Origin of the sequence: Silanimonas sp. (assembly GCF_044377035.1) — a bacterium.
Lineage (GTDB): Bacteria > Pseudomonadota > Gammaproteobacteria > Xanthomonadales > Xanthomonadaceae > Silanimonas.
In genome coordinates this window covers 1-54,897 of sequence record NZ_JBILJW010000003.1, presented here as the reverse complement: position 1 = coordinate 54,897, position 54,897 = coordinate 1, and the positions used below count along the sequence as shown (strand labels likewise).

General features: G+C 70.1%; 48 protein-coding genes, 2 rRNA genes, 1 pseudogene and 1 riboswitch (1 of these 52 only partly in view). Of the genes and pseudogenes, 24 read left to right on the top strand and 27 right to left on the bottom strand.

Annotation, left to right across the window (positions count from 1 at the left end; all coding sequences use genetic code 11):
- Window positions 1-1,695, bottom strand: partial view of a TonB-dependent receptor gene (locus ACIQ6S_RS02305; RefSeq protein ID WP_397606935.1) — the 5' portion only. The gene continues 429 nt to the left of window position 1, outside the view; 1,695 of the gene's 2,124 nt are visible here — the first part of the coding sequence; the start codon lies at window positions 1,693-1,695; the stop codon falls past the left edge of the window.
- Window positions 1,696-1,856: 161 nt separating this feature from the next.
- Here ACIQ6S_RS02305 and ACIQ6S_RS02300 point away from each other — a divergent pair, with 161 nt between their 5' ends.
- Window positions 1,857-2,003, top strand: a complete 147-nt coding sequence (locus ACIQ6S_RS02300) for a hypothetical protein (protein WP_397606934.1) — start codon at window positions 1,857-1,859, stop codon at window positions 2,001-2,003.
- Between the two features lie 27 nt (window positions 2,004-2,030).
- Here the strand turns inward: ACIQ6S_RS02300 and ACIQ6S_RS02295 are convergent, their stop codons facing one another.
- The 7 genes from ACIQ6S_RS02295 to ACIQ6S_RS02265 all read right to left on the bottom strand — a co-directional run bounded on the left by ACIQ6S_RS02295 (window position 2,031) and on the right by ACIQ6S_RS02265 (window position 10,018).
- Window positions 2,031-3,038, bottom strand: coding sequence for a ribonucleotide-diphosphate reductase subunit beta (locus tag ACIQ6S_RS02295; protein ID WP_297867015.1), 1,008 nt, complete (start codon window positions 3,036-3,038; stop codon window positions 2,031-2,033).
- An 8-nt stretch (window positions 3,039-3,046) separates the two neighbouring features.
- The gene (locus ACIQ6S_RS02290; RefSeq protein WP_397606933.1) at window positions 3,047-5,464 is read right to left on the bottom strand and encodes a ribonucleoside-diphosphate reductase subunit alpha; all 2,418 of its coding nucleotides are present in this window, start codon (window positions 5,462-5,464) and stop codon (window positions 3,047-3,049) included.
- Window positions 5,465-5,632: 168 nt separating this feature from the next.
- Window positions 5,633-5,842, bottom strand: a riboswitch (cobalamin riboswitch).
- A gap of 41 nt (window positions 5,843-5,883) precedes the next feature.
- Complete coding sequence (locus tag ACIQ6S_RS02285) at window positions 5,884-7,263, bottom strand: fused MFS/spermidine synthase (protein WP_397606932.1); 1,380 nt, start codon at window positions 7,261-7,263, stop codon at window positions 5,884-5,886.
- A gap of 72 nt (window positions 7,264-7,335) precedes the next feature.
- Window positions 7,336-8,328 carry an alpha/beta fold hydrolase gene (locus ACIQ6S_RS02280; protein ID WP_397606931.1) on the bottom strand — a complete coding sequence of 331 codons (993 nt, stop codon included), beginning with the start codon at window positions 8,326-8,328 and terminating at the stop codon, window positions 7,336-7,338.
- 49 nt (window positions 8,329-8,377) lie between these two features.
- The gene (locus tag ACIQ6S_RS02275) at window positions 8,378-9,208 is read right to left on the bottom strand and encodes a ZIP family metal transporter (RefSeq protein WP_397606930.1); all 831 of its coding nucleotides are present in this window, start codon (window positions 9,206-9,208) and stop codon (window positions 8,378-8,380) included.
- Window positions 9,205-9,822: a DUF1826 domain-containing protein gene (locus ACIQ6S_RS02270; RefSeq protein ID WP_397606929.1), complete on the bottom strand. Its 618-nt coding sequence runs from the start codon at window positions 9,820-9,822 to the stop codon at window positions 9,205-9,207. The genes ACIQ6S_RS02275 and ACIQ6S_RS02270 overlap by 4 nt, the downstream gene beginning before the upstream one ends.
- Window positions 9,812-10,018, bottom strand: a complete 207-nt coding sequence (locus tag ACIQ6S_RS02265; protein ID WP_397606928.1) for a hypothetical protein — start codon at window positions 10,016-10,018, stop codon at window positions 9,812-9,814. The genes ACIQ6S_RS02270 and ACIQ6S_RS02265 overlap by 11 nt, the downstream gene beginning before the upstream one ends.
- A gap of 82 nt (window positions 10,019-10,100) precedes the next feature.
- Between ACIQ6S_RS02265 and ACIQ6S_RS02260 the strand changes: the two genes are divergently transcribed.
- The 9 genes from ACIQ6S_RS02260 (at window position 10,101) to ACIQ6S_RS02220 (ending at window position 22,610) form a co-directional block, all read left to right on the top strand.
- Entirely contained in the window at window positions 10,101-11,375 is a 1,275-nt protein-coding gene (locus ACIQ6S_RS02260) for a GTP-binding protein (protein ID WP_397606927.1), read from the top strand.
- 44 nt (window positions 11,376-11,419) lie between these two features.
- Complete coding sequence (locus ACIQ6S_RS02255) at window positions 11,420-13,558, top strand: TonB-dependent siderophore receptor (protein ID WP_397606926.1); 2,139 nt, start codon at window positions 11,420-11,422, stop codon at window positions 13,556-13,558.
- 1 nt (window position 13,559) lies between these two features.
- Window positions 13,560-14,948: a DUF3526 domain-containing protein gene (locus tag ACIQ6S_RS02250; protein WP_397606925.1), complete on the top strand. Its 1,389-nt coding sequence runs from the start codon at window positions 13,560-13,562 to the stop codon at window positions 14,946-14,948.
- Window positions 14,945-16,306, top strand: coding sequence for a hypothetical protein (locus tag ACIQ6S_RS02245; protein WP_397606924.1), 1,362 nt, complete (start codon window positions 14,945-14,947; stop codon window positions 16,304-16,306). The genes ACIQ6S_RS02250 and ACIQ6S_RS02245 overlap by 4 nt, the downstream gene beginning before the upstream one ends.
- Window positions 16,303-16,998: an ABC transporter ATP-binding protein gene (locus ACIQ6S_RS02240; RefSeq protein ID WP_397606923.1), complete on the top strand. Its 696-nt coding sequence runs from the start codon at window positions 16,303-16,305 to the stop codon at window positions 16,996-16,998. The genes ACIQ6S_RS02245 and ACIQ6S_RS02240 overlap by 4 nt, the downstream gene beginning before the upstream one ends.
- A gap of 89 nt (window positions 16,999-17,087) precedes the next feature.
- Complete coding sequence (locus tag ACIQ6S_RS02235; RefSeq protein WP_397606922.1) at window positions 17,088-19,091, top strand: TonB-dependent receptor; 2,004 nt, start codon at window positions 17,088-17,090, stop codon at window positions 19,089-19,091.
- A gap of 2 nt (window positions 19,092-19,093) precedes the next feature.
- Window positions 19,094-19,843: an ATP-binding cassette domain-containing protein gene (locus tag ACIQ6S_RS02230; protein ID WP_397606921.1), complete on the top strand. Its 750-nt coding sequence runs from the start codon at window positions 19,094-19,096 to the stop codon at window positions 19,841-19,843.
- Window positions 19,840-21,264 carry an ABC transporter permease gene (locus ACIQ6S_RS02225; RefSeq protein ID WP_397606920.1) on the top strand — a complete coding sequence of 475 codons (1,425 nt, stop codon included), beginning with the start codon at window positions 19,840-19,842 and terminating at the stop codon, window positions 21,262-21,264. Before ACIQ6S_RS02230 ends, ACIQ6S_RS02225 begins: the two co-directional genes overlap by 4 nt.
- Complete coding sequence (locus tag ACIQ6S_RS02220; RefSeq protein WP_397606919.1) at window positions 21,261-22,610, top strand: DUF3526 domain-containing protein; 1,350 nt, start codon at window positions 21,261-21,263, stop codon at window positions 22,608-22,610. Before ACIQ6S_RS02225 ends, ACIQ6S_RS02220 begins: the two co-directional genes overlap by 4 nt.
- 374 nt (window positions 22,611-22,984) lie before the next feature.
- Here ACIQ6S_RS02220 and ACIQ6S_RS02215 read toward each other — a convergent pair whose 3' ends face one another.
- Genes ACIQ6S_RS02215 through ACIQ6S_RS02195 form a run of 5 tightly spaced genes read right to left on the bottom strand, consistent with a single transcriptional unit; the run spans window position 22,985 to window position 26,921 of the window.
- Window positions 22,985-23,800 (bottom strand): substrate-binding periplasmic protein, encoded by an 816-nt coding sequence (locus ACIQ6S_RS02215; RefSeq protein WP_397606918.1) that lies wholly within the window; start codon window positions 23,798-23,800, stop codon window positions 22,985-22,987.
- Window positions 23,801-23,804: 4 nt separating this feature from the next.
- Window positions 23,805-24,353: a DUF3299 domain-containing protein gene (locus ACIQ6S_RS02210; protein ID WP_397606917.1), complete on the bottom strand. Its 549-nt coding sequence runs from the start codon at window positions 24,351-24,353 to the stop codon at window positions 23,805-23,807.
- Window positions 24,354-24,376: 23 nt separating this feature from the next.
- Window positions 24,377-25,639 (bottom strand): ABC transporter permease, encoded by a 1,263-nt coding sequence (locus ACIQ6S_RS02205; protein ID WP_397606916.1) that lies wholly within the window; start codon window positions 25,637-25,639, stop codon window positions 24,377-24,379.
- On the bottom strand, window positions 25,636-26,352 hold the full coding sequence (locus tag ACIQ6S_RS02200; RefSeq protein ID WP_397606915.1) for an ABC transporter ATP-binding protein: 717 nt from the start codon (window positions 26,350-26,352) through the stop codon (window positions 25,636-25,638). The genes ACIQ6S_RS02205 and ACIQ6S_RS02200 overlap by 4 nt, the downstream gene beginning before the upstream one ends.
- On the bottom strand, window positions 26,349-26,921 hold the full coding sequence (locus tag ACIQ6S_RS02195) for a DUF2796 domain-containing protein (RefSeq protein ID WP_397606914.1): 573 nt from the start codon (window positions 26,919-26,921) through the stop codon (window positions 26,349-26,351). The genes ACIQ6S_RS02200 and ACIQ6S_RS02195 overlap by 4 nt, the downstream gene beginning before the upstream one ends.
- A gap of 104 nt (window positions 26,922-27,025) precedes the next feature.
- Here ACIQ6S_RS02195 and ACIQ6S_RS02190 point away from each other — a divergent pair, with 104 nt between their 5' ends.
- On the top strand, window positions 27,026-27,889 hold the full coding sequence (locus tag ACIQ6S_RS02190) for a DMT family transporter (RefSeq protein ID WP_397606913.1): 864 nt from the start codon (window positions 27,026-27,028) through the stop codon (window positions 27,887-27,889).
- Window positions 27,890-27,896: 7 nt separating this feature from the next.
- Here ACIQ6S_RS02190 and ACIQ6S_RS02185 read toward each other — a convergent pair whose 3' ends face one another.
- On the bottom strand, window positions 27,897-29,522 hold the full coding sequence (locus tag ACIQ6S_RS02185) for a GGDEF domain-containing protein (protein ID WP_397606912.1): 1,626 nt from the start codon (window positions 29,520-29,522) through the stop codon (window positions 27,897-27,899).
- A gap of 19 nt (window positions 29,523-29,541) precedes the next feature.
- A complete protein-coding gene (ppc, locus tag ACIQ6S_RS02180) occupies window positions 29,542-32,295 on the bottom strand; it encodes a phosphoenolpyruvate carboxylase (protein WP_397606911.1) in 2,754 nt (917 codons plus the stop codon).
- Between the two features lie 201 nt (window positions 32,296-32,496).
- On the opposite strand from ppc, the gene ACIQ6S_RS02175 reads away from it, so the two are divergent.
- Window positions 32,497-34,623: a M3 family metallopeptidase gene (locus ACIQ6S_RS02175; protein ID WP_397607046.1), complete on the top strand. Its 2,127-nt coding sequence runs from the start codon at window positions 32,497-32,499 to the stop codon at window positions 34,621-34,623.
- Window positions 34,624-34,726: 103 nt separating this feature from the next.
- On the opposite strand, the gene ACIQ6S_RS02170 is transcribed toward ACIQ6S_RS02175, so the two are convergent.
- Window positions 34,727-35,404, bottom strand: coding sequence for a UPF0149 family protein (locus tag ACIQ6S_RS02170; protein ID WP_397606910.1), 678 nt, complete (start codon window positions 35,402-35,404; stop codon window positions 34,727-34,729).
- Between the two features lie 77 nt (window positions 35,405-35,481).
- Here ACIQ6S_RS02170 and ACIQ6S_RS02165 point away from each other — a divergent pair, with 77 nt between their 5' ends.
- Window positions 35,482-36,213: a tetratricopeptide repeat protein gene (locus ACIQ6S_RS02165; protein ID WP_397606909.1), complete on the top strand. Its 732-nt coding sequence runs from the start codon at window positions 35,482-35,484 to the stop codon at window positions 36,211-36,213.
- Between the two features lie 27 nt (window positions 36,214-36,240).
- On the opposite strand, the gene ACIQ6S_RS02160 is transcribed toward ACIQ6S_RS02165, so the two are convergent.
- Together ACIQ6S_RS02160 and yihA are read right to left on the bottom strand one after the other, a co-directional pair.
- Window positions 36,241-37,605, bottom strand: coding sequence for a glutamate--cysteine ligase (locus ACIQ6S_RS02160; protein ID WP_397606908.1), 1,365 nt, complete (start codon window positions 37,603-37,605; stop codon window positions 36,241-36,243).
- A gap of 67 nt (window positions 37,606-37,672) precedes the next feature.
- Window positions 37,673-38,275 (bottom strand): ribosome biogenesis GTP-binding protein YihA/YsxC, encoded by a 603-nt coding sequence (gene yihA / locus ACIQ6S_RS02155; protein ID WP_397606907.1) that lies wholly within the window; start codon window positions 38,273-38,275, stop codon window positions 37,673-37,675.
- A 200-nt stretch (window positions 38,276-38,475) separates the two neighbouring features.
- Between yihA and ACIQ6S_RS02150 the strand changes: the two genes are divergently transcribed.
- The 3 genes from ACIQ6S_RS02150 to ACIQ6S_RS02140 all read left to right on the top strand — a co-directional run bounded on the left by ACIQ6S_RS02150 (window position 38,476) and on the right by ACIQ6S_RS02140 (window position 40,854).
- Window positions 38,476-39,312: a c-type cytochrome gene (locus tag ACIQ6S_RS02150; RefSeq protein WP_397606906.1), complete on the top strand. Its 837-nt coding sequence runs from the start codon at window positions 38,476-38,478 to the stop codon at window positions 39,310-39,312.
- Between the two features lie 92 nt (window positions 39,313-39,404).
- Window positions 39,405-40,097: a thiol:disulfide interchange protein DsbA/DsbL gene (locus ACIQ6S_RS02145; protein WP_397606905.1), complete on the top strand. Its 693-nt coding sequence runs from the start codon at window positions 39,405-39,407 to the stop codon at window positions 40,095-40,097.
- 16 nt (window positions 40,098-40,113) lie between these two features.
- Window positions 40,114-40,854 (top strand): endonuclease/exonuclease/phosphatase family protein, encoded by a 741-nt coding sequence (locus ACIQ6S_RS02140; RefSeq protein WP_397607045.1) that lies wholly within the window; start codon window positions 40,114-40,116, stop codon window positions 40,852-40,854.
- A 7-nt stretch (window positions 40,855-40,861) separates the two neighbouring features.
- Here the strand turns inward: ACIQ6S_RS02140 and ACIQ6S_RS02135 are convergent, their stop codons facing one another.
- Window positions 40,862-41,707 (bottom strand): sulfite exporter TauE/SafE family protein, encoded by an 846-nt coding sequence (locus ACIQ6S_RS02135; protein WP_397606904.1) that lies wholly within the window; start codon window positions 41,705-41,707, stop codon window positions 40,862-40,864.
- A gap of 29 nt (window positions 41,708-41,736) precedes the next feature.
- Here ACIQ6S_RS02135 and ACIQ6S_RS02130 point away from each other — a divergent pair, with 29 nt between their 5' ends.
- From ACIQ6S_RS02130 to ACIQ6S_RS02120, 3 genes are read left to right on the top strand one after another with little or no spacing between them, the layout of a single operon-like run.
- Window positions 41,737-43,716, top strand: coding sequence for a transglycosylase SLT domain-containing protein (locus ACIQ6S_RS02130; RefSeq protein WP_397606903.1), 1,980 nt, complete (start codon window positions 41,737-41,739; stop codon window positions 43,714-43,716).
- Window positions 43,717-43,726: 10 nt separating this feature from the next.
- Complete coding sequence (locus ACIQ6S_RS02125; protein WP_397606902.1) at window positions 43,727-44,662, top strand: complex I NDUFA9 subunit family protein; 936 nt, start codon at window positions 43,727-43,729, stop codon at window positions 44,660-44,662.
- Window positions 44,634-45,926, top strand: coding sequence for a multifunctional CCA addition/repair protein (locus ACIQ6S_RS02120; protein WP_397606901.1), 1,293 nt, complete (start codon window positions 44,634-44,636; stop codon window positions 45,924-45,926). Before ACIQ6S_RS02125 ends, ACIQ6S_RS02120 begins: the two co-directional genes overlap by 29 nt.
- Here ACIQ6S_RS02120 and ACIQ6S_RS02115 read toward each other — a convergent pair.
- Both ACIQ6S_RS02115 and ACIQ6S_RS02110 read right to left on the bottom strand, forming a co-directional pair.
- Window positions 45,886-46,293 carry a VanZ family protein gene (locus ACIQ6S_RS02115; protein WP_397606900.1) on the bottom strand — a complete coding sequence of 136 codons (408 nt, stop codon included), beginning with the start codon at window positions 46,291-46,293 and terminating at the stop codon, window positions 45,886-45,888. The genes ACIQ6S_RS02120 and ACIQ6S_RS02115 overlap by 41 nt on opposite strands.
- Window positions 46,290-47,474: a class I SAM-dependent methyltransferase gene (locus tag ACIQ6S_RS02110; protein ID WP_397606899.1), complete on the bottom strand. Its 1,185-nt coding sequence runs from the start codon at window positions 47,472-47,474 to the stop codon at window positions 46,290-46,292. The genes ACIQ6S_RS02115 and ACIQ6S_RS02110 overlap by 4 nt, the downstream gene beginning before the upstream one ends.
- A gap of 105 nt (window positions 47,475-47,579) precedes the next feature.
- Between ACIQ6S_RS02110 and ACIQ6S_RS02105 the strand changes: the two genes are divergently transcribed.
- On the top strand, window positions 47,580-48,347 hold the full coding sequence (locus tag ACIQ6S_RS02105) for a pteridine reductase (RefSeq protein ID WP_397606898.1): 768 nt from the start codon (window positions 47,580-47,582) through the stop codon (window positions 48,345-48,347).
- A gap of 37 nt (window positions 48,348-48,384) precedes the next feature.
- On the opposite strand, the gene ACIQ6S_RS02100 is transcribed toward ACIQ6S_RS02105, so the two are convergent.
- From ACIQ6S_RS02100 to tsaD, 4 genes are all read right to left on the bottom strand, one after another.
- On the bottom strand, window positions 48,385-49,215 hold the full coding sequence (locus ACIQ6S_RS02100; RefSeq protein WP_397606897.1) for a DUF6159 family protein: 831 nt from the start codon (window positions 49,213-49,215) through the stop codon (window positions 48,385-48,387).
- 67 nt (window positions 49,216-49,282) lie between these two features.
- A complete protein-coding gene (gene folK / locus ACIQ6S_RS02095; RefSeq protein ID WP_397606896.1) occupies window positions 49,283-49,777 on the bottom strand; it encodes a 2-amino-4-hydroxy-6-hydroxymethyldihydropteridine diphosphokinase in 495 nt (164 codons plus the stop codon).
- Window positions 49,774-50,127 carry a dihydroneopterin aldolase gene (gene folB, locus ACIQ6S_RS02090; protein WP_297867578.1) on the bottom strand — a complete coding sequence of 118 codons (354 nt, stop codon included), beginning with the start codon at window positions 50,125-50,127 and terminating at the stop codon, window positions 49,774-49,776. Before folB ends, folK begins: the two co-directional genes overlap by 4 nt.
- 22 nt (window positions 50,128-50,149) lie before the next feature.
- Window positions 50,150-51,214, bottom strand: a complete 1,065-nt coding sequence (gene tsaD / locus ACIQ6S_RS02085; RefSeq protein ID WP_397606895.1) for a tRNA (adenosine(37)-N6)-threonylcarbamoyltransferase complex transferase subunit TsaD — start codon at window positions 51,212-51,214, stop codon at window positions 50,150-50,152.
- A gap of 158 nt (window positions 51,215-51,372) precedes the next feature.
- Here tsaD and rpsU point away from each other — a divergent pair, with 158 nt between their 5' ends.
- From rpsU to ACIQ6S_RS02065, 4 genes and pseudogenes are all read left to right on the top strand, one after another.
- Entirely contained in the window at window positions 51,373-51,588 is a 216-nt protein-coding gene (gene rpsU / locus ACIQ6S_RS02080) for a 30S ribosomal protein S21 (RefSeq protein WP_294066543.1), read from the top strand.
- 76 nt (window positions 51,589-51,664) lie between these two features.
- Entirely contained in the window at window positions 51,665-52,114 is a 450-nt protein-coding gene (locus ACIQ6S_RS02075; protein ID WP_397606894.1) for a GatB/YqeY domain-containing protein, read from the top strand.
- Window positions 52,115-52,133: 19 nt separating this feature from the next.
- Window positions 52,134-53,471 (top strand): annotated as a pseudogene (gene dnaG, locus ACIQ6S_RS02070) (DNA primase); the annotation flags it as partial.
- A 3-nt stretch (window positions 53,472-53,474) separates the two neighbouring features.
- Window positions 53,475-54,074: a hypothetical protein gene (locus ACIQ6S_RS02065; protein ID WP_397607044.1), complete on the top strand. Its 600-nt coding sequence runs from the start codon at window positions 53,475-53,477 to the stop codon at window positions 54,072-54,074.
- Window positions 54,075-54,266: 192 nt separating this feature from the next.
- Here ACIQ6S_RS02065 and rrf read toward each other — a convergent pair.
- Window positions 54,267-54,379, bottom strand: a 5S ribosomal RNA gene (gene rrf, locus ACIQ6S_RS02060).
- A 122-nt stretch (window positions 54,380-54,501) separates the two neighbouring features.
- Window positions 54,502-54,897: ribosomal RNA gene (locus tag ACIQ6S_RS02055) — 23S ribosomal RNA — on the bottom strand; the annotation flags it as partial.

Genomic DNA, 54,897 nt, shown 5'->3' with positions numbered 1-54,897 from the left:
CACCTCGAGGCCGCGCGCACCCTGCGCGCCGATCTGCTGGAACAGGTTCGGGTCGGCGGGGTCGCGCGACAGGATGTTGGTGCGCTCGATGTCGTAGAGCGCCAGCGTCCAGTCACCGCGGCCCAGGCGCTGCTTCAGGCCGAGCTCCCACTGGCGGGCGTCGGTCAGGTCGAAGCGCGCGTTGGCCAGGCCCAGCGTGGTGATCTGCGCCGGCGGCTCCGACCCGCTGGCCCAGCTGGCGTAGACCATGCCGTCCACGCCCAGCGCGCGGGTGACGCCGAGGCGCGCGCCGTTGCTGACGTAGCGGCGGTCGAAGCGCACGCCGGAAACGACGTTCAGCGATTCGACGTCGGTGCGGTCGTGGCGCCAGCCGCTGATCACGCGCCAGCCCGGCGCGACGTCGAGGCGGCTTTCGAGCCAGCCGGCGCGCTGCTCGATGTCGGTCGCCGTGCGCGGCAGGAACGGATCGAGGCTGACGAAGGCACCGCGGCTCGCCGGGAACAGCGGCACGGCGTCGGTGAAGCGGAACGGGCTGTTGCTGGCGCGGTCGTGGTCGTTGCGGTCGGTCTGAACGCCGAACGCGAGCTGGTGCGGCAGGCCGAACAGCGTGTGCGTCCACGCGCCTTCGGCCAGCGCGCCGCGCAGGGCCTGGTCGTGCGTGGTGGCGAGGTAGTCCGCCCGGCGCACCGTGGCGTTGGCGGGCTGGTAGGTGTAGGCCTCGGTGTTGCGCCAGCGCCGCAGCTCGTCATTGTGGAAGGCCACGAGGCGACCACGGAACGCGCTGGACGGCGTCCATTCGAGGCGCGCGCGCGTCCAGCGGGCGTCCATGTCGAGGACGTCGTCGACGATGTTGAAGTTGGCCTCGCGCAGGCGCTCGTCGAAGCGGCCGTCCACCAGCGGCGTGCCGAAGTAGCCCTCGGCATCGTCGCGCCAGCGGTCGATGGCGAGGCTGGCCAGCAGGGTCTCGCCCAGCGGCACGGCGACCTCGGCCGTGACGTGGCGGAACAGGAAGGAGGTGTCCCGCGCATAGCCGTAGGAGCCGCGCTCGTCCGAGGCCTGGTAGGTGGCATCGACGCGGTAGCGCGCCGCACCGTCGCCGATCGCCCCGCCGTGGCCGGCGCCCAGCGTCCAGGTGCCGTAGCGGCCGAAGCCGGCGTAGGCCCGCGTGTCCGCCACGCCATCGGCGCGCTGCGGCACGAGGTTGATGGCGCCGCCCACCGCGCCCTGCCCGGCCGACAGGCCCGCCGGCCCGCGTAGCACTTCGACCTGCGCGTAGTTCAGCGTGGCGCGCGGCGCGATCTGCCAGCCGGGGTAGCGGATGCCGTCGAACATCACCGGGCTATTGAACACGCCGGCAAAACCGCGGCCGCTCACGTTGAGCGTGCCGAAGCTGTAGTAGCCGACCACGCCGGGCGCGTTGTCGAGCGCTTCCACCGTCGTGCTCTCGAGGCGCTGGCGCAGCGCGTCCTGGTCGATCACGTCGACCGAGGCCGGCGTTTCGCCCACCGCGAGATCGAGGCGCGAACCGGCCTTGGCACGCCGTTCGAGGCGCGTCGGGGCGGCGGCGGTGACCTCGACGGTATCGAGGCGCGTGGCGTCTGGCGACGTGGACGCGGAGGCGGGCGTCGCGGCGGCGGCATGGGCCGCCGGAGCGGCGAGGGCCAAAGCGATGGCGAGGGGAAGAGGAGCGCGCATGAGGGCGTCGGGCCAAGAACGAGGGCGCGCATGATGGCCAAGCCCGCGAGCCAAGGGGATGCGACCGTTTGTCGCAGCGCTTCCCCTGCGTCGATCGGTCACATGGCCGGGACGACGCGCAGCGGACAGTATTAGGTGTCGCCCTTCGCAGGCCCCTGCCGATGCCTTGGCCCTTGCTCGCCTTTACCGCCCTGATCCTCGTGGCCTGGATCGCCACATTGATGTGGCTGGCACGCGGCTTCCGGCGCGGCTGGCTCATGGAGGAGGACGCGTCGGCCATGCCGCCACGGCGCGACCTCCGGCTCTGAGCGTCGCGCTGATCGCCGCGCCTCCCGTCAGAACGCCTCGTCGAAGGCCACCTCGCCCTCCACGCCCACCTGGTAGGCGCTGACCCGGCGCTCGAAGAAGTTGGTCAGCTCCTGCACGTCCTGCAGGTCCATGAAAGGGAACGGGTTGCGCGCCCCGGTCTTGGCCTTCAGCCCGAGCTGCACGCGGCGCTGGTCGGCCACGTAGTCGAGGTACTCGCGCATGTCCTTCAACGAGAGCCCGGCCATGCCGCCGGCCAGTACGTCCTCGGCGAAGGCCAGCTCGACCGCGACGGCTTCGTCGAGCATGCGGTCGACGTCGGCGGCCCACTCGGCATCGCACAGCGCCGGTTCTTCCTCGCGCGCCGTCTCCAGCACCGCCATGGCGAAGGCCATGTGGGCGCTCTCGTCGCGGAACACCCAGTTGGTGCCCGAGGCGAGGCCGTGCAGCAGGCCGCGCGAGCGCAGGTAGTAGACGTAGGCGAAGGCCGCGAAGAAAAACAGCCCTTCGATGCAGGCGGCGAAGCAGGCGAGGTTGAGCAGGAAGCGCCGGCGGTCGGCCGGCGTGTCGAGGCGTTCCAGCGACTGGATCGAATCGATCCAGCGGAAGCAGAACGCCGCCTTGGCCTGGATGCTCGGGATGCTCTCCACGGCCGCGAAGGCCTTCGCGCGCTCCGCCGGATCGGGCAGGTAGGCGTCGAGCAGCGTCAGGTAGAACTGCACGTGCAGCGCTTCCTCGTAGAGCTGGCGCGAGAGGTACATGCGCGCTTCCGGCGCGTTGATGTGCTTGTAGAGGTTCAGCACCAGGTTGTTCGCCACGATCGAATCGCCGGTGGCGAAGAAAGCCACCAGCCGCTGGATCAGGTGGCGCTCCGCCGGCCCAAGCTTGGTGGCGAGGTCCTGCACGTCGGGCGCGAAGTCGACCTCCTCCACCGTCCAGGTGTTGCGGATGGCGTCGCGGTACATCGCGAAGAACTGCGGGTAGCGCATCGGCCGCAGGGTCAGGTCGAAGCCCGGGTCGAGGAGTTTCGGGGTCATGGCGGCGCTCACTGGCAGGCCTCGCAGCTTCCGGGGTTCTCGAGCGAGCACACGACGGCCGCGGTGTCGTCGGGTGCGGCGGCGGCGCGGGCCGCGACGGTGGTCTTGGCGATCTTCGTGGCCGGGCGCGAGCGCAGGTAGTAGGTGGTCTTCAGGCCCTGCTTCCACGCGTACATGTACATCGAGCTGAGCGCACCGATGCTCGGGCTCTCCATGAACAGGTTCAGCGAGGCGCTCTGGTCGATGTACGGGCCGCGCGCGGCCTGCAGGTCGACCAGCGCGCGCATCGGCAGCTCCCAGGCGGTGCGGTAGATCTGGCGCAGGGCTTCCGGGATCTCGGTGATCCCGGCGATGGAGCCTTCCGCCTGCTTGATGCGGTCGCGCACTTCCGAAGTCCACAGGCCAAGGCGCTTCAGCTCCTCGACGAGGTGGCGATTCACCTGCAGGAAGTCGCCCGAAAGCGTCTCGCGCTTGAACAGGTTGCTGACCTGCGGCTCGATGCACTCGTAGCAACCGGCGATCGAAGCGATCGTCGCCGTCGGCGCGATCGCCACCAGCAGCGAGTTGCGCAGGCCGTGGCGGGCGATTCGCGCCTTCAAGGCCTCCCAGCGCAGCTCATCAGGGGGCGTTACGCCCCAGAGGTCGAACTGCAGGCGGCCATCGGCGGCATGCGTGTCGGGATACGCCGGATGCGCGCCCTGCGCTTCGGCGAGCTCGCAGCTGGCCGACAGCGCATGGAAGTAGATCTCGGCGCTGATCCGCGTCGAAAGCGCCTTTGCCTCCACGCTGTCGAAGGGTAGGCGCAGGGCAAAGAACACGTCCTGCAGGCCCATCAGGCCGAGACCCACCGGGCGCCAGCGCGCGTTCGAGGCCGCGGCCTCGGTGACGGGATAGAAGTTGAGGTCGATGACGCGGTCGAGCTGGCGCACCGCGGCGCGGACGGTCTCGCCCAAGCGCTCGAAATCGACGCCATCCTCGCCGAGGTGCTGGGCGAGGTTGATCGAACCGAGGTTGCACACCGCGGTGTGCTGCGCGGACGTCACCTCGAGGATCTCCGTGCACAGGTTCGACAGGTGCACCACGTTGCCGGCGCGCGCCGCCTGGTTGCAGGTGGCGTTGGCGCGGTCTTTGAAGTTCATCCAGCCGTTCCCGGTCTGGGCCAGCGTGCGCATCATCCGCGCGTAGAGGTCGCGGGCCCGCACCTGCTTTCGCGCGAGGCCGCGCGCTTCGGCGCTCTGATAGGCGAGTTCGAAGTCCGCGCCGTGGAGATCGGTGAGCTCGGGGACGTCGCTGGGGTTGAACAGCGACCAGGGCTGGTCGGCCTCGACGCGGCGCATGAAGAGGTCGGGCACCCAGTGCGCAAGGTTGAGGTTGTGCGTGCGCCGGGCCTCGTCGCCGGTGTTGTCGCGGAGTTCGAGGAATTCCTCGACGTCGGCGTGCCAGGTCTCGAGGTACACGCAGGCCGCGCCCTTGCGCTTGCCGCCCTGGTTCACCGCGGCCACCGAGGCGTCCAGCGTCTTCAGCCAGGCGACGATGCCGTTCGAGAGGCCATTGGTGCCGCGGATCAGCGCGCCGCGCGAGCGGATTCGCGTGAACGACAGGCCAATGCCGCCGGCGAACTTCGACAGCCGCGCAACGTCGGTGTAGGCCTTGTAGATGCCTTCCAGCGAGTCCTCGGGCGAATCGAGCAGGAAGCAGCTGGAAAGCTGCTCGTGGCGCGTGCCGCTGTTGAACAGCGTCGGCGAGCTGGGCAGGTATTCGAGGCGCGCCATGCGGCCGTACAGCTCGACCGCCTCGGGCACGCCGGTGGCCAGCGCCGCGGCGATGCGCAGGAAGAACTGCTGCGGCGTCTCGATGACGAGCCGCGTTTCCGGGTGGCGCAGCAGGTAGCGATCGTAGACCGTGCGCAGGCCGAAGTAGTCGAAGCGCGCGTCATGCGTGCGGTCGGCCGCATCGTTCAACTTGCGCGCGTTCGCCTGCACGAACCCGAGCAGGCGCTCGTTGACCAAGCCAAGCTCGGCGCCCCGCTGCACGCTCTGCGAGAAGGCGTGGATGCCCTGCCCGGCCACCTCCTTCTCGATGACCGCCGCCAGCAGGCGCGCGGCGAGGCGGCCGTATTCAGGCTCTTCCGCCGTGAGCAGCGCGGCGGTGCGGATCGACAGCTCGTCGAGCTCGCGGGTGCTGGCACCGTCGTAGAGGCCGGAGATCGTGCGTGTCGCGACGCGCATCGGATCGACGGCGTGCAATCCCTCCGCGCAGCGCTGGATGGCGCGGACGATCTTGGTGAGGTCGACCGGCTCGCGGCGGCCGTCGCGCTTGGTGACGGTCATGGCCGGCGCGTGGTGGGGCGGGCGAAGGTCGAAGGTTTCGGCGGCGCGCAGGCGCTCGCCATCGACGGCGAGGGCCGTCGCGGAGGAAGTGCTCATCGGTGGTTCTCCGTCGTGGAGCACGGGCCGCCGCCCCTCCCTCGGGGACGACGCGCAGGCACGACGACGGCGAACGGCACGGCGTGGCTGCGCCGTGGAGCTTGCCGGCGTCGCCCCCGCGGGCGACAGGCCCATCGCCGGGCCCGGATCACCGCACGCCGCGCGTTGTGCTTCGCGCGGCGGGTCGGCAGGTCTTCGGGCTCGCGGACACGGACGGGGCCACCGTCCACCTACTGGCCGTCGCTTCCCGGGCGATGAGTCCCCCAGTGCATTGACGGCGGTCGTTTCCACATACCGCTGCGGGGCAGCCCCGGAATCGCACCGGGTTCCCTTTTCATCCCGGGCGCGAACCCAGGAACCGACAACCCCAGCCTATGGGGGTCCACCACGTCCGTCAACACTAGATGTGGGGCTGCTGCTCAGCCCCCGTGCAAGCGCCGCTCCCAATCCACGGCGTTCCGGTCGTCGGTGTAGGGCCGCTCCGGCGGCGGCGGTGCGTCACCGGGACGGCAGGTGAGCACGAGGTTCGAGAGGGCCTCGCGCGGATGCACCACGTGCACGGCGCAGCGGCCGAGCCCGGCCTCGACGCTGGCGATCGCGTTGCGCGCGTAGGCGTCGCGCAGCGTCGCATCGGCGATCAGGTTGATGAAGACGACGCCGTCCGCGTTCAAGCGCGGACGCAGCGAGGCCCAGAACTCGACGGTGACGAGCTGCGGTGGCACGTTGAAGTGCGAGGAGAAGGCGTCGACGACGATGGCGTCGTAGCGGTCGTCGGTACTCAGCACGTAGCGGCGCGCATCATCGGCGATGAAACGGCCCTGGATCGCGCCGGGCTGCTCCGGCGTACCGAGGAAATGCCGCTCGGCGATCTCACGGATCTTCGGGTCGATGTCGACGTAGGTGTACGCGTTGGTGTCATCGCCGATGGAGAGGCCGAAGCCCCCCGCGCCCAACACCAGCACCTGGCGACCCCGCAAGGCGTGGACGTCCTGGATCTGCGTGGCGATGTAATCGAGGTAAGGCCAGCGCTTCGGCGGCTCGCTGGCGTCGAGCAGGGAGGCGTACTGGTTGTTCACCATGAAGGCGCGCGCGGGCCAGCGGCCGCCCTCGGGCGGCGGTACGGACTGGACGGCGTAATCGGCGTAGGCCGTTTCGGCCACGCCCAGCCGCGGCAGCGTGTTCATCCCGATGATGGGCACGGCGCAGGCCGCGATGAAGGCCAGCATGCGCCGCTGCTGCATGCGAATCGCGGCCCAGCTGGCCGCCACCAGCAGCCCCAGCGAGGTGATCAGCACGGCGGCGCTGACGCCGAGCCACTGCATCACCACCAGCGACAGCCCGAGCGCGCCGAACACCGAGCCGAAGGTCGACCACGCCAAGGCCAGGCCACCGGCTTCGCCCACGCGCGCCTTGCCGAGGATGTTGGAGAGCACCGGCACCGTCTGCGCGAGGAAGTAGGCCGGCGGTGCCATTGCGGCGAGCAGATAGACGGGCAACGCCACCACCGGCGAAGGAATCAGGCCGAAGACCAGCGCGGCGGCGCGCTCCGACAACAGGCAGCCGCCCACCAGTGCCGCGACGATGAAGTTCCGCAGCACGGTGCGCTCGTAGTCGACCTTCACCCGCGAGGCAGCGAAGTAACCGAGCGCCAGGGCCGCGAGGAAGATGGCGATGGTGGGCGCGGTGACGGTGATCGAACTGCCGACATACGGAACGATGCGGCGCAGCGCGATGACTTCGAAGGCCAGTGAAGCGAAGCCCTCGAAGGCGACGAGGATGAGCAGGTGGCGCGGGCTCATGCGCGCACCGGAACGTGGAGACGGGTCATGGTCGGACGGGGGGCCGGGGGAGGCGGAAGCCTACCCGCCCGCTCACTCCGACGCGAGGAACGCCTGCAGCGCCGCCACGGTGCGCGCCGGGTCTTCTTCCTGCGGCACGTGGCCGAGGTCGTCGAACACCACGAGCTCGCTGCCCGGGATCGCGTCGTGGAAACGCTCACCCGCCGCGAGCGGGATCAGCCGGTCGCGCGCGCCCCAGAGGATCAGCGTGGGCTGCGTGATCGCCGACACCGGCTTCGTGCTGGCGGGCTCGCGACGACCGCCGAAGCGCGACATCAGGGCCGCGCGATTGCCTTCGCGCGTGGCGAGGTCGAAGTAGCGGTCGACGAGTTCGGGCGTCACCTTCGACGGATCGCCGTAGACGTTGCGGAGGCTGGATTCGATCACCGAGCGCGGCAGCACGCGTTCCAGCACCGGGGCCGCCCAGGACATCCGCGCGAGGCGGAAACCGATCGGCACCGAGCGCGGCGCAGTGGCGGCCGAGGCCGCCGTGTCGGGGGCCGGCGCGCCCGAGGCATCCACCAGCACGAGGCCGACGACGCGCTCCGGGTGCGCCAGCGCGGCCTGCCAGGCGATGCCGCCGCCGTAGGAGTTGCCGCCCACGATCGCGCGCTCGACGCCGAGGCGATCCAGCACGGCCATCAGCACATCGACCTGCCGCTTCATCGAGTAATCGTGGTCCGGGTCCGGGCCCGTCAGGCCGAAGCCGGGCAGGTCGTAGCGGATCACGCGGCGCGTCGGTGCGAGCGCTTCGGTCCAACCCTGCCAGGTGTGCAGCGAGTCCCCGGTGCCATGCAGCAGCACGATCGGCGTCGGATCGTCGCGCGGGCCCTCATCGCGAAGGTGTAGCGGCAGGCCGAGGATGGGCTCGATGCGCGAAGGCGGCGTGCCCCATCGCGCCATCAGCGCCTCAGCCCGTTGGTCCGGCGCCCACGCCCAGGCCACGAGGCCACCCGCGGCGACCAGCACCACGAGCGCGAGCACGGCGAATCCCTTCAACAAGCGGCGCAGCCATCGACGCAGCATCGTGAACCTCGGCAATGGGGCAATCTCCCCACTCTAGCGAGGGCCTCCCTCAGCCGCGTAGCCAGGGCGCGAAGTTGCGCGGTGCTTCGGCGGGCGCATTGATGCCGTGCACATGGCCATGGTCGAGGCCCGCGCGCGTTTCCGCGACGGCAAGGCCGGCCATCGCGCCCAGGCCCATGGCCACAGGCAGCGCGCGCAGGCGCCACCAGCGCGCCCCTTGGGCGGGATGGCGGCGCAGCCCGGGCAACAGGGCGAACAGTGCGAGGTAGAGGAAACCACCGGCCGCGACGGGCGACAGCCATTGCAACGCGGGCTCCGCCGCCGGTCCGGCCACGAGGCCGGCCAAGGCGCCGACGAACACGCTGGCCGCGCTGCCGAGGTTCGCCCGCGAGGCCTCGCGCGGGCTGTAACCGGCATCCACCAAGATCGCGTAGTCGCCGAGTTCCTGCGGCAGTTCGTGCGCGAGGATGGCGATGACGGTCGCGATGCCGAGTACCGGCGAGGTTGCGAACGCCAGCGCGATCAGCGCGCCGTCGCCAAGGTTGTGCAGGGCGTCACCACCGAGCGACACCGCGGCCGTGCCCGCTGGACGACCGGCCGAAGGAAGCAGGCGGCGCAGCGTCGCGAACAGCCCAACGCCGGCTGCGGCGAGCATCACCGTGGGCGCCAGTCCCATCGCATCGACGGCATGAGGCAACAGGTGCAGCAGCGCGTCGCCAGCGAGCACCCCGATGGCGAGGGCGATCAGGGGCGGGATCCAGCGCTGCCGTTGCGCCGCGCTGCGCAGCAACAGTGGCCCCACCAGCGCCATCGAAGCCACGAGGGCACAGCCGACGAGCGTCGCCCCCCACCATCCCCAACCCTCGAGTCCGGCGTTCATCCGTCGATGGCGGCCAGGAGTCGTGGGCCGGCCGGATCGCGCGGCGGCGAGCGGTGGAACTGCGCGGGCCCATCGCCGAGCGTCCCTCGCATCAGCAGCACCCATCCCGCCGTGCAACGCCAGACGGCGTCCGGTTCGAGCACGTGATCATTGCTGCCGTCCGCCGGCCGCTGCGGATCGATGGCCGAGGCGGGCAGGCACTCCGTTCCCGGCCCGGCGTACGTGCAAATCAAGCGGGAGCTGACGTGGTCGGCATGGAAGCGCCGGCAGCCATCATCGACGAGGCGCTCGAACCGAAGCCGACGGGCCACGCCGGGGCACAGCAGCGCGTGCAAGGCCAACAGCTGCCGAAGATCACGCGCCAAGGCTTGCGGGAACGGCTCCGCCCAAGCCTCGAGGGCGGCAAGAACGGCCGCATCGGCGCGACGGTCGTCAACGGGAACCACGCGGCGGACCGCCGGCCCGTGGCGCAGCGAGCGCACCTCGTCGACGACGTCCGGCGCCAGCGTCCGGCGCCAGCAGGCAGACGCGATGGGCTCGGACGCCAACCGGCGAAGGACGGCCGCGCTTTCTCCAAACGCCACTTCGGTCGGACGTCCTCCGTCAGGCGGCATCTCGACCGGCCTGTTCGAACCACGCGACGACCCGGGCATGGTGCTCGCCGCCGTAGTGACGCACGAACTGCTGCGTGTGGTGCGAGGCCGGATCACGGAGATCGGCGAGCCGCGCCGCAACGAAGTCACGGGTCAAGGGGAGGCCGCAATCGTGCTCGATGCAGCGGCGCCAGGCGGCATAGGTGCTGGGGATCATGGGGGCTCTCGGTCGAATGGGCATCGGGGCACGGCCCCGAAGGCATGATAGACTGTTACTTTATAACATCGCATACCCGTCCATGGACCCCCGTCTTCCCGTCACTGTCCTCTCCGGCTTCCTCGGCGCCGGCAAGACCACCCTGCTCAACCACGTGCTCCGCAACCGCGAGGGCAAGCGCGTCGCCGTGATCGTCAACGACATGAGCGAAGTGAACATCGACGCCCAACTGGTCCGCGACGGCGGGGCCGAGCTCTCGCGCACCGAGGAGAAGCTCGTCGAGTTCAGCAACGGCTGCATCTGCTGCACGCTGCGCGACGACCTGCGCGACGAAGTGAAGCGCCTCGCCGCCGAGAACCGCTTCGACTACCTGCTGATCGAATCCACGGGTATCGGCGAACCGATGCCCGTCGCGGCCACCTTCGCGGTGCGCGGCGAAGACGGATTCGCACTCTCGGACGTGGCCCGCCTCGACACCATGGTGACCGTGGTCGACGCGGAGACTTTCACCCGCGACTTCTGCTCGCCCGACCGCCTCGCCGACCGCGGCATGGTCGCCGGCCCCGACGACCAGCGCGGGCTCGTGAACCTGCTGGCCGAACAGGTCGAGTTCGCCGACGTCATCCTCGTCAACAAGACCGACCGCGCCGGCGCCGACACGACGCAGCAGGTGAAGCAGGTGATCCGCGCGCTGAACCGCGACGCCGAAATCGTCGAGACCACGCATTCCGCGGTGGCACTTGACCGCGTGCTCGGCACTGGCCGCTTCGACTTCGTGAAGGCCCAGCTGGCGCCCGGCTGGATGAAGGAGCTCAGGGGCGAGCACACGCCGGAAACCGAGGAATACGGCATCACCAGCTTCGTCTACCGCGCACGCCGGCCCTTCCACCCGCAGCGCTTCTTCCGGCTGATCCATCAAGGCCTCGGCGGCGTGATCCGCAGCAAGGGCTTTTTCTGGCTGGCCACGCGCATGGACTGGGTGGGAGAACTCTCCACCGTCGGCGGCGCGACGCAGCACGAGGCCGCCGGCTTCTGGTTCGCCGCCCGCGACCGCGTCGACCAGCGCCGCGTTGGCGAGAAGCTGCGCACCGGCGAACGCGTCACCGCCCCGCTGCCGGAAGCGCACCTCGTCCACGACGAGAACGAATACGCCGCGATGAAGAAGCTGTGGGACCCGGCTTGGGGCGACCGCCGCCAGGAGCTCGCGGTGATCGGCGTCGGCCTCGACGAAAAGCGCGTCCGCGAAGAGCTCGACGCCTGCCTGCTCACCGACCGCGAAATGCGCCTCGGCCCCGCCGGCTGGCAGGGCCTGCCGGACCCCTTCCCGCGCTGGCGGATGGGCGGAGCGGAGGACTGAGCATGCCAACCAGCCCCCAATCTCCCCTCGCTTCGGACCTGCCCATGAACACCCCAACCACGAAGAAGGTCGTCACAAAAACGACCACCCGCACTCTCGCCGCAGGCATCGCCCTCGCCATGGCGTCCAGCGTCGTCGCGTCGCCACAGACCACCGCTGTCGCGTCAGGAGCTCCGGCAGAGTCATCGGCACGGCAGACGGATGACCCGGTCGTCCTCGATACCCTCATCGTGGTTGGCGATGCCTTCTCGGACACCGACGGCCTTCGCGCGAGACAAAGCTCGACGGGAACGCGCTTTCCCGTCGACACCGATTCGTTGCCGAACACCATCCGCATCATTCCGCAGGAGCTCATGGACGCAACGCAGGCTACGCTCCCGCAGGACGTGACGCGCTTCGTCTCGGGCGTACAGCCGCTGCCGGGCTTCGGCACCAGCACGGGCTACGTGATCCGCGGGTTCTTCGCCAACTACGAAACGCTGCAGAACGGCGTGCGTACCAGCGACAACCCGGGTGACCTGTCGAACGTCGAACGCATCGAGGTGCTGAAGGGCCCGATCGGCAGCCTGTACGGCGGCACCGGCGCGTTCGCCGGCAACGTCAACATCATCACAAAGCGTCCGCTGGACACCTTCGCGGGGGACGCACGGCTGCTGCTCGGCAGCGACGCGTTCCGCCGCTTCGACATCGACCTGGGCGGTCCCTTGGGCAGCGAAGCGTTGCGCTATCGCCTGACGGCAGCGGCGGAGGACGCCGGCTCGTTCCGGGACAACACCACGTCGGACAAGCAAGTGGTGTCGCCGTCTATCGAACTCGACCTCGGTGAGCGCGGCACGCTCCGGATTGACACGAGCCTGATGGATCGGAGCTACACCTTCGACGAGGGCCTGCCAGCTGCGCCGATCACCTTCGCACTGCCCCTCTCACGCACGGTGTTCGCGGGGGACAGCAGGCAGACCGACGAGCGCTACCGGAGCCTGGGATTCGAAAGCACGATTGCACTGACCGATCAGCTGGACTGGCGATTCGCCGGAATGGGCAGTGAATACGACATCGACATCGGCGATTCGCGAATGGGCGTTTCGCTTCGCGATGACGGCCGAACGCTGGATCGTTCGACCTTCGAAGGCCCGCAGCAGATCACTCGCCATACCCTCCAGTCCGACCTGATCTGGCGCACGGATGAGGTGGGTGATGAAACGGTGCTGCTGTTCGGCTTCGAGCGCTTCCAGAACCGCTACGACTACGACGCATCGGGCCGCACGCTGCCGGCGCTCGACCTTCTGACGAACACCGTGCTGCCCGGGATCATCGGGCCACTGGAACCGCAGTTCGCCGGCTTCAGTGCTTACGACGGTGAGGCCGTGTATGCGCAGGCGTACAGCCGCTGGAACGAGCGTCTCACCGTGCTCGCCGGGCTACGCCACGACCGACAGACCAACCGCGGCGAGTTCAACGGCAGCGGCTCTCAGGTTGATGACAGCGAGTCCTCGCCGCGCCTCGGCTTGAGCTGGGCGCTCTCGGAGGACAGCACGCTGTTCGCGAACTGGGCCACCAGCTTCTCGCCGAACTTCGCGCTGGACCGCGACGGCGACGTTTTCCCGGCCGACCAGGTGCGCCAGGTCGAGGTCGGGCTGCGGCAGAGCCTTGCCGACGACCGCGCCGTGCTGACCGTCGCGGCGTTCGATATCCTGCGCAGCAACGTGGTGATCCCCGACATCACTGAATTCGCGCAGTCGGTCGCCGCCGGTGAGCAGAGCAGCCGGGGTGCGGAAATCGACCTCACCGGCCGGCTTGGCGAGCGCGTGGAGCTAATCGCGACCTACGCCTATACGCGCACGCGCGTCGAGGAGAAGAGCGATCCGAACTTCGGGCAGTCGCTGGCGGCGGCGCCGAAGCATTCGGGCTCGATGTTCGCGCGCTACCGGCTGTCCGGCATCGAAGGCCTGATCGCGTCCGCCGGCATCGTGCATGCAAGCGCGCACGAAGCCACGCTGCCGAACTCCATCCGCGTGCCGGAGAGCACCCGCCTCGACCTTGGCCTCGACTACGGCTGGAACGACTGGCGCGCGACGCTGACCATCAGCAACGTCACGGACGAACGCGACTACGTGAGCAACCTGTTCTCGCTGTTCCCGCAGCCGCCGCGCCAAGTCTTCCTCGGCCTCACGCGAAGCCTCTGACATGAACCGAATTGCGGCGCTGCTGCGATTGGAAAGTCGGCTGCTGTTGCATCGCAGTGCGGTCGGAGCGATTCTGGTGCTGCTGGCCGCCCTGCTCGCCGGCACCTTCGCCGTCGAGCAGCGGCGCCTCGATCGCGAACGTCAGTCCATCGAAACCAAGCGCGAAGCGATGCTGACCGCGTGGCACGAGCAGCATCTCAAGAACGCGCACACCGCCGTCCATTTCGGACTGTGGGTGTTTCGCCCGCCGGCGCCGCTGCAGGCCCTTGAACCAGGGGTCAGTGAACACGTCGGTCGCGTGGTCTTCCTTGAAGGCCACCGTCGTAATCCGGAGACCCTCGCGCCGCGCGATCTCGCGGGCGCATCCACGTCGCCGACGCTGTCGCCCGGCCTGTTGGCCCGCAGCGTTGGCACTCTGCTATTCCTCATCCTCGGCGTCACCATCGCGGGCCGCGATGCTCGTGCCGGTATACGCCTCCCTGCCGCCGGCACGACGTCGCGGCGTCCGTTGGCCGCGGCGCGACTGCTGATGCTGGCGCTGCTGGCGCTGGCCGTGCTGCTGCCGGTGGCGGTCACGACGCTGCTTCTGCAGGGGCCGTTCCTCGCCATGCTCACGTGGTGTGCGGCCACAGCGCTGCTGTGGACAACCGCTGCGGCCGCGGGCCTGTGGCTGGGCGAGCTCGCTGGCCGTCGCGCAGGCGCACTACCGCTCGCGCTGCTGGGATGGGCAGTGCTGGCCTTCATCCTTCCCCTGCTCGCCCCGAGCTTGGCGCAGCGGATCGCACCGGTGTCGCGCGCCGATTTCGATGCGGTGCTCAAAGCGCAGCTGACGAACGCCGTGGACGGTCACGGGGCATCTGCGGCGAATGCCGCCTTCATGGCCGACCTGCTCAAGCAGTACGGCGTCGAGCGTCGTGAGGATCTGCCGATCAATGCCGACGGCCTGCTGATGCAGGCCGACGAAGAGGCGCGAATCGGCGCCCACGACAAGGCGATCGCCCAACTTCGGCAGACGTTGGACGTCCAGGACCGATGGATCAACGCGTTCAGCGTCGCAAGCCCGCTGCTCGCACATGAGCGGCTGGGGACGGCGCTCGCGGGCACCGACCGGCGGCATCTGCAGGCGTACTCCGACGCCGTCGAGACTTACCGTCGCGACTGGGTGCGCACCTTGAACCTCGACATGGCGAAAAACACCCGCACCGGCGACTGGGAGACGGCCGCGCGACGCGACGTCTTCCGCTCACTTGCGGCGGCACCGGGCTTGCCGGCGTCGGGCCACGGCGCGCGAGCCTCCGCCGTAGCGCCCTTTGCGGTCATCCTGATGTTCTTCGCGCTGGCGGTCTGGGCGGCGCTTCGACAGGGCAAGCCGCGGGGAGACCGCGCATGAGCCGCGCGCTGATCTGGCTCGAACTGACGCGACTGTGGCGCTCGCCGCTGCAGATTGCCGCCCTCGCGATGCTGCTCGTGCTCGGCGCTGCTTCGGCCGCTCTGTCGGTGCAGTGGCAGCGGCAGCTGGCGTCCACCCAAGCCTCGGACCGCGACGCTACGCGGGCGCTCGCATCCACGTTCCGTGCGTCCGCCGACGAGGTGGCGGCAGGGCGGATCGTGCCCACCAACGTCGACACATACACCGCTGCCGACGGTGACTTCGTGCCGGATCCACGCGACCCCTACGTGGCGGGCTTCTATCTCCCGATCTGGCAGGAAAAAACGCTGCGCCCTCTCAGCGGGTTCGCCACCGGCGTCTCAGGACGGGCGATGAGCGGCACGCGCCTGACCAGCCGCCCATTGAACGAAATCATGCTGCACGGACGGCTGGCGGAGCTCGCGCCTCCAGGCATGCTGAGCTTCGGACGCTTGGACGTGGCGATGTGGCTGTTGGCCGTGATGCCGCTCGGCCTGTGTGGGTTGCTTGGCCTCGGCATGAGCCGCGAGCGCGAACGCTCGATGCGCCTGACGCTCGCGGCACTGCGCGTGCCCGCGAGTCAACTGCTCGCAGTGCGTATCGCCGTGGCCGGCACGCTGGTCGCGTTGATCGCGATGCTCGTCGTGCTGGTTCCAGCGGCGGTTCTTGCCTCACCCGGCGAGGTGTTCGCGGCGGGAACTGGTCAGTGGCTTGCGCTCGCCGCAACGTGGCTCGGACTTTGGCTCGTCATCGCCGCGGCAGTGATCGGCGCCGCGCGGACCGTGATCGGCGCGGCGGTCGGGCTGCTGGCCACATGGGCGCTGCTGATCGTCCTCCTCCCGGGACTCGACAGCCGCCTGTCGAACAGCGATAGCAGCAGCGCCGCGGCCCTCCAGGCGCTGATCGACGCCCAGCGCTCGGATGCGGACGACCATCGACTGGATGATGACACCGCACTCGCGGCCGGTCTGGCACTCGCGCTCGAGCGCCCACTGACGTCGATACCCGCGTGCGCCTCGCGGCGCCGCGATGTCCTTGTCGACTACGTCGCACGTTTTGACTACGACCGCCCACTGCGCGCGTGGCTCTCCAGCCGTGAGAGCAGCATCGCCGACGCGGCGCCTTGGTCACCCGCCAGCGTCTGGCGGAACGCCGCCGAAGACGCCGCGGGCCACTCGCTCCGCCAAGACGTCACGTTCCTCGCCCAGGCGGCGGATCGCCATCACTTGTACCGGCAGCGCGTTCTTGAAGCGCTGCTGCGCTGCACGCCGCTGAGTCCCGCGTCGCTGGACGCGATGGTTTACGGCGACGCCGCCCCTTCCGACGGAGCGTCACGATGAAGGCTGCACTTTCGTTCAACGATGTCCATCTTCGCTATAGCGACCACGCCGTTCTCCAGGGATTGAGCTTCTCGGTCGCGGCTGGCGAAATCGCCGTGCTGCTCGGCGGCAACGGCGCCGGCAAGACCAGCGCGCTGGAATGCGCGCTCGGCCTTGCCCGCCCGTCGATGGGCCGCATCGAAGTTTTCGGGCAGGCCGTCGTCCCCGGACGCTCGGTGGATCCGCGGATCGCCTTCATCCCGGAGTCCGTCGGGATCTACGACGAGCTCAGCGCGCGCGAAACGCTTCGACTGCTCGGCGCCGTGCAGCACGGGACCCCGCCGCAAGCATCGGTGGTCGAGTCGCTGCTGGATCGCGTGGGCTTTCCCTCGGATGCGCGCTCACGTCGGCTGGCGCTTCTGTCGAAAGGCATGCGGCAGAAAGTGGCCCTCGCGCTGGGCTTGGGCAAAGGCGCCTCGCTGATGCTGCTCGACGAGCCCACCTCCGGGCTCGATGTGCCGTCGGCAAAGGCCCTTAATGCCATCTTGATCGACATCGCCCGGTCCGGCGTCTCCGTGCTGATGACCACGCACGACCTGCTGCGAGCGCGAGAGCTTCCCGGACGCGGGCTGATCCTGACCGCCGGGAGGATCGTCGACGAGGTCGCGACGCAGGACTTGGACCTCGACGCGGTCGAGCGGCAGCTTGCCTAGCGCTGCGCGCGCTCAACGACGAACGCACCACCCCACGTTTCCAAAGACCGCCACGCGGCCTTGAGCCTTTTTTTCTGGACGAACTCCCAATGAAATCGACCCGCTCCGCCCTGTTTTTCGCCGTCGCCGCAGCTATTCCTGCACTCGCCCTCGCCAACCCCGCGGACGAAGCGCGCCGTCTCGACACCGTCGTCGTCATCGGTGAAGCCACCGAGACGCCCGAACTCGACCTGCAGGGCTCGCTCGACGTCATCGGCCGCAGCGAGATCGGCTACGAGAACGTCAACGACACCAGCGCGCTGTTCAACAAGATCCCGGGCCTGTACATCGCCCGCTACAACCAGGGCCTGGTGAACTCGGACATCGCCATCCGCGGCTTCTCCGGCGATGGCGAAACCCCGCACGTGAAGCTGCTCATCGACGGCGTGCCGATGAACCTGCACAACGGCTTCGGCGAGATGGACCAGCTGTTCCCGACCGGCATCGAGTCGATCACGGTGTTCAAGGGCACCAGCGACCCCACGGTGGGCCTGCTCGCCATTGCCGGGAACGTGCGCATCCAGACCCGCGAAGATGTGGCGCGCGAACTGCGTCTGGCCTACGGCAGCTTTGGTGCCCGCGAGCTGCAGGCCTACGCCGGATTCGAGGACGGCCCGGTGACCCACAGCTACACGATCGGCTGGCGGCAGACGGAGGGCTATCGCGACAGTATGGACCTCGACAAGCGAGCCTTTGGCGGGCGTTGGGCACTCGCCATCAATGACGACACCACGCTGCGCGCCATCGTCCGCACGGCGCGCTACGACGGCGACTCGCCGGGCTACCTCACGCTCGCGGAATCGCGGGCGAATCCGCGCCAGTCGGCGAGCTATGCCAACCAGGACGGCGGCGACAAGCACGTGCAGCACGGCAGCCTGCACTTCGACCAGCGCATCAACGACGCCTTGAGCTGGTCGGCCAAGGCCTACATCAACCATTTCGAGCGCGAACGCTGGGTGCGATTCTCCGCGGCGCAGGCGCTGCAGAACCGCTTCGACGACCAGGACCAGCAGGGCCTGCTCGTGTCGGCGCGCTGGGCCATCGACCCGAACTGGACGCTGGATGGCGGCGTGGACGCGGAGACGCAGGACGTCATCGAACAGCGCTTCGGCACCCTTGGCCAGCGGCGCGTCCGCGACAGCGCCGCCGTGCTGCGCAACCGGGATTTCACCTTCAGCCACTGGGGCGCGTGGACGCGGATCGGCTTCCGCGACGACGACCGCTGGGGCGCGAACGTCGCGCTGCGCGCCGACCGCATCGGCGGCGACTACCTGCAGTTCAACGCGGCGGGCGTGCCGTCGGCGCGGGACATCCTCGACTTCGGGACGATCGTGCAGCCGAAGTTCAATGCCTTCGTGGCGCTGGGCGAGGACGCCCAGCTCTTTGCCAATGCCGGGCGCAGCTTCCAGCACCCGCTGTTTGCCGATGCGTTCACGGCGGGCAATCGCCGGGCCCGCGATGTCTCGATCAACGACGGCTGGGAAATCGGCGGCACGTGGCAGCCTGCGACGGGCGCACAGTTGCGCCTGTCGTACTGGGAACAGACCGCGAAGGACGAGTTCGTGCTCGTCGACGGCACGGCACAGAACGTTGGCGAGACCGCCCGCAAGGGCTGGGACTTCGCCGCCGACTGGCGCATCGACGAGCGCTGGACGCTGTGGGGCAACCTCACCACCGTCGACAGCGCCATCGTCCGCCCGGCGTCGAACCGTCGCGCATTCATCGGCAACGAACTGCGCGGCATCCCCGACCGCACGGCGTCGCTGGGCCTGAGCCTGCGCGCCACCGACACGCTAACGGCGCGCGTGCATCTCGACCACCAGGGCGACTATTTCGTCAACGAAGCCAACCTCGGTGGCCAGTTCGGTGGCTTCACCCTGCTGCACGCCAGCGTCGAGCAGCGCTTCGGCTGGGGCGTGCTCGCCCTGCAGCTCAACAACCTCACCGACCGCTTCCACGAGTACGTGTTCGACTTCAGCGAGGACGGCAGCAACACCATCCACTCGCCGGGCGACGGCCGCAACGCCACGCTCTCGGCCACCATCGAGTTCTGAGCATGGCGGTGATCGACCTGATGCCTCGCCCACCGGCACTCGACGTGCGTGGCCTCGTCGCCGGCTACGGCGGCGAGCCCGTCCTGCAGGACGTGTCCTTGCGCCTGCAGGCCGGCGAACTGCTGGCCGTGCTCGGCGGCAATGGCGCCGGCAAGTCGACCCTGCTGAAGGTGTTGCTGGGCCTGCTGCCCCCGCAGTCGGGCCAGGTCAGCGTGTTCGGCCTCGCCCCGTCGGTCGATCCGGTGGCCGCCCGCGCGATGCTCGCCTACGTGCCGGAGAACGTCGCGGTCTACCCGCACCTCGACGGGTTGGAGAATCTCCGTTACCTGCTCGGTCTCGCCGGCCGGCGCCCGGACGAGGCGGGGCTCGCCCTCGCCCTGCGGGAGGTCGATCTGCCGGAAGCCGCGTGGCGCAAGCGCGCGGCGCTCTACTCGAAAGGCATGCGGCAGAAGCTGCTGATCGCGCTGGCCCTGCTGCGCGAAGCGCCGCTGCTGCTGCTCGACGAACCGGCCTCGGGCCTCGACCCGGAAGCCACCGACCAACTGGCCGCCCTGCTCTCGCGGCTGCGCGATGCCGGGCGGGCGATCCTGATGGTCAGCCATGACCTCGAAGCCACGAGCGCCATCGCCGATCGCTACGTCTTCCTGGCGAAAGGGCGGGTGCTGCGCGAGGGCTCGGACCTTGCCGCGCTCGGGGCCGATGCCGCGGCCCTGCGCACCCTCTACGCGCGCCGGGCGGACCTCACGCCATGAGCGCGCTGCACCGCGCGGCGTCGATCGCCGGCAATGAACTGCGCCGGCTGCTGCGCGAACGGCTGGCTCGCACGCTGGGCCTGCTCGGTGCCAGCCTCCTGCTGCTGTCGCTGGGGCTCGGGCTGGTGCGCGAAGGGCAGACCGCGGAGCGGCAGGGCGATTACGCTGCCCGCGCCGATCGCGACTGGAACGCGCAACCCGACCGGCATCCGCATCGCGTCGTGCACGCCGGTGACTTCGTCTTCAAGACGCCGGGCCCGCTGTCGCGCATCGACTGGGGCATCGAATCGCAGGTCGGCCGCAGCGTGTTCCTCGAAGGGCATCGGCAGAACACCGCCAACTTCAGCGACGCCGCCCTCTCCGGTGGCCTGCTCAGGCTGGGTGATCTCTCGCCCTCCTTGGTCGTGCAGCAATGGCTGCCCCTGCTGATGCTGCTGGCCGGGGCCGCATCGCTGGCCGGCGAACGCCAGAGCGGCGTACTCGCGACCAGCCTAATCGGCGGCGCGCGCGGCGCTGAACTGTTGTTCGGCAAGGCCGCGGCTCTGTGGGCTTTCGGACTACTGATGGCGCTGCCCGCCTTCCTCGCGCTGCTGTGGGCGGCCACGACGCAGCCTGCACTGGCCGCGCGAGCGGCCGGCCTCGGTGCCAGCTTCACCGCCGTGCTGGGGCTGGCCGCCCTCGGCACGGTGCTCGTGTCCTCCCTCGCGCGCAGCGTCTTGGGCGCCCTGCTCGCTGGCGTCGTCGCGTGGTTCGCGCTGGTGGCCGTCGCACCGCGCGCGGTCGCAAGCTGGGCCGAGCTCAGCGTGCCCGCACCGACGCAGGCCGAGGTCGAGCAGCGCATCGCCATGGCCCTCGCCAAGATCGGCGACGCGCACGACCCCAACAGCGCGCACTTCGCCGCGTTCCGCCAGCGCGTGCTCGACGAGTACGGCGTCTCCCGCGTGGAGGACCTGCCGGTGAACTTCGGCGGCCTGGTGATGCTCGAAGGCGAACGCCTGACGACGGCGGCCATCGCCGCGGAGGTCGATCGCCAGCGCGACGCGTGGCAGGCCCAGGCAGACCGCGCGTCCGCGTTCGGCTGGATCGTCCCGACGCTGGCGATCCGCTCGCTGTCGCAGGCTTTCGCCGGCACCGACCTCGCGCATCACCGCGATTTCCTCGACCAGGCCGAGCGCCGCCGCTTCGCCACGGTACAGGCCCTGAACCAGCTGCACGCCACCCGCATCGCCGCATTGAACGATCGCGACCAGAAGCTCGACGCCTCGCAATGGGCCGACATCCCCCGCGCCGACATCGCGCTGCCCGCGCTCCGCAGAGCAGCGCCCTCGCTGGCCGCGACCGTGGCGCCGGTCGGCGCCTGGCTGCTGCTCGGACTCGTGGCCCTGGGGTGGCTCGGGCGTGGACTGGAGCGTCGCGCATGAACCTGGAATTGCGACTGCTGCTGCGTTCGCCCCTGCTCATCGCCGCGGCCCTCGCCGCAGCCTTGGTCACCACGCTGGCGCTGCTGGCGGGCATTGCGCAGGTCCGCCACGTCGACGCGACGATGCACGAGGCCTTGGCCTTCGATGCCCGGGCGCTGGACGATGCCCGCGCCAAGGCGAGCGACGCACCGCTTGATGCAGGCCTGTTCGGCTACGGCACCCTGTTCGCCGTGCCGCACCCGGTCACGCCCGGCGCCTGGTTCAACCTCGGCGACACCCTCGCCCAACCTGCCGTGCAGCGCCTCCGCCTGCTGGGCCTGCAAGGCCAAGTGCACGATGGCACCGGCGGCAATCCTGCCGCGCGAGCCGCTGGCACCTTCGACGCCGCCTTCGTCGTGGCCGTGCTGTTGCCCTTGCTCGCGGTGGCGGTGTTCGCGCCGTTGGCCGCGGAAGAACGCGAAGCGCGGCGCGATGGCCTGCTTGCGGCGCTCGTCGCGTCACCCCGGTCCTTCTGGTTGAAGCGCGTGGTGGTGCGCAGCCTGGTCGTGCTCGTGCCGGTGCTGGGGCCGATCCTCGTCGCGCTGCTGGCGATGGATGCCTCCCTGGCCTTTAGCCTCGGCGTGATGGGCGGTGCCACGCTCTACGCGCTCGGCTGGATCGGCCTCTGCGCCGCGCTCGCGCTGCGCCTGCGCGGTGGCAGCGACGCCGTGGCGGCGCGCCTCGTCGCGCTGTGGGCACTCGCCGCGCTCGTGCTGCCCGCGCTCGGCGGCCTCGTGCTCGATCGACTGGCACCGGCGGTGCCCGGAAGCGCCATCGCCCTCGCCCACCGCGACGCGGTCAACGGGGCCTGGGACCGACCGAAGGACGAGACCTTCGAGGCCTTCTTCGCCCACCACCCCGAGTGGCGCGGCACGCCGCCGGTGACCGGACGTTTCCATTGGAAGTGGTACTTCGCCTTCCACGCGGTGGCCGATTGGCGCGTCGAGCCCTTGCTCATCGACGCAAGGGCCGCGAAGCGCGATCGCCAGCGCGCGCGCGATGCACTCGGATGGCTGCTGCCGACGGTTGCGCTGCAGAACCTGTTCGACGGCCTCAGCGACCAGGGCATCGAGGGCGACGCGGCGCGACAACGGGCGGCACGCCGCTTCCACGACGAACTGCGCGTCGCGTTCTATCCGTTCGTGTTCGAGGAGCGGCTGATCGGCGCGACGGACATCGCGGCCCTGCCGACGCCCAAACCCAGCGTGCGCGAACTACGGCAGCGGCCCGCCGCCTGGGCGGCGCTGCTCCTGTTCGCCGCGCTCGGGCTCGGCGCCCTCTGGCGCAGCGCTCGACGGATCGGCTGAAGGCGATGTTCCTCGCGGCACCCACGCGGCGGGCGCCTCGGCCGCACCCGGGGCCTTGGGCTTCGCCCTTGCCCACGCCACGAAACTGCGCGCGGGTGTGGGCGGAGGAGATGACGCGTCGGCGCTGGCCGTTGCCTCGTCCGCGGGCTCCGGCGGCGGAGTTTCCGGCGGCGGCTCCGGCGGCGATTCCTCGTCCTCGAGGCCGTTGAGGCTCTGGTAGCGGTGTGCGCCGGCGAACAATGCCGACATGGGACCGTAGCCATGCGAGAGGCCATCAAGCTCGCAGGCCGCAGCCGGGACGGCCATCCCGAGCAGCGCAGCCCACAGCAGTGCCCTCGCCGGGCGACATCCGATACGCCGCGAATGCGTCGCGCTCATGGTGGATCACCCAAGGTGCTCGAGCCCTGCTGGAGCGCGGTCTCCTCGCGGATGCGCGGGGTATCGCGCTGGCGCGCCGCTTCGTTCCAGAGCTGCTCGACGAGGATCGGTTCGCGTTGGGCGAACGCCGCGGAGAACACGAGGTAGTAGCCTCGCGGCTGGAGCACCGTCGGCGTGGCTTCGAGGCCATCGAGCGCGCCCGGCCGACCGCGCAGCGAGGCGTATTGCGGCTCGGCCACCAGCGCACCGCCGAGGCGGCCGTTGCGGAGCTTGGCCAGCATCGCCGTCACGTCCGGATGGTTGTCGTCGGTGTCGGCACCGCCGGCCCGCGCGATCGATGCCGCACTGTGGCCGCGCTCGACGCCGATCGGGCCGACGAGATGGATGAAGCGCTGGCCGTCGGTGTCCAAGGCGTCGCCCTGCCGCCGAAGCAGGCGGTAGCCCTGGGCGAACAGGCGTCGCGATTCATCAGCACGGCCCTGCGCATCGCGGGGATAGACGAGATCCAGCGCGCGCTCTGGCGTGAAGCTCGCCCCGAGAATCGCGTCCGCGTCGCCGCGCGATGCGAGGATGAGGCAACGCACCCAAGGCAACGGCTGCAGTTCGAAGCGCAAGGCCGGCTCGGCCGCCACGACGGCCCGCATCAGTTGCAGGGAGAAATGCCCGCCGTCCGGCGGGCCCAGCTGGTCGTTGTAACAGACGCGAACAAGGGGCCCGGGCATCGCACCACCGCTCGTCGCCGGGGCGGTGGCGCCCGCGGCGGCGGCCAACCCGAAGGCGAGCACCGCGAAGAGGCGGAGCGCCACCCTCATCCCATTACTCCTCGATCAGCTCGAGACGATCGAGTTCCAGCGCATACGCCGACGTCGCCATCGCGTTCTCGACCAGCGAGGCGCGCACGGTGCCATGCACCCAGTAGGCGTCCCACAGGTTGCCGAGCTCGACGGGGTTCTTCGGCTTGATGTAGATGAGCTGGTTCGGCGGCGGCGGCGGCACGTGCACGCAGGCGCCGAAGTACGGCACGAGGAACATCTCGGTGACGCGCTGCTGGTCGTCGAAGGCGATCGGCACGAGGTAGCCCGGCACCTTGCCCTTCACCCCATCCATCGCCGCGACCGTCTTCGTGCTGCTCATCGCCTGCGGCATCTGCATCTGGCCCTCGTGGTCGACCTCGGGCATCTCCTCGAGGGCCTTCAGGTCTTCGGGCGGCAGCAGCTCCAGCCAGTCGATCTCGCGGGCATCGCTCTTCGGCAGGCCGTCGGTGGCCGGGCGCGCCCCGATCTCGGGCTCCTGCGCGGCGAGGTACGCGGGCGCGAGCAGCGCGGCGCACACGGCGGCAGCGGCGAAAAGGCGGGAGAAACGCATCGACATCGGCAACACCTCGGAAGTCATCGATCGACGGCCACGCCGTCCTGCAGGGAGCGCAGGTAGGCCACGGCCGCCGGGAACAGGCCCAGAAGGATACCGCCCGCCCAGATGCCGCCGAGCACGACGGCTTCACGGATCGAGGGCAGGCCGGGCGACAGGAACACCCCGAAGCGCGCCTCCAGCCAGGGCCCGAGCAGCCACAGGGCCCCTTCCAGCAGGATCACGCCCAAGGCCAGCCCGGCCCCGGTCAGCAGGGCCGCCTCGGCCAGCAGCAGGCCGAACACGTGCCGCGGCCCGGCACCGACGGCGCGCAGCAGAGCCATCTCCCGCCGCCGCTCATTGAGCGTGGCGAGGATCGTCGTGAGCAGCACCATCAGCGCGGCGAGCACGGCGGCGCCCGCGGCGACGAGCAGCGCGCGCTCCACGCCGCCCATCAGCGCCCAGAGCTGGGTCAGCGCGACGCCGGGCAGGATCGCCGTCAGCGGCTCGGCGCGGTACTCGTTCACCACGCGCTGCACCTGGAAGGTGGCGGTGCGCGATTCCAGCCCGACAAAGGCAGCCGTGATGCTCTTCGGCTGCAGGCGCTCCATCGGGATGGCCGTGGCATCGACCCGCGCGCGGCCAATCGGCATGCCGCCGCGCCAGTTCAGGTGGATGGCCTCGATGGCCTCCAGCGAGACGAACACGCCCTGGTCGATGGCGGTGCCGGTGCGGGCCAGCACGCCGACGACGGTGAAGGGCTGGTCATCGTGGGCCTGCGTGGCCACCCGCGCCGTGCCATGCGCCAGCACGATGGACGTGCCGGAGGCGTAGCCCAGCGTGTCGGCCACGTCCGCACCGATCACCGCATCGTGCAGGGCCTCGAAGGGGCGGCCTTCGCGGAATTCCAAGCCGCGCCGCTCGCCGAAGCCCATCCGCGCGAAGTACTCGCCCGTCGTGCCGACCACGCGGTAGCCGCGATGCGAATCGCCGAGGCTGATCGGCACCGTCCAGGCCACCGGCGGCAGCGCCTTGAGCTTCTCGTAGGTGTCCCACTGCAGGTTGGCCGTGGGCTCGCCGAGGCGGAACACCGAATACAGCAGCAACTGCACCGGATGCGCGCGCGCGCCAACGATCAGATCCGTGCCGGCGACGGAACGCAGGAAGGCGTCGCGGGCCTCGTGGCGGATCCGTTCGATGCCGAGCAGAAGCAGCACCGAGAGGCCGAGCGTCAGCACGGTCAGCAGCACGGTAGCGCGGCGGTTCTTCAGGCTGGCCCAGGCCAAGCCGATCAGGCCGCTCATGCCAGGGCCTCCGCGGATTCGACGCCGGATGCCGTGAGTTCGCCCAAGGCCTGCTGGCGCGGGAAGCGCGCAGCCAGCGAGAGGTCATGGCTGACGAACAGCAGGGCGGTGCCGGCGGCCTCGCACTCGGCGAACAGCAGGTCGATGAACTGGTCGCGGTTGCGGGTGTCGAGCGCCGACGTGGGTTCGTCGCAGAGCACGAGGCTGGGCCCACCGATCAGCGCACGCGCCGCCGCGACCCGCTGCTGCTGCCCCACCGACAATTCGATGACGCGGCGCGAGGCCTGCGCCGCCTCGCCCAAGCCCAGCGCCGCGAGGTAGTGGCGCGCCGCGGCGTCGAGGCTGCCGAAGCGCTGCAACGCGCGCTCGCGACGGCGCTTCGAGAAACGGCACGGCAGCGTGACGTTGTCGACCATGGACAGGAAGGGCAGCAGGTTGAACTGCTGGAAGACGATGCCGAGGTGGTCGGCGCGCAGCCGATCGCGAGCCGGGCCGGAGCGCTTCGCCACGTCCTCGCCGGCCACGCGCACGGCGCCGGCCTGCGGCAGCAGCGTGCCGGCGATCAGGTTCAGCAGCGTGCTCTTGCCGGTGCCGCTCGGGCCGTGCAGGAACACGCGATCCCCCGCCTCGAGCACCAGCGAGGGCACGTCCAAGGTCCACGGACTGCGGGGCCAAGCGAAGCGCAGCCCCTCGATGCGAAGGACCTCGCTCATTGCGCCAGCGTGAGGCGATTCGCCGAGGCGGTCAGGGTCTCCTCGCGTGCGCCGGTCGCGTCGAGCACCTGCACGGTCGCCGACTGCAGCGAGGGGAACACCGCGAACATCCCGCTGTCGATCGCACGCAGGGCCTCGGGCGCCGCGCAACGGAAGCGGTAACGCACCGTCCAATCCGAATGCGCGACGTGATCGTCGTGGCCTTCGTGATCGTGATCGTGGCTGTGGTCGTGGTCGTGCTCGTGCGCCTCACCGGCCCCCGGCACCTCCAGAACCGGCCCTTCGGCCACGCAGCGGGCCGCGACGCTGAAGCGCCACAAGCGCGCGTGGTCGAGCACGGCTTTGCGGGCCGCTTGGACCTGCGCTTCTTCCGCGGGCGTTGCCGCGGCGCGCTCGAAACCGACCAGGTCCTGGGCGGTCGCACGCAGGTTGATCTCGACAACGCCCGCGTCCACCGCCACATCGACGAAGGCCTGCCCATGGACGTGGGCATGCTGGGCCTGCGCGGCCACGAACGACGGAACGGCAAGCGCGGCGAACAGCGCGATACAGAGCGGGCGAACGGTCATGACAGGCTCCAAAACAAGGGGTTACACAATAACGTTCCCGCTTCAGCGCCGGATGAATCCGCCGTCGCTGCCATACTCCGCGGCCTCCCGACACCGGCGAAACCATGAGTCCCCGCGATCTCGCCCTGCTCGTCCTGCTCGCCGGCCTGTGGGGCAGCTCGTTCCTGTTCATGCGCATCGCCGGGCCGGAGCTCGGCGCCGCGCCGCTGGCGTGGATGCGCGTGACCGTCGCTGCCGTCTTCCTCGGTGCCCTGCTCGGCTGGCGTCGCGAACGGCCGCCGCTGTCCGGTCGCTGGGGCGCGATGACGCTGATGGCGTTCACCAACACCGCCGCGCCCTTCCTGCTGCTCACCTGGGCGACGATCCACCTCAGCGCCGGCTACGGCGCGCTGTTGAACGCGACGACGCCCCTGTGGGGCGCGGTGATCGGCACGCTGTTCTTCGGCCTCGCCGCCGGGCGCCAGCTGTGGGCGGGCCTGACACTCGGCTTCATCGGCGTCGGCGTGCTCGTCGCCGGGAAGTTGAACGACATCGGCAGCGCGGCCCTCCTGCCGATTCTCGCCGGGCTCGCCGCGACGGCCTGCTACGGCCACGCCGCGCATTACGCGCGCACCGGCTTCGCTGGCGTCACGCCGCTCGGCCTCGCCTTCGGCAGCCAGCTGCTGGCCAGCCTGTGGCTGCTCGGTCCGGCGCTGGCCGAATGGCCCGCCGCGTTCCCCTCGTGGACGGCGCTGGCCTGCGTGGTGTTCCTCGGCGTGGCCTGTACGGGCATCGCCTACCTGATCTATTTCGGACTGATCGCCCGCATCGGTTCGACCAAGGCGACGATGGTCACCTACATCGCGCCGGTATTCGGCGTGGCCTGGGGCGCGCTGCTGCTGGACGAGGCGATCACGCCGGCCATGCTCGCCGGCGGCGCGGTGATCCTCGCCGGCGTGGCCGTGGCCGGCCGCGCGCGGAAGTCCTGACGACCCGCTACGCCGGCTCCGAGCCCGCCACCCGGTTGCGTCCCGCCTGCTTCGCCCGATACATCGCCGCATCGGCCCGGGCCAGCAGCTCGGCCGGGCTGGAGGCCCGCCGCGCGGCACCGGGCTCGAGATTGGCCACGCCGAAGCTGGCCGTGACCGACAGCGGGCCGACCGTCGTGCCGAACGGCGTGTCGGCCAAGGCCGCACGCAAGCGCTGCGCCGCCGCCATGGCGCGCTGCCCATCCGCGCCCGGCAACAGCAGCACGAACTCCTCCCCGCCATGGCGTGCCGCCATTTCGCCGCCACGCAGGCGGTCGGCAAGCCGCCGCGCTGCTTCCACGAGCACTTCGTCGCCGACCGCGTGGCCGTGCCTGTCGTTGATGGCCTTGAAGTGGTCGAGATCGACGAACACCACGGCCAACGGACGGGCCTGTGCGCGCGCTTCGTCGATGAGGCGCGGCAGCACCTCGGCCAGGGCACGGCGATTCGGCAAGCCCGTCAGCGCATCGCGCTCGGCCAGCGCGCGCATGCGGTCGCGCTGCTGGCGCAGGGCACCGATGCGCTGCGACATCGCCACTGTCATCGTGATGGCGAACCAGGCGCCGGACAGCAGCAGGGCCTCGCCCCGCCAAGGCCTCAGCAGGCCGTCGTAGAACGGACCCACCACCACGAGGGGCGGCAGCAGGGCGATCAGCACCGCCAAGGCGTTCCTCGAGCCGCGATGAAGGGCGAGAACCAGCAAGGGCAGCAGCACGAGCAGCATCGCCGCCGCGATGCCGCGAAGCGCCGGATAGACCAGCTCGCGGCCGGCAGGCCAGACGAACCACGCGACGATCGCAGCCACGGCCAGTCCACCCGCCAACCGGTGGGTCACGGCCAGCTTCGGGAACACCCGGTCGACCTTCGAGTGGGTCAAGGCGACCGACCAGACGCCGGCCAAGGCCATCGGCAGCAGCGTGAGGATCGCGAACTGCACGGCGGCCGGTGAATCGATCCACGGCCGCGGCCAGGCCGCGAGCCCGGTCCGCAGGCCGATCCACAGCGCGTAGGCCGCGATGGTGGCGGCGAACACCAGCGAGGCGCGGTCGCGCACGTTGGCGAACAGCAGCAACGAGGACAGCAGCATCGCCGCGAGGATGGCAAAGCCCCCGACGCGGATGGCGAAGCGCAGCGTGTCCTCGCGCTGCACGGCTGCCGGGTCGCCGTAACGCAAGGTCATCGCCCAACCCAACCAGCGGTTGGACGGCGCCGTGACGATGATCGCCTCGCGCGAACCGGGCGCCGCGCTGAACTGGGTGCCCACACCGGAACGCAGCCGCGCGTCGGTGCTGCGGGCATCGAACGAGAGACCGCAGCGCGCCTCGTCGCCGCGCCGGAACGTGACCAGGCCGGGCGGCGCATCGAGGACCAGCACCGATTGCCCCCAGGCCGGCCAGCCCTCGGGCGGCGCCTCGATGCGGACCTGCTGCGCGTCCGCCGGGGCGGGGGCCCGGCAGTCCAAGGTGATGGCGAAGGGTTTGCCCTGCAGCCGCTGCACCGAGACCGCGCCGGCCACCGAAGGCACCAGCAGCGCCAGCCCCATCGCGATAACGGCGAGCAGGCGTGGGAGAACGTGGCGTGTCGGGTTCGGCATCCGGTCCGGCGGGGTGGGCTCAGCCCGTATTCTGCACGCCGGCGGCGATGCCGTTCACCGTGGCCGCCAGCGCGCGGAAGCGGGCGTCGTCGGGGCGCCCCGCGGCGCGCCAATCGCGCAGCAGTTCGACCTGCAGCAGGCTGATGGGGTCCACGTACGGATTACGCAGCCGGATCGAACGCGCCAGGCGGGCGTCGCCGGCCAGCAGGGCCGCGCCGCGCAAGGCTTCGACGCCCTGCACCGTGCGCTCGAACTCGGCGCCGATGTCGGCGAAGTAGCGCGCGTGGCGCTCGCCGGCCAGCTGCGAATAGGCCTCGAAGATGCCCAGCTCGGTCTTGGCGAGGATCATCTCGAGGTCGTCGAGCACGGTGTCGAAGAACGGCCAGTCGCGCGCCATCTCGACGAGTGCGGCGTCACCGAAGCGTGCACGCGCCGAGGCCAAGGCACTGCCCACGCCGTACCAGGCGGTGAGGTTGCTGCGGTTCTGGCTCCAGCCGAACACCCACGGGATGGCGCGCAGGCCATCGAGCCCCGCGCCGCGTTTGCTCGGCCGCGAACCGATGTTCAGACGCTCGATCACGTCGATGGGCGTGGCGTCGCGGAAGTAATCGACGAAGTCGGGGCGCTCGTACACGAGCTCGCGGTAGGCGGCACGCGAGACTTCGGACAGGTGGTCGGCGATCTCGCGCCACGCGGCCTCGCGCGGCTCCGGCGCTCGCGGTGCCAGGGTGGCGCGCAGCACGGCGGCGGTGGCCTGCTCGAGGTTGCGCAGCGCGAGCGCGCGCAGCCCGTACTTCCGGTGGATCACTTCGCCCTGCTCGGTGAGGCGAAGCACGCCGCCGACCGAGCCACGCGGACCGGCGATAACGGCGCGCTCCGTGCGCGTCCCGCCGCGCGAGACGGAGCCGCCGCGGCCGTGGAAGAAGCGGAGCTTCACGCCGAACTCGGCGGCCACCTCGCCCAGGCGCACCTGCGCCCGCTGCAGCGCCCAGCGCGCGGCCATCAAGCCGCCGTCCTTCGCGCTGTCGCTGTAGCCGAGCATCACCCACTGCAGGTCGCCGCGGGCCTTCAGGTGGGCGCGCCAGCGTGGGTCGGCGAGCAGGTCGCGCAGCGTGTCGGGCGCGGCGGCAAGGTCGTCGACGGTTTCGAACAGCGGCGCCACGTCGAGCGGCACGCGGCCGCGCGTATCCACCAGCCCCGACCAGCGCGCCAACGCCAACACCGCCAGCGCGTCCTCGGCGCTTCGGCTCATGCTGACGATGTACAGGCCGAAGGCGCTGGCGCCGTAACGCGCGCGGCCTTCGATCACGGCGCGGAACACCTGGCGCATGCGCAGCGCGGCCGGTGCCTCCTTCGGCAGCGCGCGGGCGGGCAGCGGTTGGCCGGGTTCAACCACCGGCAGCGCTTCGTCCAGCGCCGCGTGCAGGCGATCGACACGCGCGGCGCGGTCGCGTTCGACGAAACCGGGCTCGCCCAGCCATTCAGCGATCGCCTGCCGATGCACGTCGGCGTGCTGGCGGAGATCGAGCGCAGCGAGGTGGAAGCCCAACGCGGCCACGCGACGGCGCACGCGACGCAGCGCGAACACGCCGGCGTGCTCGCCGCGGCTGCCGAGCAGGCTGTCCTCGACGAGGGCGAGGTCGGCGTCGAGCGCGGCAGCATCGGGATAGCCGGTGAGGCGGTCCTCGCGGGTCGCGGTCAAGCGCGCTTGCACGAGGCCAAGGAACGCGCGGTACGGCGTGTCCTCGTACTGCAGGGCCTGCGGCCAGCGCGCCGCGTATTCCTCGAGCCGCGCCTCGAAGCCGGCGCTGAAGGCCACGCGGGTGCGCGACTGCGTCAGCATCGCCTTCAGGTGCTCGATGTCGCCCACGTAGGCCGACAGCACGCGCTGGCGCTGCTGGTGCTGGGTCGTGGCGATGGTCTCGGCGCCCACCGCCGGGTTGCCGTCCATGTCGCCGCCCACCCAGGTGGCGAAGCGCAGCAAGGCCGGCAGCTCCGGCACGCGGCCGTAAACCGCTTCGAACGCCACTTCGAAGGCCTCGAAGAACACCGGCAGCACGCGGTACAGCGGGTCGCCGAGGTAGTAGCCCACCTGGGCCGATTCGTCGGCCACCGTGGGCTTCTCCGGCGCGGCGCTCTCGGTCTGCCAACCGGCGGTGAGCGCGGTGCGGATCACCTCGCGGTCGGCGCGGGCTTCGGCCGGCGTGCGCGTGCCGTCGATGTCGGCGATCAGCGCCTGAGCAATGACGGCCTCTTTGTCGAGAAGTGCGCGGCGCACGGCCTCGGTCGGATGCGCCGTGAGCACCGGCTCGATGCGCAGCGCCGGCAGCAGGGCCAGCACCTCGTCCAGCCCGATGCCTTCGTCTTTCAGTCGCTGCAAGGCGTCCTGCAGCCCGCCGGGCTGCGCGCCCCCGCCGTGGCGCTGGTAGTCGCGCCGGCGGCGGATGCGGTGCACGCGCTCGGCCAGGTTCACCGCCGAGAAGTAGAGGGCGAAGGCGCGCACCAGGTCGGCGTGCTGCTCGGGCGGCAGGGCGCCCAGTTCGGCCTGCAGGTCGGCCAGCGGCGCGGCGTCCTCGCGGCGGCGGATGGCCGCGCGGCGTACGCGCTCGACGCGTTCAAGGAAGCCTTCGCCCCCCTGCTCGGCGAGGATCTCGCCCACCAGGCTGCCGAGGCGGCCCACGTCCTCGCGCAGGCGCGCGTCAGTGGGCGGGAAGTCGATGTCGCGGAGCCGGGGAGCGGACGCGCCGGCGGTGCGGGGATCAGGGCTGTTCATGTCCGGAATCTACCGCGTGAAGGCGTCGTGTGCGCCCGTGAATACGTGTGCACCACGGGCCGCCTCATCGCCGGTCGGCATGAGCTGAGGCATGACCAACGGGCTACGGGCCGTTAACGCCCGCCCGGTATCCTCGCGGCCCCTGTCCGTGCCTCCGAGCCCCACCCCGTGAAGATCCGCCTTGCCCCGAGCCGACTCGCCATGATCGTCGCCGCCGCCCTCGCCGCCACCGCCTGCAACAAGCCCGCCGAGGCCCCGGCGGATGTGCCCGCCGCGGAAGCCGCCGCGGTGAACGCTGCGAACCCCTTCTTCCAGCCCAGCGCCCTGCAATACCTCGCGCCGGATTTCGCCGCCATCAAGGACGAGCACTACGGCCCGGCCTTCGAAGAGGGCATGAAGCAGCACACGGCCGAGATCCGCGCGATCGCCGACAACGCCGAGCCCGCGACCTTCGAAAACACCATCGTCGCGATGGAGAAGAGCGGCGCGGTGCTGCAGCGCGTGGCCGCGGTGTTCTTCGGGTTGTCGTCGGCCCACACCAACGAGACCATCCAGGCCGTGCAGGTCGAGATGGCGCCGAAGCTCGCGGCGCATGAAGACGGCATCTACCTCGACGGGCCGCTGTTCGCCCGCGTGAAGTCGCTGTACGACGCCCGCGACACGCTCGGCCTCGACGCCGAGTCCGCCCGCCTGCTCGAGCGCAGCTACCAGGCCTTCGTGCGCGCCGGCGCGCAGCTCGACGAGGCCGGCAAGGCCCGCCTGCGCGAGATCAATGCGCGCGAAAGCAGCCTGACCACCGAGTTCAGCAACAAGCTGCTGGCCGCCACCAATGCCAATGCCGTCGTCGTCGACAGCCTCGATGCGCTGAAGGGCTTCTCCGAGGGCGACATCGCCGCCGCCGCCGAAGCTGCGAAGGCGCGCAATCTCGAGGGCCAGTGGCTGATCACGCTGCAGAACACCACGCGCCAGCCGGCCCTCGTGAGCCTCGAGGACCGCGCCGTGCGCGAGCGCGTTTGGCGCGCTTCGGCCGAACGCGGCACGCAGGCCGAGAACGACACCCGCCCCATCGTGCTCGAACTGGCCAAGCTGCGCGCCGAGAAGTCTGCCCTGCTCGGCTTCCCGAACTGGGCCGCCTACGTGCTCGACGACCAGATGGCGAAGACGCCGGAAGCGGCCTACAAGATCCTGACCGACCTCGTGCCGAAGGTCGTCGCCAATGCCCAGGCCGAGGAAGCCGAGATCGCCAAGGTGATGGCCGCCGACGGTGTCGAGGGTCCGGTGCAGCCCTGGGATTGGGAGTACTACGCCGAGAAGGTCCGCGCCGCGCGCTATGCACTGGATGCCGCCGAAGTGGCGCCGTACTTCGAGCTCGACCGCGTCTTCAACGACGCGATGGGCTACTCGATGAACCAGCTGTTCGGCGTCACCTTCAAGCCGCGCCCCGATCTGCCGGTCTACCACCCGGACGTCAAGGCGTATGAGGTGTTCGACGCCGACGGCAGCTCGATCGGCCTGTTCTACGCCGACTACTTCGCCCGCCCGAGCAAGCGTGGCGGCGCGTGGATGGGCAGCTACGTCTCGCAGAGCACCCTGCTCGGCCAGAAGCCGGTCGTCGTCAACGTGATGAACATCACCAAGGGCGCCGACGGCCAGCCGACCCTGCTGAGCTTCAGCGAGGTCACCACCCTGCTGCACGAGGTCGGCCACGCGCTGCACGGCCTGTTCGCCAACACCAAGTACCCGAGCCTCTCGGGCACGGCCGTGTCGCGCGACTACGTCGAGTTCCCGTCGCAGTTCCTCGAGGACATCGCTCTCGACCCGGCGGTGCTCGCCAACTACGCCAAGCACCACCAGACCGGCGAGCCGATCCCGGCCGAGCTGATGCAGAAGGTGATCGACGCCGGCGACTTCAACCAGGGCTTCGATTCGGCCGAGTACATCGCCTCGGCGCTGCTCGACCTCGACTGGCACACCCTGCCCGCCGACCAGATCCCGACCGACGTCGAGGCCTTCGAGAAGGCGTCGCTGGAGCGCCACGGCCTGGCCATCAACGCCATCCCGCCGCGCTACAAGAGCACCTACTTCGCCCACACCTTCGCCGGCGGCTACTCGGCCGGCTACTACGCCTACCTGTGGGCGGAAGTGCTGGCGGCCGACGCCTACTCGGTGCTGCAGCAGCGCGGTGGCCTGACCCGCGAGAACGGCGACGCCGTGCGCCGCGAGGTGTTCTCGGTGGGCAACACCCGCGAGCCGATGGAGAGCTACCGTGCCTTCGCGGGCCGCGACCCCGAGGTCGAGGCCCTGCTGAAGCGCCGCGGCCTGCAGTAAGCACCGGGGCGGGGCCGGCGCTTCCGGTCCCGCCACGAACAGCACGAAAGCGAAGGGCCCGCGCGAGCGGGCCCTTTCGTTGCCACCCGGCGAGAGCGCGCGCTCAGCTCTTGCCGCAGCAGGCCTTGTACTTCTTGCCCGAGCCACAGGCACAGGGGTCGTTGCGGCCCGGCGTCGCGTCCTTCCGCACCGGCTGCTTCGGCGTCTTGCGCTCCAGACCGCCGGCGTAGAGGTCGTGCAGCACGGCCGGCAGCTGGCCGACGATCGCCAGACGGCCCTCGTGGCCCGGCTCTTCGATGTCTTCCCCACCGGACAGCGACTGGATGAGATCGAGTGCCTCGGTGACCCACTCGTCCTTGGCCTCCCACTCGCCCCATTCGAACTCGTGGAAGCCCACGGCCTCGAGGAAGCCGTCGGCCCATTCCGCACCGACCGGGATGTCGTCCGCCGGCGGCGCTTCGCCGTCCTCGGGCACCCAGATGAAGGGCATGTCCTGATCGGTGAAGTCCTCCTCGCCCAGCTTCACCCGACGTTCGACCGCGGCCTTGAGGTGCAGGATCGGCGCGTAGTGCTCGTCGCGGTCGCGCGCGCCCTCCCAGCGCGGCTCCTTGCCCCACACGCGAGGCATCCAGTCGGCCTGCGAGATGGCCTCCGGCGACACCGCCACGCCGGAAAGGAAGCCGTCCAGCTGTTCGAGGCTCATGCCACCGAAGGGAATGGCGCGCTTTTCCAGCATCTGCGCCAGCGATTCGGCATCGGCATCGGTGAACACGTTCGACATGGTGGTGGCTTGGCAGTGCGGCAATGGGGCGACAGTATGCGCCCACCGCCCCTCGACCGCGCCGCAAGGCGCCCGCCATGCACCTCCTCGCCCTCCTGCACTTCGCCATCGCGATCTACTTCGCGATCCACGCCGTCCGCACCGGGCAGGGCCTCTACTGGGTACTCATCCTGCTGATGTTCCCGCTGCTCGGCAGCCTCGTGTACTGCTTCGCGATCTGGATGCCGGAGATGTCGCAGTCGCGCGGGGCGCGCCAGGCCGTCCGCACGGTGAAGCAGGCACTGCAGCCCACCCGCGAACTGCAGGACGCCAAGCTCGCGCTGGAGCAGGCCGACACCCTGCGCAACCGCCTGGCGCTCGGCGATGCCCTGGTGGCGCAGAAGCAGTGGGCGTCGGCACTCGAACAGTTCGAAGCGGCCCTCGCGCGCGACCCCGAGGCCCCTGACGTGCAGGCCCGCATCGCCGAAGTCGGCCTGTGGACCGGTGCCGCTGCCCGCGCACTCGACATCACCAACGCCTTGCTCGCTCGCACGCCCCCGTTCCGGCAGAACGACGTGCCGCTCAGCCACGCCCGGGCGCTGGCCGCACTGGAGCGCCGCGACGAGGCGCGCAGCGCGTTCATGGCCCTGCTCGACGAAACCGAAAACCTCGAAGTCGCCGCGCATTACGCCGAGTGGCTGAAGGTCTGGGGCGACTTCACCGCCGTGCGTGAACTGCGCGACGAAGCGCTGCGCCGCTACGAGCGGCTGCCGAAGCACAGCAAGGAGCTGCACCGCGAAGCGATCGCGCGCATCAAGGCGGCGAGCTGAACCCGCCGCGGCCGCGCGCGGCCGGGCTCAGTAGGCGAATTCCTTGAACAGCGGATCGACGCTGCCGTTCCATTCGCCGTGGAACAGCTCGAGCTTGCGCTCCGCGGCGGTCTGGTTCGCCAGCGCCATTTCGATCAGCGGCTCGAGGTACACCGCTTCGCTCGCGCCGCTGCGGTTCAGGCGCGAACGGCGCTTCAATCCGGCCTCGCTGATCTTGAGCGATTCCATCGCCAACTCGCGCATCGTCGCGCCGCGGAAGGGCAGCTTGAAGCCGTGGCGCGGCACGCCGTCGCGCAAGGCATGGCGCTCTTCCAGCGTGAAGTCCTTGACGAGGTCCCACGCGGCATCGAGCGCCGCATCGTCATACAGCAGGCCCACCCAGTAGGCGGACAGCGCGCAGATGCGATTCCACGGGCCGCCGTCGGCGCCGCGCATCTCCAGGTACTTCTTCAGCCGAACCTCGGGGAAGGCGGTGGTGAGGTGGTCGCTGAAGTCGCGCATCGACGGGCGCTCGCCCGGCAGCACGTCGAGCTTGCCGTCCATAAAGGCGCGGAAGCTCTTGCCAGCGGCGTCGATGTACTGGCCGTCGCGGTAGACGAAGTACATCGGGACGTCGAGCAGGTAATCAACATAACGCTCGAACGAGAAGCCGTCTTCGAACACGAAATCCAGCAGGCCGGTGCGATCGGCGTCGGTGTCGGTCCAGACGTTGCTGCGGAAACTCATGAAGCCGTTCGGCTTCCCTTCGGTGAACGGCGAATCGGCGAACAGCGCCGTGGCCACCGGCTGCAGCGCCAGCGAGACACGGAACTTCTTCACCATGTCGGCCTCGCTCGAGAAATCGAGGTTGGTCTGGATGGTGCAGGTGCGCGTCATCATGTCGAGGCCGAGCGAACCAACCTTGGGCATGTACTCGCGCATGATCTTGTAGCGGCCCTTGGGCATCCACGGCATCTCGTCGCGGCGCCACTTCGGCTGGAAGCCCATGCCGAGGAAGCCAAGCCGCAGCGGATCGGCCGCGGCCTTCACTTCATAGAGGTGCTGCGCGGTCTCGCGGCAGGTGTCGTGGATGGTCTCCAGCGGAGCGCCGGAGAGTTCGAGCTGGCCCGCCGGCTCCAGCGTCACCGAAGCCTTGTCCTGCACCAGCGCGATCAGGTGCCCGTTTTCCTCGACGCGCTCCCAGCCGAACTTGGCGATGCCCTCGAGCAGCGCGCGGATGCCGCGCTCACCCTCGTAGGGAATCGGCTTCAGGTCCTCGTGGCGGAAGCCGAACTTCTCGTGCTCCGTACCGATGCGCCAATCGGCGGGCGGCTTGTTGCCGGACGCCAGGTACTCGATCAGCTGCTCACGGCCCTCGATGGGCGTGGTCTTCTCGGCGCTCGGTCCGGACATTCGTGAAACCTTGGAGAGGGAACCCGACGACGATGGGGGCGGTGCGTGACGACCGCAAGGCGGCCCGTCACTCCGCCTTCGCGAGTCCCAGCCAGCCGCTGACCACCGCACGGGCCTCCTCGACGCCCAGCTTGTCGGGCGACGAGAACAACTGCGCCGAGGCCACCCCACCGAGCTCCTTGCGCACTTTCGCCAGGGTCTGGGCCTGCGCGCTGCGCGAGAGCTTGTCGGCCTTGGTCAGCAGCACGTGGCAGTTGAGGTTGCGACGGAAGGCGAAGTCCACCATCTGGCGGTCGTAGTCCTTGAGCGGGTGGCGGCTGTCCACCACCACCACCAGGCCCGTCAACGCCTTCCGGCTCTGGAAGTAGCCCTCGATGAAGGTCTTCCAATGCTCGCGCAGGTGCAGCGGCACCTCGGCATAGCCGTAGCCCGGCAGGTCGACGAGGTAGTGCTCCGGACGGACCTGGAAGTACACCAGCTGCTGGGTGCGGCCCGGGGTCTTGGAGGTCCGCGCCAGTCCGTTGCGCTGGCAGATCGCGTTCAGCGCGCTCGATTTGCCGGCATTCGAACGGCCGGCGAACGCCACCTCCTGCCCGGTGTCGTCCGGCAACTGGTGCGGCAGGTGCGCCGCCTTCAGGTACTCGGCGGTCTGCAGGTGGTTGGTGGCCATCGGGGGTCCTTGCGCGTTCGGCCGCAGAGTGTGGGGGTTGGCGGGCCACCCCGGAAGCCCGGCCGCCGACGGGCGGGCCCGGGCCCGCCCGGCATTCGTTGACCCGCCGCCGAGCCGGCTGGGATAATCCGCCGTCCTGCCGGTGCTTCGCCGCCCCGGCCCAGTTCCGTCTCACCCGCATTGAACACCGGAGTCTCCGCATGACGCTGAAGCGCATCCTTGCCGTTGGAGCCGCCGTGGGTACGGCGCTCGCCCTGGCCGGCGTCGCGATCGCCCAGTCGACCGAAGCCCCGGCCGCTGCACCCGCCGCGGCGGAAGCGCCGGCCGCCGAGGCTGCCGCTGCCGTGACGCCCGCCGCAGAAGCGCCCGTCGCGGTTGCCGCCGAGCTGCCGGCCGATGGCCCAGCCAACCCGGGCGATGCCACCGCCGGCGAAGCCAAGGCCGCGGCCTGCGCCGCCTGCCACGGTGCCGACGGCAACGCCGCCGACCCGCAATACCCGAACATCGCCGGCCAGCACGAGCACTACATCGCCCGCCAGCTGGCGCTCTTCAAGAGCGGCGAGCGTGACAACGCGATCATGCTCGGCTTCGCCGCCACGCTGTCCTCGCAGGACATGCGCGACATCGGCGCCTACTTCGCCAAGCAGGCCCCGCGCCCGGGCGTCGCCGACGAGACCGTGATCGCCGAAGGTCCGAACGCCGGTCGCAAGTTCTATCAGGTCGGCCAGAAGCTCTACCGCTCCGGCGACCCGGCGCGCGGCATTCCGTCCTGCGCCGCCTGCCACGGCCCGACGGGCGCCGGCGTGCCCGGTCCCAGCTGGCCGGCCCTGCATGCCCAGCACGCGCAGTACACCGCGCTGCAGCTGCGCGCTTTCCGCGACGGCGCGGTCTGGGGCAAGGATGGCAACGCCAACGCCATCATGTCGGCCGTCGCCCGGAACCTGAGCGACGAAGAGATCGACTCGCTGGCCAGCTACCTGCAGGGCCTGCACGACGTCCGCGACGCGGCCCCGGCCGACGCCACGGCCGCCCGCTGAACGGCGGCGGGAACTTTCCGCCCGCCCCGCGTTCTGAACTCCCGAGCCGGCGGCCTACCGCCGGCTTTTCATTTCCGACCCGAGGATTCCCGATGCTCCGCTCGCTGGCCCTGCTTGCCGCCCTTGCCGTTCCCGGTCTCAGCATCGCCCAGGCCGCAGCCGGCGCCCCGCGCCTCGGCACCGACTACGAAGTGATCTCCCCCGCCCAGCCCACCTTCGGCGCCCCGGGCAAGATCGAAGTGGCCGAAGTCTTCAGCTACCACTGCATCCACTGCGCTGACTTCCAGCCCTATGTGAACCGCTGGAAGGTCAAGCTCCCGGCCGACGTGCGCCTCACCTACGTGCACGCCGCCTTCGGTGGCGCCATCGACAACCTCGCCCGCGGCTTCTATGCCGCCGAGACGCTCGGGGCCACGGAGCGCACGCACGACGGCTTCTTCCGCGCCTTCCACGTCGACCGCAAGATCACGACCGGCAGCCCCGACGAAGTCGCGGACGTCTACGCAAGCCTCGGTCTCGACCGCAAGCAGGTGCTCGACACGATGAACAGCTTCGGCGTCACTTCCAAGGTGAACCGCGCCAAGCAGTTCGCGCAGCGCACCGGCGTGAACGCCACGCCGACGGTCATCGTCGCCGGCAAGTACCGCGTCAGTGCCACCTCCGACCGCGGCTTCGACGGCATGCTGCAGACGATCGACTACCTCGTCGCCCGCGAGCGCGCCTCGGCGCCGGCCCGTCCGGCCGCGGCGCCCGCCGCAGCGCCGAAGCCCGCCCCGGCCCGCTGAGCCCACGCCGCTGCGCCTGCTGAGCGCCAACATCCAAGCCGGCCACAGCACCCGCGCCTACCGCGATTACGTGGTGCGGGGCTGGGGGCACGTGCTGCCGAACGGCAAGCAGCGCAACCTGGATGCCCTGGCGGAGCTGGCCCGACCCTTCGACATCGTCGGCCTGCAGGAAAGCGACCCCGGCAGCCTGCGCTCCGGGTTCACCAACCAGACCCAAGCCCTCGCCGAACGCGGGGGCTTTCCGTTCTGGAGCCACCAACCCAACCGCCGCGTCAGCCGTATCGCCAGCAGCGCCAACGGCCTGCTCTCGCGCGTCTCGCCCACGACGGTCCTGGATTACGCGCTGCCCGGCCGACTGGGCGGCCGCGGCGTGATGCTCGCCCGATTTGGCGAAGGCGAGGCCGCCTGGACGCTCGCGGTCACGCATCTGTCGCTCGGCGTCGCCTCGCGCCGGCAGCAGCTCGATTTCCTTGGCGAGTTGCTCGCCGACGAGACGCGCCTCGTGCTGATGGGTGACTTCAACTGCCCGGCCACGTCGCGCGAGTTCGAAGGCCTGTACCGGCGCACCGCGCTGATGCCACCGCCCGAGCCGATCGCGACCTTCCCGAGCTGGGGCCCGACGCGCTCGCTCGACCACGTGTTCACCGCGGGCTTCCGGGTCGGCGAGTACCGCGCACTGCCGGCGGCAGGCTCGGATCACATGGCGGTGGCGGTGACGCTGGAACCGCTCGGAAACGTCTCGCCCGCCGCAGCCTGAAGCCGCGTCAGGGCCAAAGCAGCGCCACGCCCACCGAAGCCAGCGCGACGGCGAAGACCCGCGCCAGCGCCACGCCGCTCAGCCGATGCGCGAGGCGCACACCGTAAGGCGCCGCGAACCACGCCCCGAGGCCGATGCCGACCGCGGCCGGCACGTGCACGTGGCCCACCATCCCGAAGGCCTTCGTCGCCACGGCCGCAGCCGACGGAGGCGCCGCGCCGATCGACGGCACCAGTGCGTACGTCGCGGCACTGGCCAGCGCGATCACCACGCCGCAGGCGGAGGACGTGCCGACGGCGCGCACCGTCGCGACGCCGCGCGACACCAGCAGCGGCACGGTGAGGCTGCCGCCGCCGACGCCCACCACCGCCGACACCGCACCGATGATGGTGCCGGCCGCGCCCAACCATGGCCCACGAGGCACCGGGGTGATGATCGAATCGCCCAACGCGGCGGTCGCGGCGGGACGTGCGGGCCACGCCATGCGCACCCCCATCAGCAAACAGAAAACCCCGACCAGCGTGGCGAGGGTCGAACCGTCGACGCCGATCGCCCAAATGCTGCCGACGATGCCGCCGAACACCAGCCCGGGCGCCAACCACGCCACCGTCGGCCACAGCACGCTGCCGCGCTTGCGGTGCGCGTTCGCCGAGGCGCTGGCCGTGACGATGATCGATGCGAGGGACGTCGCGAGGGCGACATGCATGACATCGGAAGCGGGCACGTCGAACCATGGCAGCAGGGCGACCAGCGCCGCCACCAGCACGGTGCCGCCGCCGATGCCGAGCAACCCCGCGAGCACGCCCGCGACGATGCCGAGCAGCGGAAACCACAACCAGGTGAACTCAGGCATCACGCGGGGGCTCCGTTACACTGGCCGGCATGCGAAACCTCTTCTTTTCCGTCGCCCTGATCGGCGGCATTGTCGCGGCAAGCGCGGCTCAGGGCGAGTCGCCCTCCGTGCGGCGCTCCGAAGTGCAGGCTGCCTTCGAAGCGGCCGACCGCGGCCAACTCAAGCTGGCCGACGTCGCCCGCCTGCAGTCGCACCCCTTGTCCGGCTGGCTCGAAGTGCTGGTCCGCGAGCGCGAACTCCACCACATCAACCGCGAAACGCTCGGCGAACTGCTCGAAGACCTCGGCCCCCAACCCGCCGCCACGCGGCTGCGCCAAGCCTGGCTGCGGCGGGCGGCCGCCGAAGGCCGCTGGTCGGACTTCCTTGCCCACGACCGGCCCGGCGGCGACGTCACGCTGCAATGCTTCACGCTGCAGGCGAAGCTCGCCACCAACGCAGTCGACGCCGCCTGGGTGCAGGCCGCCACCGGCCTCTGGCTCAGCGCCGATTCCCAGCCCGCCGCCTGCGACCCGGTATTCACTGCGCTGGCCCAGCGCGGCGAACTCACGCCCGCGCTGCGCTGGCAACGCATCGAGCTCGCCGCGCGCGCCGGCAACACCGGCCTGATGCGCGCCGCGGCGCGCAACCTGCCCGAAACCGAGCTGGCACTGATCCGCGACTACGCCGCGTTCATCGATGCCCCGCACGCCCGCGCCGCGCAATGGCCGAAGGACAACCGCAGCCGCGCGATGGCCGAGATCGGCCTGTCGCGCCTCGCGCGCCGCGATCCGGGTGCTGCCGAGCGCGCCTTGGCCTCCAACGCTTCGCTGCTGCCCGCCGGCAGCCGCGAGCACGGCGCCGTGCGCGCCGCCATCGCGCTGTGGACCGCCGCCAGCTACGGCGCGGAGTCGGCGCGCCGGCTCGCCGCCGTGCCCGACGCGGCCTTCGACGAAGCCCTGCACGGCTGGGCCGTGCGCGAAGCGCTGGCGCGTGGCGACCGCGCCGGGGCACTGAAGGCCATCGAACGCATGCCCGCCGCGCTGCGCGGCACCGCGCAGTGGCAGTACTTCGAAGCGCGGCTGCGCGAGGACCTCGGCGATGCCGCGGCCGCCGCGCCGCTGTTCGCCGCTGCCGCCAAAAGCCCGACCTTCCACGGCTTCCTCGCCGCCGATCGCGCCGGCACGCCCTACGCGCTGTGCCCGCGCGACCCCTCGGATGACGCGCGCCTTGGCCGCGACGTCGAGCGCAACGCCGCGCTGGCCCGCGCCATCGAACTGTTCCGCATCAAGCGCCCCGCGCTGGCCGCGCTGGAGTGGCAGGCGGCGGTCGAGCGCATGGACGACACGCGTCGCGTACTCGCCGTGCAGAAGGCCATGCAGGCGCGCTGGTACGACCGCGCGCTCTTCGGCATGCCGGCGAATCCGCAGGCGCTGCAGTACTACACGCTGCGCTTCCCGCTGCACCACGAGACGCTGATCCGGCGCGAGTCCCGCAAGAATGGCCTCGAGCCCTCGCTGGTGGCGGCACTCACCCGCGCCGAGAGCGCCTTCATGCCGGAGGCGCGCTCGCCCGCCAACGCGCGCGGCCTGATGCAGCTCCTGCCGTCGACGGCGGAAGGCGTGTCGCGGCGCCTCGGCTTGCCGTGGCAGGGCGCCGACAGCCTGTTCCGCCCCGAATTGAACGTGCCCTTGGGCACCGCCTACCTCGCCCAGCGCATCGGCGACAACGGCGGCCTCGCCTACCGCGCCATCGCGGCCTACAACGCCGGCCAAGGCGCGGTGCAGCGCTGGATGGCTGCGCGTCCGGCGCTGCCCGCCGACTACTGGATCGAGACCATCCCGTTCAAGGAAACCCGCGAGTACGTGCCGCGCGTGCTGGCCTTCAGCGTGATCTACGACTGGCGCCTCGACGGCCGCACCCGCTCGCTCACCGATCGCCTCGAAGGCCGTGACGAACACGTGCCACGGCAGTTCGCCTGCACCGCCTCGCCCGACGCCGCCGCGTCCACGGCCACTCCCACCGCCCGCTGAAGGTCCGACCATGAAGATCACCCTGCTCGGCGCCACCGGTTTCGTCGGCCGCGTCCTCCTCGCCCGCCTCGCGCAGGAAGGCCACCAGCTCACGGTGCTTTCGCGCAATCCGCACGCCCACCTCGTGCGACTGCTGCCGCCCGGCACGCGCGTGGTCACCGGTGACGTCTACGACCCCGAACTGCTGAAAGCGAACTTCATCGGTGCCGACGCCGTCATCAACCTCGTCGGCATCCTCAACGAAGCGGGTGACAACGGCCGCGGCTTCCATCGCGCGCACGTGGCCCTGACCAAGCTCGTCGTCGCCGCCTGCCAGCTCGCGGGCACGAAGCGGTTGCTGCAGATGAGTTCGCTCAACGCCGGTCGCGGCGACAGCTTCTATTTGAAGACGCGCGGTGAAGCGGAAGCCGCGGTGAAGGCCAGTGGGCTGGATTGGACGATCTTCGAGCCGTCGGTGATCTTCGGCATCGGCGACGGCTTCTTCTGCCGCTTCGCCGAACTGCTGAAGCTGAGCCCCGTGCTGCCACTGGCCAAGGCCGGAACGCGCTTCGCCCCGGTCTACGTCGGCGACGTGGTCGAGGCGATGCGCCGCGCCCTGCATTCGCGCAGCACTATCGGGCAGGTCTACGAGCTCTACGGCGCCGATGTGATGACGCTCGGCGACCTCGTGCGCCTGACCGCGCGGCAGCTCGGGCTGAAGCGGGTGGTGGTGCCGCTGCCCGACGCGCTGGCGCGCCTGCAGGCCTTCGCCTTCGACTTCGTGCCCGGCAAGCCGTTCTCCTCCGACAACTACCGCTCGCTGAAGCTCGATTCCGTCGGCGCCATCGACGGCCTGCACCAGCTCGGTATCGAGCCGACGCGCATCGGCCAGCAGCTCGCCACGATCCTGGGCTCGCCGGCCGAAAAGCAGCCGCGCTATGACCGCTACCGCAGCGTTGCCCGCTGACGCCACGGTCTACCTCGTGGGCGGCGCGGTACGCGACGCCCTGCTGGACCGTGCGCCCGGCGATCGCGACTGGGTGGTGGTCGGCACCGACGCCCAAGCCATGCGCGCGGCGGGCTTCAAGACCGTCGGCGCCGATTTCCCGGTCTTCTTGCATCCGGCCACGGGCGAGGAATACGCCCTGGCCCGAACCGAGCGCAAATCCGGGCGCGGCTACACCGGCTTCGTCGTCCACGCCGATCGCACGGTGACGCTCGAAGATGACCTGCGTCGCCGCGACTTCACCATCAATGCGATCGCGCAAGCGGACGACGGCACGTTGGTCGATCCGCTGGGGGGCCGCGCCGACCTCGAAGCGCGCGTGCTGCGCCACTGCAGCCCGGCCTTTGCGGAAGACCCGTTGCGCGTACTGCGCGCGGCGCGCTTCATGGCGCGCTTCGCCCCACTCGGCTTCCGCGTGCACGAGGACACGCTCGCCCTGATGCGCGGCATGGTGGAGGCCGGCGAGCTCGCCCACCTCGTGCCCGAACGCGTCTGGCAGGAGCTCAAGCGCGCGCTCGGGGAAGCGCGGCCGTCCGCCTTCCTGCAAACCCTGCGCGCCTGCGGCGCGCTGGCCGTCGTGCTGCCCGAGGTCGACGCGCTCTACGGCGTGCCGCAGCGCGCCGAGTACCACCCGGAAGTCGACACCGGCGTGCACGTCGAGATGGTCGTCGACATGGCCGCTCGGCTCGCGCCGGGTGACGCCGCGATCGGCTTCGCCGCGCTCACGCACGACCTCGGCAAGGCGCTGACGCCCGCTGAGGTCCTGCCGCGCCATCCGATGCACGAGCACGCCGGCCTGAAACCGCTGGCCGCGCTTTGCGCGCGGCTGAAGGTGCCGAACGCCGAAGCCCAGCTCGCCACCGACGCCTGTCGCGAACACCTCAACGTGCACCGCTTCGACGAACTGCGCGATGCCACCGTCCACGAACTGATCGAACGCTGCGGCGGCCTGCGCCAGGGCTCGCGCATCGACGCGCTCGCCCTCGTCTGCGAAGCCGACAAGCGCGGGCGTCTCGGCCATGCTGAATCCGACTACCCGCAGGGCCGCGCGCTGCGCGCCTGCCGTGACGCCGCCCTCGCCCTGCAGGCGAAGGACGTGATGCGCGAAGGCCTCGCCGGGCCCGCCATCGGCGAGGCCTTGAAGAAGGCCCGCATCGCGGCGATCGGCGCCGCGCGTCGCAGCCTCAGCGGCGGAACCGCGCCTCCAGCCACGCCGGCAGGTTGAGCGCAAGTCCGAGCGCCGTCCCGAGGCCCACGCCGACGGCGTTCGCCACGAGGTCGAGCCCGTCGCGCTGTCGGTCCACGGTGAATGCACCCTGCGCCCATTCCATCGCGGCGCCGAGCACCAGCAGCGCGAGCAAGGCCCGTCGCCGCCCTGCCGTCGAGGCGAAGCAGCCCATCGCCCACCAAGCCAGCGCGGCATAGGCCAACGCATGGTTGAGTTTGTCGGCATGCGGGAACATCGGCGCGGCCCCGGGCACCGGCGGACCGAGCGACAGCACGAGGCAGAGCACCCACCCGAACGCCCAGAGCGCCAGCCACGCGCCGCGCCAACGCAGCCCATCGACAGGCGCCACCGCCCCGCCGCTCACAGCCGCCTCGACAGCTCGCCGAAGGCGAAGGCGGCCGAAAGGTCGACGTCGCGGGTAAAGCCCATCACCTGGAAGCGCTCACCCATCTCGCCGGGCATCGTCAGCTTGCGGATCTCGTTGATGCGGCGGTAGCGCTCGCGATCATCGATCAAGGCCTCGGCCTCGGCGATGCGCTGCGGCAGGCCATTGGCGATCAGGAAGCTCGACTGGCTGCAGTAGCCAGCGAAGTCGAAACCGGCATTCGTGCCGGCTTCGGCCAGCGCGGTGAAATCGACGAAAGCGGTGATGTCCTGCAGGCCGGGCAGGAAGAACGGATCGCCATGCGCACGGTGGCGGTAATGGCAGACCAGCGTTCCATCGTTGCGCTCCGGCAGGTAGAACTCGCGGCGCGGGTAGCCGTAGTCGACGAACAGCATGGCGCCGTGCTTCAGCAGGCCGCCGATCGCCTGGATCCAGTAAGGCAACTGCGGCAGCACCTCCGAGCGGTAGCCGTCGGGCAGCGGCGCGCCGAGCGTGCGCTCGACGTGGCGCACCGCCGCACGCACCAGGGCGTCGGCGGGCTGGTCGACGCGGATGAAACCACCGTTCGCATCGAGGCTGACGAACTCCTCGTACACCTCGCCCTCGTGGATGGCGAAGCGCGTGGTCGGCAGCGCGTCCAGCACTTCGTTGGCGAACAGCACGCCGGCCCACTCGCCCTCCGGCGGGCCGTCCAGCCAGTCGCAGCGCGCGAACACGGCCGGCGGCAATTGCTCACGCAGCCGCTGCTGCTGGCGTTGCCGCAGGTCGGCACTGGGCTCGAGGATGGCGTAGCGCTCGGGCAACACGCCGAGGCGCTCCGCATGCTGCAGGAAGGCCACGGCGAACGCCCCGCTGCCGCCGCCGAGCTCGAGGAAGCCCGGATGCGGCAGACCACGAAGGATCGGCGACACCGCCTCGCAGACGCACTCCGCGAACACGTTGCCGAGCTCGGGCGAGGTGATGAAGTCGCCGGCTTCGCCGAACTTGCTCGCCCCGGCGCTGTAGTAGCCGAGGCCCGGCGCATACAGCGCGAGCTCCATGAAGCGTGCGAACGGAATCGCACCGCGCTCGTGGCGGATTGCCGCCGCCAGGAACTCGACCAGTCTTGCGCTGTGCTCGCGCGCTGCGCCGCCCGGTTCAGGCAGGCCGAAAGTGCTCATCAATCCGCTCGTCGTCGATCAGGCGCAAAGGATACCGCCCCGGCCTGCACGTCCGGCCGACGGGCGCAGGGGGCATGATGTCAGGGTCGCCAGAACCCGATGCCGATGACCCCCGAGACCCGCCTTCCGCCGTCCTCCGCGACGGCCCCCGTCGCCTTCATCACCGGCGCCGCCAAGCGCGTCGGCGCGGCCATCGCGCGGCACCTGCATGCGCGGGGATTCGATCTCGTGCTGCATCACCGCGCGTCATCCGCGGAAGCCACGTCCCTTGCGGCCGAACTCGAAGCACAGCGGGCCGGCAGCACCCTCGTCGTGCAGGCGGAACTGGGCGACACCGGCGCCCTGCCTGGCCTCATCGACGCCGCGATCGCGCGCTTCGGCCGTTTGGACGCCCTGGTCAACAACGCCTCGGCGTTCCATCCGACCCCGATCGGCCAGGCCTCCGAGGCCGACTGGAACGCGCTGTTCGACAGCAATGCCAAGGGCCCGTTCTTCCTTGCCCAGGCCGCCGCTCCGCACCTGCGCGCCGCCGGCGGTGCCATCGTCAATCTCGTCGACGTCTACGGCGAGCGCCCGCTGGCGAGCCACACGATCTACTCGATGGCCAAGGCGGCCAACGCGATGCTGGTGAAGTCGCTGGCGGTCGAACTGGGCCCCGAGGTGCGCGTCAACGGCGTGTCGCCGGGCGCCATCCTCTGGCCCGACGCGGGCAAGTCCGAGGCGGCCAAGGCCGCGATGCTGGCCAAGACCGCCCTGAAGCGCGTTGGCGCGCCCGAGGACATCGCCGAGGCCGTGCGCTGGCTGCTGCAGGACGCCCGCTACACCACGGGCCAGATCCTCGCCGTCGACGGCGGGCGCCTGCTCAATCTCTGAATGCGCGACCCGGCGCGAGGCCGGGCCGCGCCATGACTCACTTGTGGCGGAACGCGCCCTGCAGGGTCGCACCATCGAAGCCGAGCGGGGCCTGCCCGTCCACGGCGAAGCGGTACACCGCCGCCTGGTAGATGCCCGCAAGCGCTGCCTGCGTCACCGCCAGCGCGATCACCGCGATCACCACCAGCGCGCCGATGATGATCGCCGCCGTCGCGCCGGCCGTCAGCGCGGCCGCCACCACCAGGCCCGCGCCGAGCAGGATCACGGCCAGCGTCAGCAGGCCGAAGGCGAAACCGAGGCCGACGTTGCCGATCAGGTTCTCGCCCCAGCTCTTCTTCAGCAGGCCGAAGCTCTCCTTGATCGCATCGATCGGGCCGACGTTCTGCGCCACCAGCACCGGCACCACGAGGAAGGTCGAGACCGTCCAAGCCGCACCGAGCAGACGGGCCACCATCGCGCCGAGCCACTCGCTGCGCTGTTCCAGCGCCTTGATGAGCAGGCCGACGACCGCCGCGATCACCGCGTAGCCGACGATCGCGCCGAAGCGCTCGCGGGCGATGCGCAAGCCGTCGGCCACCGTCGGGTCACCACCCTCGAGCCGGATCAGGGCCGCGCCAACCAGCGCGCTGTTGAAGAAGAAAATCACCGTGAACTGGGTGACGTAGAACAGGAAGCCGACGACGATCGAGATCGGGCCGGCACCGCCGTCGAACAGCCCCGTGAGAAAACTCGGCACCAGGAAGGTGGCGGCCACCAGGGTCGCGGCGATCGACGAGATCACCGGGAACCACAGCAGTTCCTTGTCGGCGCGCAGGACGGCGGCGCTGGCCTTCACGAGGGACCAGCTGCGGGCGAACTTCTCGAACATGGGGCGCTCCGGGGGTTGGATTCACACCAGTATCACGCCATCCGCGACGTCGCGGTACTGACGAAGGTCACCCGAGGTCGAGCGCCTCGACGGCCGGCGGCGAAGCCGACTCAGGATGGGCCGCCCAGAGCGCGGCCAGGGTCCGGCCCTGCACCGGGTCGACGAAGTCCGGGGCGATGTCGGCGAGCGGCTTCAGCACGAAGGCGTGCTTGAGCTCCGGACGCGGCAGTTGGAGGTTGCCCTCGCCGCGCATCACCCGGTCATCGAAATAGACGATGTCCACGTCCAGCGTCCGCGAGGAGAAACGCGGCACGTCGCGGCGGCGGCCGTGGCGGTCCTCCAGCGCGTGCAGCCAGTCGTTCAGGGCCTGCGGCTCCAGATCGCTGCGAATGGCCGCGGCGCAATTCAGGAAATCCGGCCCGTCGAAGCCCGCCGCCGGCGTGCGGTAGACCGGCGAAACGACGACCTCGCCGAAGCGCGCCCGCAGCTCGTCCACCGCGGCGCGGAGAAACCGCTCCGGTTGCTCGTTGCTGCCGAGGCTCAGCAGCGCGAAACCGCTCACGCCCGCGTCCGCTCGATCAGGATGCCGACGGCCTTGGCGCCGCGAACAGCGCCCGGCTTCGACAGCTTCAAGCGCACCCACGGCACGCCGAACTCGCCGGTGATGATGGCAGCGCATCGTTCGGCCAGCGTCTCCACTAGCCCGAAATCGGACTCGCCGACGAACTGGATCAGTCGCTTGCTCACCGCCTTGTAGTCGAGCGTGTCCTCGATGGCGTCGCTGGCCGCGGGCTTGCGGTTGTCGAAGCCCATCTCGATGTCCAGCACGATCGGCTGCTTGATGCGCCGTTCCCAGTCGTAGATGCCGATCGTGCACTCGATCTCGAGCGCCTCGATGAAGACCTTGTCCATCGGAATTCCTTGCAAAGGGCGCTCAGCCTGCCACCGGCGATGGCAAGGCGGCGACAGCATCGAGCGTGGCCATGTCCCAGCGCGGCTGCACGCGGAACTCGAGGTCGCGCTGTCCGGCGGCGAGACGGGTCGCGCCGGCGAAGGCGATCATCGCGCCGTTGTCGGTGCAGAACTCGAGCCGCGGGAAGCTCACCGCCACCTTGCGCTTCGCCGCCAAGGCCGCGAGGCGCGCCCGCAGCTGGCGGTTCGCGCCGACGCCGCCCGCCACCACCAGCGCCTTCATGCCGGTTTCGCGCAAGGCGCGTTCGCACTTGATCGCCAGCGTTTCCGTCACCGCGTCTTCGAACCCGAGGGCGAGATCCGCTTTGGTGGTGTCGGTCTGGTCCGACGCCTTCCACGCCAGCAGCACCTGGGTCTTCAGGCCGCTGAAGCTGAAGTCGAGGCCCGGCCGGTCGGTCATCGGCCGCGCGAACTTAAAGCGACTCTCGCGACGCCCCTCGGCCTCGGCGGCGGCCCGCCCCTGCAGGGCAAGCGCGGCGAGCTGCGGGCCACCGGGATAAGGCAAGCCAAGCATCTTCGCGGTCTTGTCGAAGGCCTCGCCGGCGGCGTCATCGAGCGTCTCGCCGAGCAGCGTGTAGCGACCGATGCCCTCCACCGCGACGAGCTGCGTGTGGCCACCCGAGACCAGCAGGCACACGAAAGGCGGCGGCGCGGCACCCGGCTCCAACAGCGGCGAGAGCAGATGGCCTTCCATGTGGTGCACGCCCACGCTGGGCACGTCCAGGGCCCAGGCCAAGGCCCGCCCTGTGGCGGCGCCGACCAGCAAGGCCCCGATGAGGCCCGGCCCCGCCGTGTAGGCGACACCGTCGAGGTCGGAGACCGCCACGCCGGCCTCCGCCAGAGTCTGGCGCACCAGGGGCAGCAGCTTGCGGACGTGATCCCGACTGGCGAGCTCCGGCACCACGCCGCCGTATTCGGCATGCAGGGTCACTTGGCTGTAGAGCGCATGCGCGCGCAGGCCGCGGACCGTGTCGTAGACGGCCACGCCGGTTTCGTCGCAGGAGGATTCGAGGCCGAGGACGATCATGGGCTGCGCAAGGCATGGGCGGCCGGCGTGGCGTGCCGGAGGGCAGCGGCGGCCGGTCCTGAACAGGGGGCCGGGCCGACTTGCACCGCCCCGGAAAGCCCGCGTATCATACGCGGCTCACCCGGAGCACCGGGTATTTTGTCCACCCGAGAACCCCTATGCCCAACGTCAAAGTCCGCGAGAACGAGCCGTTCGAGTTCGCGCTCCGTCGTTTCAAGCGCACCTGCGAAAAGGCCGGCGTCCTCGCCGAGACGCGCAAGCGCGAGTTCTATGAAAAGCCGACGCAGGAGCGCAAGCGCAAGGCCGCTGCCGCCGTGAAGCGCCAGCTGCGCCGCTCGTCACGCGACGTCACCAAGCGCCAGCGCCTCTACTGAGCGCGGCGCCTGCCGCAAGAAGCCGGCCCGCCCTTGGCGTCGCCGGCTTTTTGTTTTTCCAGCCCCGGAGAATCCCATGTCCCTCAAGCAGAAGCTCACCGACGACATGAAGGCCGCGATGAAGGCGGGCGAGAAGGATCGCCTTGCCACCATCCGCCTCATCAACGCCGCCCTGAAGCAGAAGGAAGTCGACGAGCGCATCGAACTCGATGACGCCGCCGTGCTCGCCGTGCTCGAGAAGATGGTCAAGCAGCGCAAGGACTCGATCACCCAGTATGAAGGCGCCGGTCGCGACGACCTCGCCGCCGTCGAGAAGGCCGAGATGGCGATCATCCAGGCCTACCTTCCGGCCCAGCTCTCCGAGGCCGAGATCGACGCCGCCATCCAGGCTGCGATCGCCGAAGCCAACGCCGGCACCGGCCCGGCCGCGATGGGCAAGGTCATGGGCGTGCTGAAGCCGAAACTCGCGGGCAAGGCCGATATGGGCCTCGTCTCGCAGCGTCTGAAGGCCGCGCTCGCCGGCTGAGGGCGCGTAAGCTGCCCCCATGGCCGGCCGCATCCCCGACAGCTTCATCGATGGACTGCTCGCTCGCGTCGATATCGTCGAGCTGATCGGCTCGCGCGTACCGCTCAAGCGCAAGGGCAAGGAATACACCGCCTGCTGCCCCTTCCACGACGAGCGCACGCCGTCGTTCTACGTCAGCCCGACGAAGCAGTTCTACCACTGCTTCGGCTGCGGCGCGCACGGCACGCCGATCAAGTTCCTGATGGAGTACGACCGCCTCGAGTTCGTCGACGCGGTGGAGGAACTGGCGAAGCGGCTCGGCCTCGAAGTACCCCGGGAGTCGGGCAGCGGACGCGAAGCGCCGCGCGAAGGCCAGGACCTCTACGCCGCGTTGGATGCCGCGCAGAAATACTTCCAACGCGAGCTCGCGAACAGCGAGGTCGCGAAGCGCTACCTCGACAAGCGCGGCCTCGATGCCGCGACCATCGAGAAATTCGGCATCGGCTGGGCACCCGAAGGCTGGAACGGCCTCATCGATGCGCTCGGCAAGGGCGATGCCCGCCGCATCGACCTGCTCGACAAGGCGGGCCTGCTGTCGAAGAACGATAGCGGCCGCACCTACGACAAATTCCGCGCCCGTGTGATGTTCCCGATCCACGATCGGCGTGGGCGCGTGATCGCCTTCGGCGGTCGTGTCATCGAGAAAGACGACGGCCCGAAGTACCTGAACTCCCCGGAGACGGTGCTGTTCCACAAGGGTCGCGAGCTCTACGGCCTGTGGCACGCGCGCCAGGCGCACAGCAAGGTGCCGCGGCTGATTGTCGTCGAGGGCTACATGGACGTCGTGTCCCTGTGGCAGTTCGGCATCACTACGGCCGTCGCCACACTCGGCACCGCGACCACGCCGGACCACGCAGAACTGCTGTTCCGCAATGCCGCCGACGTCTACTTCTGCTTCGATGGTGACGCTGCCGGCAGACGCGCGGCGTGGAAGGCGCTGGAGTCGGTGTTGCCGCGCATGACCGATGGCCGACAGGCGTTCTTCCTCTTCCTCCCCGAAGGCGAGGATCCCGACACCGTCGTCCGCTCGCAGGGCGCCGCTGCCCTCGACGCCGCACTCGCGGCAGCGCAACCGCTCAGCGAGTTCTTTTTCGCGCAGCTCTCCAGCGACGTCGACCTCTCCAGCGCCGATGGCAAATCACGACTGGCCGAGCGCGCCAAAGCGTTCATCGCGCGTATTCCGGACGGCGAGTTCCGCGATCGCATGCAGGCCCTCTTGGTTCAACGCACCGAAGTGGGCTTCCACTCGAGCGCGAAGCTCGCCGATTTCACCCGTGAGCTGGTGGAACTCGGCAGCCAGATCCAGCGCGACGCGCTCGACATGTCCCAAGGGCGCATGCCGGAGGGGTATCTCGTCAGCGTCCCGCAGTGGGCGAACGGCGGGGCAATCGGCCGAGGAAATGGGGGCGAACGCGCGGCACGGTTCGAGCGAGGCGGCCCCGGTGGTCGACGCCCTCGCACGGCGGCCGACCGCATCCTTGCGGAGCTGCCCACGCTGAGCGCTCCGCGCCCAGCGGGCGTCGATCATCGACGCAGCCTCGTGCGAACGGCGATCAGCCTGCTGCTGACCCGGCCTTCGCTGGCCGCCGAGGTCGAACATCTGGACTGGATCGAGACGCTCGACCAGCCCGGTGTCCCTCTGTTCGTCGAACTGGTGCACCTCGCGTTGCAGCGCCCCGGCCTTAGCACCGGCGCCCTGCTCGAAGCGTCAGCCTCCAACCCGCAAATCGACGCGCTTCAGAAGCTAGCGGCCCAACCGCTGGCCGGCGACGACGCAGGGCTACTCGAGGACTTCCGGGGTTGTGTAAGGAAACTGCGCCAACAGGCGATCGAGCAGCGCGTCGAATGGTTGAAGGCGCAACCGTCGCTTGATGACGAAGGGAAATCGGAGCTGCGCGCCCTGCTGTCGCAGCGAGTCTGATCGGCAAGCATCAACCCCGAGGTGCCTCTGGCACTTCGCGCGAAAGATGTAAGGCCCCCGCTCACCATGCGCGATCCCGGGAATCATGAGGGGTCACCTGCTGATCCCTTATCGCTGCGGTGTTTTCTTGCGCGATTTCTCCGCCCCAAAGAAAAACCCCTCCGGGGATCCCGGAGGGGTTTTGGTGTAAGGCCCTGGCGATGACCTACTCTCGCATGCGGATGCACACTACCATCGGCGCGTGCGCGTTTCACTTCCGAGTTCGGGATGGGATCGGGTGGTTCCACGCAGCTATGTTCACCAGGGAGAGGGTGGAGGGTCGCTATTGCCTTAGGGCTCAAGCGCTCACGCTCTCATAGGGTCTTGTGACGTAACAGTTTGGTTTGACTTGTCTTCTGTGTCGAAGGGCAAGGCAACTTGAGGTTATATGATCAAGCCACACGGATCATTAGTATCGGTAAGCTCAATGCATTACTGCACTTACACACCCGACCTATCAACGACGTAGTCTTCATCGTTCCTTTAGGGGACTTGTGTCCCGGGAGATCTCATCTTGAGGCGCGCTTCCCGCTTAGATGCTTTCAGCGGTTATCGCTTCCGAACATAGCTACCCGGCAGTGCCACTGGCGTGACAACCGGTACACCAGAGGTTCGTCCACTCCGGTCCTCTCGTACTAGGAGCAGCCCCTCTCAAATCTCCAACGCCCACGACAGATAGGGACCGAACTGTCTCACGACGTTCTGAACCCAGCTCGCGTACCACTTTAAATGGCGAACAGCCATACCCTTGGGACCGACTACAGCCCCAGGATGTGATGAGCCG

What these genes read in the sequence shown, in the direction of transcription:
- ACIQ6S_RS02210 (WP_397606917.1), bottom strand. Translation starts at nt 24,353, where the DNA reads ATGCGTTTCTCCCGCCTTTTCGCCGCTGCCGCCGTGTGCGCCGCGCTG.
- ACIQ6S_RS02265 (WP_397606928.1), bottom strand. Translation starts at nt 10,018, where the DNA reads ATGATCCCCAGCACCTATGCCGCCTGGCGCCGCTGCATCGAGCACGAT.
- ACIQ6S_RS02200 (WP_397606915.1), bottom strand. Translation starts at nt 26,352, where the DNA reads ATGAGCGAGGTCCTTCGCATCGAGGGGCTGCGCTTCGCTTGGCCCCGC.
- ACIQ6S_RS02235 (WP_397606922.1), top strand. Translation starts at nt 17,088, where the DNA reads ATGAAATCGACCCGCTCCGCCCTGTTTTTCGCCGTCGCCGCAGCTATT.
- ACIQ6S_RS02190 (WP_397606913.1), top strand. Translation starts at nt 27,026, where the DNA reads ATGAGTCCCCGCGATCTCGCCCTGCTCGTCCTGCTCGCCGGCCTGTGG.
- ACIQ6S_RS02245 (WP_397606924.1), top strand. Translation starts at nt 14,945, where the DNA reads ATGAGCCGCGCGCTGATCTGGCTCGAACTGACGCGACTGTGGCGCTCG.
- rpsU (WP_294066543.1), top strand. Translation starts at nt 51,373, where the DNA reads ATGCCCAACGTCAAAGTCCGCGAGAACGAGCCGTTCGAGTTCGCGCTC.
- ACIQ6S_RS02130 (WP_397606903.1), top strand. Translation starts at nt 41,737, where the DNA reads ATGCGAAACCTCTTCTTTTCCGTCGCCCTGATCGGCGGCATTGTCGCG.
- ACIQ6S_RS02160 (WP_397606908.1), bottom strand. Translation starts at nt 37,605, where the DNA reads ATGTCCGGACCGAGCGCCGAGAAGACCACGCCCATCGAGGGCCGTGAG.
- ACIQ6S_RS02280 (WP_397606931.1), bottom strand. Translation starts at nt 8,328, where the DNA reads ATGCTGCGTCGATGGCTGCGCCGCTTGTTGAAGGGATTCGCCGTGCTC.
- ACIQ6S_RS02260 (WP_397606927.1), top strand. Translation starts at nt 10,101, where the DNA reads ATGGACCCCCGTCTTCCCGTCACTGTCCTCTCCGGCTTCCTCGGCGCC.
- ACIQ6S_RS02230 (WP_397606921.1), top strand. Translation starts at nt 19,094, where the DNA reads ATGGCGGTGATCGACCTGATGCCTCGCCCACCGGCACTCGACGTGCGT.
- ACIQ6S_RS02170 (WP_397606910.1), bottom strand. Translation starts at nt 35,404, where the DNA reads ATGTCGAACGTGTTCACCGATGCCGATGCCGAATCGCTGGCGCAGATG.
- ACIQ6S_RS02185 (WP_397606912.1), bottom strand. Translation starts at nt 29,522, where the DNA reads ATGCCGAACCCGACACGCCACGTTCTCCCACGCCTGCTCGCCGTTATC.
- ACIQ6S_RS02225 (WP_397606920.1), top strand. Translation starts at nt 19,840, where the DNA reads ATGAGCGCGCTGCACCGCGCGGCGTCGATCGCCGGCAATGAACTGCGC.
- ACIQ6S_RS02285 (WP_397606932.1), bottom strand. Translation starts at nt 7,263, where the DNA reads ATGAGCCCGCGCCACCTGCTCATCCTCGTCGCCTTCGAGGGCTTCGCT.
- tsaD (WP_397606895.1), bottom strand. Translation starts at nt 51,214, where the DNA reads ATGATCGTCCTCGGCCTCGAATCCTCCTGCGACGAAACCGGCGTGGCC.
- ACIQ6S_RS02250 (WP_397606925.1), top strand. Translation starts at nt 13,560, where the DNA reads ATGAACCGAATTGCGGCGCTGCTGCGATTGGAAAGTCGGCTGCTGTTG.
- ACIQ6S_RS02075 (WP_397606894.1), top strand. Translation starts at nt 51,665, where the DNA reads ATGTCCCTCAAGCAGAAGCTCACCGACGACATGAAGGCCGCGATGAAG.
- ACIQ6S_RS02270 (WP_397606929.1), bottom strand. Translation starts at nt 9,822, where the DNA reads ATGCCGCCTGACGGAGGACGTCCGACCGAAGTGGCGTTTGGAGAAAGC.
- ACIQ6S_RS02100 (WP_397606897.1), bottom strand. Translation starts at nt 49,215, where the DNA reads ATGTTCGAGAAGTTCGCCCGCAGCTGGTCCCTCGTGAAGGCCAGCGCC.
- ACIQ6S_RS02255 (WP_397606926.1), top strand. Translation starts at nt 11,420, where the DNA reads ATGAACACCCCAACCACGAAGAAGGTCGTCACAAAAACGACCACCCGC.
- ACIQ6S_RS02290 (WP_397606933.1), bottom strand. Translation starts at nt 5,464, where the DNA reads ATGAGCACTTCCTCCGCGACGGCCCTCGCCGTCGATGGCGAGCGCCTG.
- ACIQ6S_RS02295 (WP_297867015.1), bottom strand. Translation starts at nt 3,038, where the DNA reads ATGACCCCGAAACTCCTCGACCCGGGCTTCGACCTGACCCTGCGGCCG.
- ACIQ6S_RS02105 (WP_397606898.1), top strand. Translation starts at nt 47,580, where the DNA reads ATGACCCCCGAGACCCGCCTTCCGCCGTCCTCCGCGACGGCCCCCGTC.
- ACIQ6S_RS02195 (WP_397606914.1), bottom strand. Translation starts at nt 26,921, where the DNA reads ATGACCGTTCGCCCGCTCTGTATCGCGCTGTTCGCCGCGCTTGCCGTT.
- ACIQ6S_RS02275 (WP_397606930.1), bottom strand. Translation starts at nt 9,208, where the DNA reads ATGAACGCCGGACTCGAGGGTTGGGGATGGTGGGGGGCGACGCTCGTC.
- yihA (WP_397606907.1), bottom strand. Translation starts at nt 38,275, where the DNA reads ATGGCCACCAACCACCTGCAGACCGCCGAGTACCTGAAGGCGGCGCAC.
- ACIQ6S_RS02145 (WP_397606905.1), top strand. Translation starts at nt 39,405, where the DNA reads ATGCTCCGCTCGCTGGCCCTGCTTGCCGCCCTTGCCGTTCCCGGTCTC.
- ACIQ6S_RS02300 (WP_397606934.1), top strand. Translation starts at nt 1,857, where the DNA reads ATGCCTTGGCCCTTGCTCGCCTTTACCGCCCTGATCCTCGTGGCCTGG.
- ACIQ6S_RS02120 (WP_397606901.1), top strand. Translation starts at nt 44,634, where the DNA reads ATGACCGCTACCGCAGCGTTGCCCGCTGACGCCACGGTCTACCTCGTG.
- ACIQ6S_RS02125 (WP_397606902.1), top strand. Translation starts at nt 43,727, where the DNA reads ATGAAGATCACCCTGCTCGGCGCCACCGGTTTCGTCGGCCGCGTCCTC.
- ppc (WP_397606911.1), bottom strand. Translation starts at nt 32,295, where the DNA reads ATGAACAGCCCTGATCCCCGCACCGCCGGCGCGTCCGCTCCCCGGCTC.
- ACIQ6S_RS02175 (WP_397607046.1), top strand. Translation starts at nt 32,497, where the DNA reads ATGATCGTCGCCGCCGCCCTCGCCGCCACCGCCTGCAACAAGCCCGCC.
- ACIQ6S_RS02135 (WP_397606904.1), bottom strand. Translation starts at nt 41,707, where the DNA reads ATGCCTGAGTTCACCTGGTTGTGGTTTCCGCTGCTCGGCATCGTCGCG.
- ACIQ6S_RS02110 (WP_397606899.1), bottom strand. Translation starts at nt 47,474, where the DNA reads ATGAGCACTTTCGGCCTGCCTGAACCGGGCGGCGCAGCGCGCGAGCAC.
- ACIQ6S_RS02205 (WP_397606916.1), bottom strand. Translation starts at nt 25,639, where the DNA reads ATGAGCGGCCTGATCGGCTTGGCCTGGGCCAGCCTGAAGAACCGCCGC.
- ACIQ6S_RS02215 (WP_397606918.1), bottom strand. Translation starts at nt 23,800, where the DNA reads ATGAGGGTGGCGCTCCGCCTCTTCGCGGTGCTCGCCTTCGGGTTGGCC.
- ACIQ6S_RS02240 (WP_397606923.1), top strand. Translation starts at nt 16,303, where the DNA reads ATGAAGGCTGCACTTTCGTTCAACGATGTCCATCTTCGCTATAGCGAC.
- ACIQ6S_RS02065 (WP_397607044.1), top strand. Translation starts at nt 53,475, where the DNA reads ATGTCCCAAGGGCGCATGCCGGAGGGGTATCTCGTCAGCGTCCCGCAG.
- ACIQ6S_RS02150 (WP_397606906.1), top strand. Translation starts at nt 38,476, where the DNA reads ATGACGCTGAAGCGCATCCTTGCCGTTGGAGCCGCCGTGGGTACGGCG.
- folB (WP_297867578.1), bottom strand. Translation starts at nt 50,127, where the DNA reads ATGGACAAGGTCTTCATCGAGGCGCTCGAGATCGAGTGCACGATCGGC.
- ACIQ6S_RS02165 (WP_397606909.1), top strand. Translation starts at nt 35,482, where the DNA reads ATGCACCTCCTCGCCCTCCTGCACTTCGCCATCGCGATCTACTTCGCG.
- ACIQ6S_RS02220 (WP_397606919.1), top strand. Translation starts at nt 21,261, where the DNA reads ATGAACCTGGAATTGCGACTGCTGCTGCGTTCGCCCCTGCTCATCGCC.